Below are 57,671 nucleotides of genomic sequence, written 5' to 3'. Positions count from 1 at the left end.
TTTCGGGCTGCTGAAGCACAGTCTGAGTCATCACGAGAACTGGCAGCGTGTCTGGCGTAATCCTACGCCGAAGAAGAAGTACGATGTCATTATCATCGGTGGCGGCGGTCATGGTCTGGCTACTGCATACTATCTGGCGAAAGAACACGGTATCACCAACGTGGCGGTACTGGAAAAGGGGCATCTGGCTGGTGGTAACATTGCTCGTAACACCACTATCGTGCGTTCAAACTACCTGTGGGACGAGTCCGCTGCTCTGTACGAGCATTCCATGAAGTTGTGGGAAGGTCTGGCGCAGGAACTGAACTACAACGTGATGTTCTCCCAGCGTGGCGTATACCATACTTGTCACACGCTACAGGATATGCGTACCAACGAACGTCTGGTTGCCGCCAACAGGTTGCAGGGTATCGATAACGAAATGGTTGATGCCGAGCAGCTGCAGAAGGAGATTCCATCCCTCGACTGCTCCAAGGACGCACGTTACCCGATTATGGGTGCATCTGTGCAACGCCGTGCCGGTAACGCCCGTCACGATGCGGTGGCCTGGGGTTATGCCCGTGCAGCCGATGCTCTGGGTGTAGACCTGATCCAGAACTGCGAAGTAATGGATATGGAGATCAGTGACGGCAAGATTACGGGTGTCAAAACCAAGCAGTACGGTGTTCTCAAGGCTGACCGTGTAGGTTGTGTGGTAGCGGGTAACAGTGGCGTGCTGGCTAAGATGGCCGGTTTCGAACTGCCGGTTGAATCTCACCCGCTGCAGGCGCTGGTATCCGAACCGATCAAACCTTTCCTTGATACGGTTGTTATGTCTAACCATGTACACGGTTACATGAGTCAGTCGGACAAGGGTGACCTGGTAATTGGTGCCGGTATCGATGGTTGGGTTGGTTACGGCCAGCGTGGTTCCTACGGCATTATCGAGCATACGATTCAGGCCATTGTCGAGATGTTCCCGTGCACCAGTCGCGTGCGCATGAACCGTCAGTGGGGCGGTATTGTCGATGCTTGCCCTGATGCCAGTCCGGTTATTTCCGATACGCCTGTGAAGAACCTGTTCTTCAACTGTGGCTGGGGTACTGGCGGATTTAAGGGGACTCCGGGCTCCGGTAATCTGTTTGCGCATACGCTGGCACATGGCAAAGCACATCCGATTGCGGAACCTTTCTCTATGCAGCGCTTCCATACCGGTGCACTGATCGATGAACACGGCGCTGCCGGTGTAGCACATTAACAGGGGCTAATTAACATGTTTCATATCTACTGCCCGCACTGTGCGGAATATCGTGAAGAAGAAGAGTTTCACGGAGCTGGTCAGGCGCATATAGCGCGTCCACTGGATCCGGAAGCCTGCTCTGATAAAGAGTGGGGCGAATATCTGTTTTTCCGGAAGAACCCTCGTGGTCTTCACCATGAACTGTGGGTACACGCAGCCGGTTGTCGTAAATTCTTCAATATGACCCGCGACACCCAGACCTATGAAATTAAAGAAGTCTACAAGATTGGCGAGCAGCCATCTGTAGTGGCTGAGTAACAGGAGCGGAATAATGACACAACAGAACCGCCTCACCAGCGGAGGTCGGATTGACCGTTCCAAGCCGCTGACGTTTACCTATAACGGTAAGCAGTATAAAGGTTTCCAAGGCGATACGCTGGCATCTGCGATGCTGGCCAATGGTATCAATGTCGTTGGTCGTAGTTTTAAATACAGCCGTCCACGGGGCATTGTTGGCTGTGGCGCAGAAGAGCCGAATGCGGTGCTGCAGCTGGGCGCGACAGAAGCGACTCAGGTGCCTAACGTACGTGCAACTCAGCAAGAGTTGTTTGATGGCCTGGTATCTGCCTCAACCAATGGCTGGCCAAGTGTTGAAACCGACGTAATGGGCCTGATGGGTAAAGTCGGCGGCAATATGATGCCACCGGGCTTCTATTACAAAACCTTTATGTTTCCGCAGTCGATGTGGCACACCTACGAATCAGTGATCCGTAAGGCTGCAGGTCTGGGACGTGCACCCCGGGAAAGTGATCCAGATCGTTATGACTCAATTAATCAGCACTGTGATGTGATGATTGTTGGTGCGGGTCCTGCTGGTCTTGCAGCGGCACTGACGGCTGCCCGCGGTGGTGCCCGTGTTATTATTGCCGACGAGCAGAATGAGTTGGGTGGCAGCCTGCTGAATGGCAAAGAAACACTGGATGGCAAGCCCGCTGCTGAGTGGGTACGCGCTGTAGTGGAAGAGCTGAGCACCTATGAAGATGTGCTGATGTTGCCACGTTCAACAGTGAACGGCTATCACGATCATAACTTCCTCACGATTCATGAGCGTTGTACTGATCATCTGGCGGATATTGCGCCGGTCAATCAGGTACGTCAGCGGATGCATCGGGTTCGTGCCAAGTGGGTTGTTCTGGCGACCGGCGCTCATGAGCGTCCACTGGTTTACGCTAATAACGATGTGCCGGGCTGTATGGTGTCTGGTGCGGTGTCGGCTTACATCAACCGCTATGGTGTGGTACCGGGTAATGAGCTGGTGGTGATGACTACCAATGACTACGGCTATCAGGCCGCTCTGGACTGGGCTGATGCGGGTCGTAAGGTCGTAGCTATCGTAGATACCCGTGAAGCGGCGGTCGGTGACCGTACCGAAGCGGCGCGTGAGCGTGGTCTGAATATTATCTCCGGTTCTGCGGTGATTGAAGTACAGGGTAGCAAGCGGGTCAGCAGTGTCTCTGTGGCGGCGATCAGTGCCTCCGGATCTAAAGTGATCGGTTCTGTGACTAAGCTGAAAGCCGATACGGTTGCCTCTTCCGGTGGCTGGAGTCCGGTGATTCACCTGTCCTGCCATACCGGTAGTCGTCCAGTCTGGAACGATGAGATTGTTGGCTTCCTGCCGGGTAATACGGTACAGAAGCAGCTGACAGCTGGCGGCATCAATGGTCAGTATGAGACTGCTGCAGCCTTGAGAGAGGGGTTTGACGCGGGTCAGAAAGCGTTGGCTGAAGTGGGTCTGGCAGCTGCAGAGGTCGTTCTGCCGCAAGCGCAAATGCATAAAGTGGCTGCACCGATGAGTCTGTTCCACGTGCCTCATCTGAAGCCAACTTCACAGGCACCGAAGCAGTTTGTAGATTATCAGACCGATGTTACGGCTGCTGGTATCGAGATTGCGTGTCGTGAAGGCTTTGAAGCGATTGAGCACGTCAAGCGTTATACCGCGATGGGTTTTGGTACCGATCAGGGTAAGCTGGGTAATATCAATGGTATGGCGGTGGCAGCGAAAGCGCTGAACCAGTCTATTCCTGAGACCGGCACCACGGTTTTCCGGCCGAACTACACACCGATTGCATTCGGTGCGATCGCTGGCAGTAACTGCGGTGCATTGTTTGAGCCGAAACGTTTTACTGCGATGCACAAGTGGCATGTTGAGCAAGGTGCGGAGTTTGAGGATGTCGGTCAGTGGAAACGTCCGTGGTACTACCCGCAAGCAGGGGAAACCATGCAGCAGGCGCTTAATCGTGAATGTCTGGCGGTGCGAAATTCCATCGGTATTCTGGACGCCTCAACGCTGGGTAAGATCGATGTTCAGGGTAAAGATGCCCGTGAATTCCTGGGACGTGTCTACACTAATGCCTGGGCTAAGCTCGCGGTTGGTAAGTGTCGTTATGGCCTGATGTGTGGCGAAGACGGCATGGTGTTTGATGATGGTGTTACCGCCTGTCTGGGTGAGAATCACTTCGTTATGACGACCACGAGTGGCGGTGCAGCACGGGTGTATGAGTGGCTGGAAATCTACCATCAGACCGAGTGGCCTGAACTGGAAGTCTACTTCAACACCGTAACCGATCACTGGTCAACGGCGACAATTACCGGACCGAACAGTCGCAAGCTTCTGGCTGAGCTGACGGATGCTGATGTCAGCAATGAAAGCTTCAAGTACATGGACTGGAAACAGATCACCGTTGCTGGCGTACCTGCCCGGGTGTTCCGTATCTCCTTCACTGGTGAGCTGTCGTTCGAGATCAACGTACAGGCAAACTATGGTATGCATGTATGGGAGAAATTGCAGGAAGCGGGTGCTAAATATGGTCTGACTCCATATGGTACTGAAACAATGCATATTCTGCGGGCTGAAAAAGGTTTCATTATCGCGGGTCAGGACACCGATGGTTCGGTGCACCCTTACGATCTGGGTATGGGCTGGTGTGTATCCAACCAGAAGCCGTTCAGTTATATCGGTAAGCGCGGCATGAGCCGGGAAGATTGTACCCGTGAAAACCGTAAGCAGATGGTGGGTCTGAAAACCAAAGATCCTAAACAGGTGATTCCGGAAGGTTCTCAGGCGGTGCTTGATCCTAAGGCACCGGTTCCGATGCCGATAGAAGGTCATGTGACCTCCAGTTACTGGAGTGAAAACCTGGGCCACTCGATTGCGATGGGCTTTATTAAAGGCGGCCTGGATAAGATGGGTGAGACCGTTTACTACCCACTGGCTAATGGCACTGTGATTGAAGCTGAAATTTGCAGCCCGATCTTCTTTGATCCGAAAGGGGAGCGTCAAAATGTCTGATCTGAATGTAATGACTCCTGAAGAGAGCGCAGCCACTAAGGCGGCAGTGATGAATCAGGTTCCTGGTTCTGAGATTCAGGGGCAGTCTCCGCTGCACCACGCGGAGCTGGAAAGCCTGGCACAGCAAGGCCCAAAAACCGGCGGTGTCCATCTGCGCGAACTGAAGCTGCTGGGTCATCTGACCCTGCGCTGTAACTCAGCTAATGCTGATCAGCTGGCCGCCGTTGAGCGTGTGCTGGGTGTGGCGTTGCCACTTCAGCCGCTGACTTCGGCTGAGAAAGGTGGTTATTCGATTCGCTGGATGTCCCCGGACGAGTGGCTGATTCTGGTGCCAGGTCTGGAAACCTTCGAGATTGAAACGAAGTTCCGTGATGAGATGCCGGGTCACTACTCACTGGTTAACAGCAGTGGCGGTTCAACCGTGCTGGAAGTGTCAGGTGAAAAAGTGCTTGAGGTACTGAAGAAGTCGATGCCCGTGGACCTTCATCCGAAGGAGTTTCCTGTGGGTAAGGTGGTTTCGACTTTATTTGCCAAGAGTACTGCGACCATCCGTCGTACAGGTGAGCAGCGCTTTGAACTGATCATCCGTCGTTCGTTTGCGGATTACATCTGGCTTTGGTTGCAAGATGCCAGTCGCGAGTTTGGTCTGGTGATTGAAGCCTGATTTGAATGAACCTAAAGCCAGTCCCGTCAGGGGCTGGCTTTGTCCGTTTCTTCTGTTGAATCCTATACTGGATAAACACAGATCAGAGCAGGAGTCTTCTCATGACAAATATCACTAAACCCTGGATCTTCACTGCCAGTTGTCCGAGCAAGCTAGGTACGGTTGATGTGGTGACTCGCTACATGGCTGAGGCGGGTAACTATGTTGATGAGATTCACTCATTCGATGATCGGGTCTCTAAACGTTTTTTTATCCGCATTGAGTTTCAGCCGATGAAGGATGACTTTACTGCGGCAAGATTCGATGCCGAATTTGCCCCGCGGGCGGCTGAGTTTGGAATGGAGTGGGATCTGACCGAGCCGGAGCATCGGCCGCGGGTCGCGATCCTGGTGTCTAAGTACGATCACTGTCTTAACGATCTGCTGTACCGCTACCGTACCGGTCAGCTGAATATTGAGGTGCCGGTCATTATCTCCAATCACCCGGATCTTGAGCATCTGGCTGAATGGCATGGCATTCCGTATTATCACCTGCCGATCACTCCGGAGACTAAGCCCTATCAGGAAGCGGAGATTGTTAAGCTGCTTGAGCAATACGATATCGAGTTGGTGGTATTAGCCCGCTATATGCAGGTACTGTCACCCTGGATGTGTAATGAGCTGAACGGTAAGGCAATCAACATTCACCACTCACTGCTGCCGGGCTTTAAGGGTGCGCGACCCTATCATCAGGCCTGGGAAAAAGGCGTGAAGATGGTCGGAGCAACCGCTCACTATGTGAATAATGATCTGGATGAAGGGCCGATTATTACTCAGGGCATCCAGACTGTTGATCACGCATTTTATCCTGAAGATCTGATCTCTAAGGGGCAGGATGTGGAGCGGGTTACCCTGTTTAATGCAATCCGCTATCACATTGAGAAACGCGTGTTTCTCAGTGGCGGGCGTACGGTAGTTTTTTCCAGCTGATAATACCTTTTTATCGCTGTTTACGTTTTCCAGCATACTGGAAAACGTATCTTTTTCGAGGACAGTTAGGATTATCTCTTCCAGAGAGGTATGTAGTGTGTGGCTCATCCTGACTGACCTCTTTTTCTTTCAGCTTTGCTGTCGTGTGCCTGTAAAAACGCTATTAACCGTTTTAAGAAAATTTCAGGTCGTTAACTGGCATACAGCTACACTTATATAAGCCGATAATCGACTTTTCGAATTAATTTCAGCGCTCAGAATGCGCCGTGGAGACTCTATGTCTATCTCTGTTTTTGATCTTTTTAAAATAGGCGTCGGTCCGTCCAGCTCCCATACTGTTGGCCCTATGGTGGCGGCAGCAAATTTCGCCGAGCATCTGGCGCAACAGAATCTGGCACATATGGTTGCACAGATCCGGATCGATCTGTATGGCTCGCTGAGTGCCACAGGGGTGGGTCACGGTACTGATAATTCAATTATTGTTGGTTTGATGGGGGAGCGTCCCCATAGCATCGATCCGCAGATGATTTTACCAGCGGTTGATGCCGTGAAAGAGAGCGATAGCCTTAATCTGCTGGGGCAGTTTCCGATTGGATTTATCTGGCAGCGGGATATGAATCTGCTGGAGGAAAACCTTCCCTACCATCCCAACGCGATGCGTCTGAGTGCTTTCGGTGCCGATGATAACCTGTTGTATGACAATGTTTATTACTCCATTGGCGGCGGCTTTGTTATCGATGAAAGTGAAGCGACTGCGGATGCCCACTTGGTACCGCAGGTCGAGTTGCCCTATGAATTTAATAATGCCGTAGAGCTGCTGCGTTTGTGTGAAGAGAATAACTTCAGCGTCAGCCAGCTGATGATGGAGAATGAAAAGGTCTGGCGCACGGAGAAAGAGATTCGTGATGGCCTGATGGACATCTGGGCGGCGATGAAAGACTGTATTGCTACCGGGTTGCATAATGAGGGCACTCTGCCGGGAGGCTTGTTTGTTAAGCGCCGGGCGATGAGTCTGCATAAGTCACTGATCCGTTCAACCAAACCTAATATCATCAGCTCGACTCTCGGGGCGATGGATTGGGTCAATCTCTATGCGCTGGCGGTGAATGAAGAGAATGCAGCGGGTGGGCGGATGGTGACAGCCCCGACCAACGGCGCGGCCGGAATCATCCCTGCAGTATTGATGTATTACACCGAGTTTACCCCTAATTCTACTGAAGAAAACGTAGTGGATTTCATGTTGGCCGCTGCTGCCATCGGTGCGCTGTGTAAGAAAAATGCTTCAATCTCCGGGGCTGAAGTCGGTTGTCAGGGAGAGGTGGGTTCTGCTTGTGCTATGGCGGCTGCGGGTCTGTGTGAAGTGCTGGGTGGTACCCCTGAACAGGTTGAAAATGCGGCTGAGATCGGCCTTGAACATAACCTGGGGCTGACCTGTGATCCGGTGGGTGGTCTGGTTCAGGTACCCTGTATCGAGCGCAACGCTATCGGTGCGATGAAAGCGATCAATGCCACGCAGATGGCGCTACGGGGTGACGGTAAACACTTTATTTCACTGGATAAGGTGATCAGAACCATGCGCGATACCGGCATGGATATGCAGGATAAATATAAAGAGACCTCTCGTGGAGGGCTGGCCGTAAACGCGATTGAATGTTGATCTCTGGCACAGGCAATGCATTTCCATAATGGTTTAACACTTCCATGCTATACTTTATTCGGTTAAAGTTAGTCTTTGAGAATGAACCTTTCTGGATGTAAGTGTTTGATTTTTGTCGGAATTAAACAAGCGGGCGCTAGTGATTAGCGCCTGCTAATAATCGGATTCTGATACCCATTAACGCCTGCTTAAGTAACGCAACGGACGCGGAGCGGGCTCAGGTTTACTTATGATGAATGGAGTTAATGGTGGCCAGTCGCGGGCTATCGGTTTTCTGCTGTTAAACAATTTCACCATGATCTCGCTGGCCTCGGCGATTGAAGCACTGCGGATGGCCAATCAGCTTAGCGGTGAGGAACTGTATTACTGGTATACCCTGTCCATAGATGGTCAGCCGGTCAGTGCCAGTGACGGCATTACAATCACCCCGGATGCCGGTTTCGATAACTGTCCTGAGCTGGACACTGTGATCGTGGCCGGTGGCCTGAATATCACTAAAGTTTACAATCGTACCCATATCAACTGGTTGCAAGAGCGGGAGCGGAAAGGCTGTAAAATAGGAGCAATCTGTACCGGTGCTTACCTGTTAGCCGCAGCAGGCCTTCTTGATGGCTATGAGTGCAGTACCCACTGGGAGTATCTGGCTGCCCTGCAGGAAGCGTTTCCCCGGGTAAAGTGCTCCAATCGCCTGTTCAGCTTTGATCGCAATCGTTTGACCTGCACCGGTGGTACCGTGCCTCTCGATATGATGCTCAACCTGATTAAACTTGAACATGGTTATCAGCTTTCTGCTGCCATCTCCGAGATGTTTATCTGTGATCGTATTCGTGATGAAAGCGATCAGCAGAAAGTACCGATGCGTCATGTCTTAGGGACTACCCAGCCAAAACTGCTGGAGATCGTGGCATTGATGGAAGCCAATATCGAAGAAGTGATCGAGATGGATGAGCTGGCCCGCTATGTAGATCTGTCCCGGCGACAGATGGAGCGGTTGTTTCAGAAATACCTTGATTGTTCGCCCTCGCGCTACTATCTCAGACTGCGGTTGCTCCGGGCGCGGCAGTTACTCAAGCAGACCTCGATGTCGATTATCGATATCGCCGCGGCCTGTGGTTTTGTCTCCAGCCCCCACTTCAGCAAGTGCTATCGAGAACAGATGGGTATCCCGCCCCGGGATGAACGACTGGCGCCACTGCTGGGTGATGAAGTGGAACCGTTTGAGGTGGAGACTATGCAGCTGCTGCAGGATACTCAACCAAAACCGACGGGAAAAGACTTTGTTTCCAGTGAAGCGTTTAGCGAGGCCAAAACAGAGTCTACCTTTGGCTCGGTTCATCTGAAGGGAAAGCGGGATAAATAGAGGAGGTATCGCTGACTGCAACTTCCCCCCACCTTAATTCATAAGGCATAAACCAGCCCGAAGTTTTCCTCCCCGATGATGGTTGTGTGGACTGTTGTGAACATGCCGTGCAGAGTATTCTCCGTTTAACCTGCTCCTCTTTGTGGGAGAACAGAGAAATCTTCAGGGTGATGAATTTGTCTCGTTTTCAGGAATACTGCCCATTTTGAGTGATTTTTTGCATAGGGGCATTTATCGATAAATGAGGTTTAAATTTGAAAATCAATGCTGAGTCAATCCAAGCGGTTATTGCGGGCGTGATTGCCTTGTAAGGGAGGTGTTATGCCTTTTCTCCAGTTCTCCGTGCTCCGGTCGCTGTTCAGCTCTGGAGTGATCAGACCGATCCGGAAATCCTGTTACCGATGTCGGCTTTATTGTGATGGGCGGTCGCTTTTTGTCTGCTTTAGAGTGCATAGACAGTGTAAATGGGGTCTTTTATTCGTTGATTCCTTCACCTCTGAGCAATAGCGACATAGGCGTGTTGTCCTGTACGAAAGAGGGATCGGGAACTCTCTTTAAAGATCTGGATGATAAAAAAAATCCCCCACCCATCTACAGCAATGTCTGTTGCTTTTTAGCCTCTGTCATTCAGGCAATAATCGGTACCTGTGCTCTATTTCATTCTGAACGTTAGCCGATCATGTGTATGACTCTCGTGGATCACGCTCGCAATAGCGTCAGGGCAGGCAATACTGGCGTTGCAGCCTGTTGATTTCGAGTATTAACTCTGTATTGTTAGGTGTCTTGTAGTATCAGCAGAGACACCTTGCTAACCGGTTCTGAATTCATTCGCAAGCGACCTGCAGAAGGTGTTTTGGGGGTTGCTGCTAACCTGTAAGAATTTCCGTTGTACTGTGGTTGGTATAGAGATGTTTCGCTATTTTGGCTTTGGATCCAACATGAATATGACCTCTCTGCGGGCGAAGGGGGTTATACCTTTTGCATCAAGGCGAGCGGTTTTGCAGGGTTGGCGCTTGCGCTTCAACGTACAGCATTTCTTTCGCCATGAGGGTGGGGTCGGTAATATAGAGCGAACTGACAATCCGGCTGATAAGGTGCTGGGTGTTCTGTATGATTGCCCGGATGAAGCGCTCCCCTCACTGGATGCCATGGAGGCTTATGGCCATGGTTATGACCGTATTACCGTTAACGTAGACGTTGATGATAAGGAGCAGGTGAGTGCGCTTACGTATATCGGTATGCCTGAGTTTATCGATGATGCGTGTCTGCCAACCCAACGCTATCTTAACCTGTTGATCGAGGGTGCGCGTTCGGCTGATTTAGCGTCAGAATTTGTATCTCACCTGACCGAACACCCGGTTCATCAGCCGGATGAGTATCCGCTTTTCAAACCTCCGGCGGGAGATTTTCCCAGGTTCGACGCCGCTGCACTCGCGAATCAGCCATTGTATACCGCACTGTATGGGGCTGTTTTTGATATGTCTGGAGCCCGGCCATTACATGACTACCTGAAGATTTTTTTTGGCGGAAGAGATATGACCCTGTTCCATATCAAACGGCTTGATAGCAGTGACGGTAATGAAACTCTTGAGGATATTTGTCACGGCCGGATTAATGATGCCCAACGACACTACCTTAATTGCTATCTGAATGAGTATGCCAGAGAGTATCGTTACGTGGGCCATTTCGACTACAACTCAAACTGTAACAGCAACCTTACACCGAGAAAGGAATAGAGTAATGGATCAGTTTCCAGAGGTACTTGCACATGGTGCCATTGAAGAAGTATTTCCTGATATCTTTTTTGTCCGCGGCGCGATGGAAACCGTTCTTCAGGGCATGGATTGGCAATTCAGCCGTAATATGACGGTGGTGCGTGACGCTGAGCGCTTAATCATTATTAACAGCGTGCGCCTGAGCGATGACGGACTCGCTGAACTGGATAAGCTGGGGCGCGTCACCGATGTGGTCCGCCTGGGCTGTTTGCATGGACGGGACGATCAGTTCTATGTGGATCGCTATAATGCGGATTACTGGGCGCTGCCTGGGGTGGGGCAGGAGGACGGTTCGAAGGCGAGTGATCAGAAGGCGGTTCGGACACTTACCGAGGATGGTGCGTTACCTATTTCAGATGCGTCTCTGTTTCAGTTCCGCACGACTCAGATGCCCGAAGGGATTCTCCGCATTGATCGTGCCGGGGGGATTCTGATTGCGTGCGATGCATTACAAAACTGGCTGGCACCAGATGAGTATTTTTCTGATGCTTCACGAGAGCTGATGCAACAGATGGAGTTCTTTACCCCGGCGAATCTGGGCCCGGTCTGGCTGCAGGCCGCTACGCCCGCGGGTGAAGATTTTGCGCGCCTGAAAGCGTTATCATTCAGGCATGCCTTATGCGGCCATGGAGACCCTCTGCACGACACCGCCTATGAGGATTATCACGCCACGTTTAATCGTATCTTCGGTGTCTGAGCGGCGGGTAGGAGAGCTGACGTGAAAGAGCCTTTACCACAACTCCCGGACTATAAACCTGAGTCGCTAATATACCGTGCGGATGGACGCGCGGTTTATCGTGGCCGAAACACTGAAACGGGCGCTGTGGTAGCCATTGAAACCCTTGATGTCGAATTTCCGGACCGTCAGCAGGTGGCTGAAATTCGTCGTGAAGGTGAGATCGCGCAACGATTGATTGACGTTGACGGCGTGCGTAAGGTGCACGCCGTGATCCCCCATGGCAGTGGCAACCTTGCCCTGGTGTGTGAACTGTTTGAAAGTTCTCTCAAAGCGCTTCTTGCCCTCAGCGGAGGCCGTGGCTTGCCGCTGGTTGAGTTTCTCGAAATTGCGCTGAGTCTGGCGCACACACTGGGGGAGATTCATAGCCGGGATATTGTGCATAAGGCATTGACGCCTGGGAACGTGCTGTTTAACCCTGTCAACGGTGCGACAGGGCTGGCTGGCTTCGGTATTGCCTCCGAGCTGGATCAGGAGCGACAGGCTTTGCAAATGTCGCGTCAATTAGAGGGGCCGCTGCCTTATATCTCTCCAGAGCAGACAGGGCGAATGAATCGCGACCTGGATTACCGTTCTGATTATTACTCACTGGGTGTCCTGCTATTTGAATTGCTAACCGGCCAGCAGCCATTTCAGGCTGACAATGTGCTTGAATGGGTGCACAGTCATATCAGTCGTATACCCCCGGCGCCGCACGAAATTGATCCTGAGATACCCGAAGCCGTATCAGCCATTGTGCTGAAATTATTAGCTAAATGTCCCGAGGCTCGTTACCAGAGTGCCGGGGGGTTGATCCATGATCTGACCTATTGCGCTGACCGGCTTGCTGCGGGGCAGATGATCGACCTTTTCGAACTGGGCAAAAAAGAGGTCGTACAGAAATTTCTGGTGCCGCAAAAACTGTATGGCCGTGAATCTGAGCTTGGGCAGCTGTTTGAGTTGTTTGACGCCGTGGTGGCAGGTGGAAATGCGTTCTGTCTGGTTAAGGGCTATTCCGGGGTTGGTAAATCGTCATTGGTTAATGAGATTGACCAGCCGCTCGTGCGCGAGCGGGGCTTTTTTGTCCAGGGTAAGTTTGAACAGTTTCAGCGTGGAGAGGCGTATACGGCGCTTGCCGCCACGTATCGTAGTCTTGTGCAGCAGATCCTGGCAGAACCCGAGGCGCAACTCGCAGGGTGGCGTGAGCGTTTACTGGAAGCATTAGCAACGAATGCCGCGTTAGTCGTTAATCTGGTGCCTGAGCTGGCGCTGATTATCGGGCCACAACCGGCTGTTGCCGAACTTCCTCCTGCCGAGGCGCGAAACCGTTTGCAGATGGTACTGATCGCGTTTCTCCGTGTGTTTGCCAGCGATGGACACCCGGTGGTGTTATTCCTCGATGATCTGCAGTGGAGCGATGTACCGACCTTAGAGTTTTTACGCCGTCTGGTGACATCGAGAGAGCTGAGTCACTTGTTGCTGATAGGCGCGTACCGGAATCACGAGGTTGGTGCGGGTCACCCTCTGCGCCTGTTACTCGATGACCTGACCGGTCGGGAGAATATCCATCAACTGCACCTCGATCAGTTGGATCGTGCTTCTGTGAGGCATATGGTGTCTGATGCATTGTGCAGTAATGTGGAAGAAACCTGGCCATTGAGTGACATGCTCTATGATAAAGCTCAGGGTAATCCCTTCTTTACCAATGAACTATTGCGTCAACTGCATAAAGAGGGCGCAATCGTCGCAGACCCTGTCAGCGGAAGGTGGTGTTGGGATTTAGATACCGCCCGCTGGTCGGGTGTAAGCAGCGATGTTGTCGAGTTCATGGTCGACAATCTGCGCCGCTTTACGCCTGAGACACAGCGAGTCCTTCAGTTAGCTGCCTGTATTGGCGGGACGTTTGACCTGCATACACTCGCCGCAATTTATGAAGCCCCGATTGAAGCCGCTGCTGCGGCGCTACTGCCGGCGCTTAAACAACATACGGTGCAGCCGCTCAATAGCGATTATCGTCTGGTGGGGGAGGTTTCGGCCGTTGTTCCTGGCGAGTTGCTCGCGGTTAATCCCGTCTATAGATTCCAGCATGACCGTGTGCAGCAGGCTGCTTATGCGTTGATCGATCGGTCGCTGCTGCCGGAAGTTCATCTTTCGGTGGGGCGTTTGATGTTGCGTCACGTCGATAATCAGGTGCCCGATGAGAGACTGATTGATATTGTCGGTCATCTCAACGAAGGTCGGAGATTGATAAACTCAGCGGATGAGCAGCGTTTTCTTGCTGAGCTTAATTTACGTGCGGGTATACGTGCCAAGCACGCTTCCGCTTATGAAGCTGCACTTAAATATCTTCAGATCAGTGCAGAGCTCTTACCGGCAGCTCCCTGGAATAATGCCCCCCTGCTTATGCAGGCATTGGCGGAGGAAACTCAGCAGTGTGCTTATCTGACCGGGCGGGTAGATGAGGCGGATGAGTGGATTGAGGTTATGCTGGAAAACGCTCAGTCAGATCTGGAGCGCAGTAACATTCTTGCGATCCGCACCCGGCAATATGCAACCCTCGGGCGTATGGAAGATTCGATTCGTTCAGCCATACAGGGACTGACAATCCTTGGCGTCGAGTTTATTCAAAATCCCGGATTGAATGATATCGTGGAAGAGCGCAAAAGGGTTGAAGATAATCTGGGAGGTCGGGTTATTGCTGAGTTAGTGGATGCTCAGCCGGTTGATGACCCTGCTACGCTTATGGCCATGCGACTACTCATGGAAACGTTTGCCGCGGCATTCCTGTCTGGCAGTGGCAACCTGTTTCCATACCTTGTCATGAAGGCGGTTAATCTTTCTCTGCGTCATGGAAATTGCCCCGAAACCGCGTTTGCCTATGCAGCTTATGGAATGTTGTTGTGCGGCGAATATGATGAGCCTGAAGAGGGGTTTGAGTATGCAACAGCGGGTTTGGCGATTAACGAAAGTCTTGATGATCTGACGCTACGGGCCCGGGTTATCTATGTGTATGCGATGTTTGTATATCACTGGAGTAAGCCCTGGTCTGGTCTGACGTCCTTGTTTCGAAAAGGGATCGAAGCGGGCTATCAGTCCGGCGATCTGCTCTATCTCGCCTACAGTGCTCAGGATTGCGTGATTTGGGATCCCTCTATGGATCTGGAAACCGCCTATCGGTTACACGCAGATAATCTGGAGATCGTGCGTGAATGCGCCTATCAGGATTCGCTGGATTCCGGCACCTTGTTCTTACAGTTGCAGCGCAACTTATTGGGACTTACTGATGCGCCCTGCTCATTAAGTGATGATCAGTTTGACGAAACACAATGCCTTGAGGGGATGCGGCAACGACAGTTCATGACCGGTATTGCTAACTATCATATTTACAGTGTCGAGGTTTGCTCTCTTTACGGTGAATATGAGCGCGCTCTGGAGCACGTTCGGGCTCAGGATGAGCTGATAAAATCGGCTATGTCGCTGCCTCAACTGGTGCGTTTCTACATTACCGTGTTTCTGACCCTGTCAAGCTTGTATCCCGATATGGGGGCGGAGCAGCAGTCCGAAACCCGTGCCCGGCTTGAACGTGACCTTGCGCGAATGAAACGCTGGGCTGACAGTTGCGAGGCTAACTTCCGTCACCTGCAGAATTTAATGGAAGCCGAACTACAACGCCTGGATGGTGATCATGAGACGGCACTTGAGCGTTACGATATCGCCATTGATGCGGCTCGGGATAGTGGCTTTCTCCGGGATGAAGCCATCGCCTGTGAGCGTGCCGCGCGTCATCTTTTAGCGATTGGTCGCAGACGTTCTGCCGAGGGGTATTTGCGCGCTGCGCATCGGATATATGATCGCTGGGGGGCTCATCGTAAAGTCACTTTGCTGGAGCAGGAATTTTCGATATTACGTGAGCTTTCTCCTATAACGGGTGCTTCTTATAACAGAGGCGAGACTGGCGATCTCGATCTTGCCTCAGTCATGAAGGCATCCCGGGAAATCTCAGAAGAGATGATTCTCGATCGGCTATTGAAAAAGACGATGTCGATTCTGCTGGAAAATGCCGGTGGCCAGTGGGGCTGCTTAATTGTGAAACGAGAAGAAGGACTGGTCGTTGAGGCCGGTACGTTCTCTGATGGCGGCTTATCAACGGAGAGTATACCGGGTCGATCACTGGTACCGGACTCACTGGGGGCGAAGATTTTCCTGCCGGTAACGCTGATTAGTGAAGTATTGCACAGCGGTGAGGCAGTGGTGCTCCGCGATGCCGCCTCTGAGGGTTCATTCATGCAGGACCCTTACGTACTTGAGATACGGCCGGTATCTGTACTCTGCGTACCCATTTTACGCGAGCGATTCGAAGGCGTTTTGTATATTGAGAACAACCTTGCCAGTGGAGTTTTCACTTCAGGGAGGGTAGAGGTTATACGTCTTTTGACTGCTCAGGCATCGGTTGCCATTGAGAACGCACGTCTGTATGAGCAGATACAGGATTATTCCCGTACTCTGGAGGAGAAAGTCATCGAACGGACGGCCTGTCTGGAACAACTTAATCTTGAGCTGCAAGGGCTTGCGGATTGTGATGGCCTGACAGGTGTAGCTAACCGTCGCAAGGGTGATGCCTATCTGGTTGAAGCATGGAGGCGTATGCGGCGTGAAAAAAGGCCGTTGTCCGTTATTATGATTGACGTTGACCATTTCAAGGCATTCAACGATGGCTATGGACATCAGGCTGGTGATGACTGTCTGGTTGCTGTGGCTGCAACGGTTCGGGACACGTTATTCCGTCCGGCCGATCTGGTTGCCCGTTATGGCGGAGAAGAGTTCATGCTTATTTTACCCGATACGGATGTCGAAGGCGTGGCCAAAGTCGGGGAGAGTGTCCGACAAGCGGTGCAGGATATGGCGATTAATCATGAGCATTCCTCCGCGGGTTCCGTGGTTACGGTGAGTGTTGGAGTCGCCACGGTTGTGCCTGAAACAATCGGCGGAGCGGAACACTTGCTACGTGAAGCGGATATTGCCCTTTATCGTGCCAAGCGAATGGGACGTAACCAGGTACATGCGGCGCCTGAGTTTATGGCAATGAATTAGCGACCCGGCTGTTGTTCATCGGGTTTTGCTGATATTTTTTTTAGCGCAAACAAAAGGGCCATGGATCTGACTGGCCCAGATACCCCGGATCTTTCTTTGTGACCCCGGTGTTCTCTGTGGTGAATCTTTAGTACCGCAGAGCGCACAAAGGGCAGCCTTGGTATAGATTCCGGTCAGAGCTATTGGCTTGTAGGCGCTGCATCCTGCAGCGATTCAACTCATTCCCCGCACCCGCCTCCCGCACATACTATCGCCTCTGCGCACGTTCCTTATTGATGAAGTGCCCGAGCGCATGTCAGCGCCCCTCCGTAGCGGGGTAATAGAAACAGGTTTCTTTCATCGTGCTCGGGTCGGGTAAAGAAATCCTGGAGCTTTCTCGGTAAGCGCGTCCTTCTTGGCGGTAAGTTTTTCAGGGTTCGAAAGGGCTTTTCCACATTGACTGCTAAGATATTACAGGGGTCGAAACGGGGGGCAGGTATAGCTCAGCGCAGAGGAGGCGCGGTATCAGGCGTATCTGAGCAGGGTATGCAGGAAAAAATTATCTGCCGTCGTCGCTTTTAGTAGTGTGCAAGTCGTTTCCAGCCCCCTTTGAGATCTCCCGAATAACTACACTGATCCTAATGATGAAAAGGTCTGATGTGGATCTTTTTGCCTGCGGGCCTGTGTACTTACCGGGTACCGTTAACTCTGATTCAGAAGGATATCTAGATGAACGCAGCTGATCTGCACAATGATGCCATCGTTATTGATGGTCTGATCTGCGCCAAATGGGAGCGCGCCCTGTTTGAAGATATGGCTAAAGGTGGTCTGACCGCCGCTAACTGTACCGTTGCATTCTGGGAAAACTTTGAAGGCACCGTGCGTAATATCGTTGAGATGAACGACCTGATCGAAGAGAGCAGTGATCTGCTGATCAAGGTGCGTACCACTGAAGATATTAAGCGGGCCAAGCGCGAAGGTAAGACCGGCGTGATGATGGGCTTTCAGAACGCTAATCCGTTTGAAGACCAGATCGGCTACGTTAAGGTATTTAAAGACCTTGGCGTAGGCATTGTACAGATGTGTTACAACACCCAGAACCTGGTGGGTACCGGTTGTTATGAGCGTGATGGCGGTCTGTCAGGCTTCGGTCGTGAGATTGTTGCAGAGATGAACAAGCACGGTCTGCTGTGTGATCTGTCTCACGTCGGCCCGAACACCGCTAAAGAGGTGATCGATGAATCTAAGCAGCGGGTGTGTTACTCCCACTGTCTGCCAGCAGGTCTGAAAGAGCATCCCCGTAATCGTACCGATGAAGAACTGAAGTATATCGCTGATAAGGGCGGTTTTGTTGGTGTCACCATGTTTACGCCATTTCTGCGTGCCGGTGTTAACGCCACCATCGATGATTATGTAGAAGCAATTCAATACGTTTACAACATCGTCGGTGAAGATGCGATCGGTATCGGTACAGACTTTACTCAGGGGCATGGTCATGACTTCTTTGAGTATCTGACCCACGATAAGGGTTATGCCCGTCGCCTGACTCGCTTTGGCGAGATCGTTAACCCTAAGGGGATCCGTACGGTAGGCGAGTTCCCGAACCTGACCGAAGCGCTGTTGCGTCATGGTTTTTCTGAAACTCAGGTGCGCAAAATTATGGGCGATAACTGGGTGACTTTGTTGAAGGATGTCTGGGGCGAATAATCGGCTAAACGGTTAGCTACTATACTGGTAGCGCTTTAGGTAAATAAGAATAGTAATAATTCTATAGAGAATTTTGAGGTAGAGACAATGGGTGTACATGCGCCAGAAATGCCAATTGAAGTAAATGATGAAACCGGAGTATGGACTACCGATGCGTTGCCGATGCTGTATGTGCCGCGTCATTTCTTTGTCAATAACCATATGGGGATTGAAGAGGAAATCGGGGCTGAGCGTTATGCTGAAATTCTCTATAAAGCAGGTTATAAGTCAGCTCATTACTGGTGTGAAAAAGAAGCTGCTGAGCATGGGATCTCCGGTAAAGATGTCTGGGATCACTATATGAAGCGTCTGTCTCAGCGTGGCTGGGGATTCTTTATTACTGAAGAGCTGGATATCGAAGCCGGTACTGCGAAGGTGCGGTTGGAAAATTCTGCGTTTGTTTATCAGTATGGTCAGGTAAACCGTAAAGTGGATTACATGTTTACCGGCTGGTTTGCCGGAGCGATGGATCAGATTGCCGAGAGTCTCGGTTATGCGGTGCGCACCAAAGCGGAACAGACTCAATGTGCTGCTGAAGAAGGCTGTGACGTGGGCTACTTTGAAGTGACTCCGCTGTAAGCATTTTTATAATAAATTTAAATATCGGCAGAGAAGATCGTCTTAAAACAATGCAGTTTTAAACGATCTCTCCCATTTATAATGTATCGGGGTGAGAAACTATGTCCCAGTTTGATGTTCTGTTTGAGCCGCTTAAGATTAACAATCTGACAATTCGTAACCGTGTTGTCAGTACAGCTCACGCCGAGGTCTATGCGACCGATGGCGGTATGACTACTGATCGCTATGTTAAATACTATGAGGAAAAAGCCAAGGGTGGCTGTGGCCTCTGTATCTGTGGCGGTTCCAGTGTAGTATCCATCGACAGTCCACAAAGCTGGTGGAGTTCTGTAAACCTGTCTACTGACCGTATTATCCCGCACTTCCAGAATCTGGCGGATGCGGTGCATAAGCACGGCGGCAAGATCATGATTCAGATCACCCATATGGGACGTCGTTCCCGCTGGGACGGTGAAAACTGGCCGAACCTGATGTCTCCGTCTGGTATCCGTGAGCCGGTTCACCGCGCTACCTGTAAAACCATTGAAGAAGAAGAAATCTGGCGTGTTATCGGCGATTTCGCTCAGGCCGCGCGCCGGGCGAAAGAGGGTGGTCTTGACGGTGTTGAGCTGTCCGCGGTGCATCAGCATCTGGTCGATCAGTTCTGGTCTCCCCGGGTTAACAAGCGTACCGATCAGTGGGGCGGATCTTTTGAGAACCGTATGCGCTTCGGTATGGAAGTACTGAAAGCGGTACGTGCGGAAGTCGGCCGTGACTTTGTTGTCGGTATGCGTATTACCGGTGATGAGTTCCATCCGGATGGTCTGAATCATGACGATATGAAACAGATCGCCGCGTATTATGATGCCACTGGTGAGCTCGATTTCTTCGGCGTGGTCGGGTCTGGTTGTGATACCCATAACACCCTGGCGAACGTTATCCCGAATATGAGTTACCCGCCGGAGCCGTTCCTGCATCTGGCGGCGGGCATTAAAGAAGTTGTTTCTGTTCCGGTTATTCATGCCCAGAACATCAAGGATCCGAATCAGGCTAAACGTATTATTGAAGCCGGTTATGTGGATTTTGTCGGCATGACCCGCGCCCATATTGCTGATCCGCACATTATTGCCAAGATCAAAAATGATCAGGTAGATCAGATCCGTCAGTGTGTTGGCGCGAACTACTGTATCGACCGTCAGTATCAGGGTCTGGACGTGCTTTGTATCCAGAATGCTGCGACTTCCCGCGAATATATGGGGCTGCCGCACATCATTGAGAAAACCACTGGCCAGGTGCGTAAAGTAGTCGTTATTGGTGGTGGACCGGGTGGTCTGGAAGCGGCGCGTGTTGCTGCGGAGCGGGGTCACAATGTTGTTCTGGTCGAGCGAGCTGAAGAGCTGGGTGGCCAGATTACGCTGGCGGCTAAAGCGCCACAGCGTGATCAGATTGCCGGTATTACCCGTTGGCTGGCCATGGAGCTGGAACGTCTGGGTGTTGATATCCGTTTGGGTACCGAAGCTAATGAAGAGCTGGTGCGTGAGCTGAACCCTGATGTCTGTGTAATCGCTACCGGTGGTCGTCCGTTTATCGATCAGAACCCTGAATGGGGTGCTGAAGAAGGTCTGGTTATCTCTAGCTGGGATATTCTCAGTGGCAAGGTTGAACCGGGTAAGAACGTCCTGATCTACGACACCATCTGTGAATTCTCAGGTTTGTCGGCAGCGGATTATCTGGCAGCGAAAGGCTCACTGGTTGAGATCGTTACCGATGATATCAAGCCGGGTGTGGGTATCGGTGGTACTACCTTCCCAACCTATTATCGCTCTCTGTATGAGAAAGAGGTGATTATGACCTCTGACTTCCTGCTGGAAAAAGTTTACCGTGAAGGCGACAGCCTGGTTGCTGTACTGGAGAACGAATATACCGGTCAGCGTGAAGAGCGTGTGGTTGATCAGGTGGTGGTTGAAAACGGAACCCGTCCTAATGAGGAGCTGTTTTACGCGCTGAAAGGTGAGTCACGTAACAAAGGCCAGATCGACAACGAGGCGTTATTTGACATTAAACCGCAACCGGTGCTGAGTGAGTCCGGTGACGGCATGATTCTGTGGCGTCTGGGTGATTGCGTATCGCAGCGCAATGTTCATGCAGCGATGTATGATGCGCTGCGCCTATGTAAAGACCTATAAGGCGACTGCGCTTGGCAGGGTGGTATTAAAAGCTGCCGGGTGATCCTCACATAGCGCTGCTATGCTGCGGTCCCCCGTCAGCTTTTTCCTATCCCCGCCTGCGCTGGTAACGCTTTTGGTCTGCGCAAAGCCTGAAAACTATTAAGCACGGTGATGCCGGGCTGGTAAGAATAACAGGGCTGACTTAACAGCCCGATAGCTGTTTTTTGTTGGGGTACCCTATGAGTTTTGAGTGGTTACATCCTTTACTGATTGCGACAGCACTGGTGCTGGCGGTGATTGGTGCTGTACGCCGGGTTAATCTGTGGCGTGCCGGTAAACCGGATCAGATCAATCTGATCGCCGGTCTCATGGCTATGCCCGGACGTTATCTGCATGACCTGCATGATATTGTCGAGCGCGACAAATATATGTCCAGAACCCATGCTGCAACTGGCGGTGGTTTTGTTCTTTCTGCGTTGCTGGTTATTCTGGTGCATCTGCTGGGTATCGATAGCCAGATTCTGGCCTGGGCGCTGCTGGCTTCTCTGGCACTGATGTTTGTCGGTGCTCTGTTTGTATTTAAGCGTCGTCTTAATCCTCCAAGCCGGATCTCCAAAGGTCCGTGGATGCGTCTGCCAAAGAGTCTGCTGGCGTTTGCCGGTGCCTTCTTTGTGCTGACCCTGCCTGCTGCCGGTGTACTGCCTGAAGGCAGCGGTGGTGTGCTGTTGACCATTGTGCTCACCGCGCTGATTATCTGGGGAATGGGTGAACTGTTCTTCGGTATGACCTGGGGTGGTCCGATGAAGCACGCATTTGCCGGTGCGCTACATCTGGCTTTCCACCGTCGTCAGGAACGCTTCGGTGGCGGTCGTTCGACCGGTCTGAAGCCTGTTGATCTGTCTCTGGCTAAAGAGATCGGCGGTGTACTGGGCGTGGCGAAACCGACCGATTTCAAATGGAATCAACTGCTGGGCTTCGATGCCTGTGTTCAGTGTGGTAAATGTGAAGCGATGTGTCCGGCTTTTGCCGCGGGTCAGCCTCTGAATCCAAAGAAACTGATTCAGGATATGGTGGTGGGTCTTGCTGGCGGAACTGATGCTAACTATGCCGGTAGTCCTTACCCTGGTAAAGGCGTTGGTGAGGCTCAAGGCGGTCCGGATCATATTATTACCGATGGCCTGGTAGATCCTGAAACGCTCTGGTCCTGCACGACCTGTCGTGCCTGCGTTGAGGAGTGTCCGATGATGATTGAGCATGTGGATGCTATCGTCGATATGCGCCGTTATCTGACTATGGAGAGGGGCAACACTCCGAATAAAGGTGCTGAGGTGCTGGATAATATTATCGCCACCGATAACCCGAACGGCTATGCACCGGCCAGTCGTACTAACTGGGCGGCGGATCAGAACCTGCCATTGATGCGTGATGTTAAACAGGCAGAAGTGTTGTTCTGGGTTTCCGATGGTGCATTTGATATGCGTAGTCAGCGTATCCTGCGTGCCTTTGTAAAACTGTTGAAAGCGGCTAATGTTGATTTTGCCGTGCTGGGCGATGAAGAGCTGGACTGCGGCGATGTGGCCCGTCGTCTGGGGGATGATGCGACTTTCCAGAGTCTGGCAAAGCGTAATCTGGATGTGTTGTCGCAGTATAAGTTTAAGCGGATCGTCACTACCGATCCCCATGCTTATCACTGCCTGCGTAATGAATACGGTGACTTCGGTTCCGATGCCCTGAATGATGTGGAGGTGTTGCACCATACTACTTTCCTGAATCAACTGGTGCAGCAGGGTCAACTGAAGCTGAATGATTTTACCGGTGCGAAAGTGACTTATCATGATCCCTGTTATCTGGGACGTTACAACGGTGAGTATGAAGCGCCTCGTGAGCTGCTGCGCTCTATGGGCATTGAAATCGCTGAGATGGAACGTTCCGGCTTCCGTTCGCGCTGTTGTGGCGGCGGTGGCGGAGCACCGATCACCGATATTCCAGGTGAACGGCGTATCGCGGATATGCGAATGGAAGATGCTAACAGCACGGGTGCAGAATTAGTGGCGGTAGGCTGTCAGCAGTGTACAGCGATGCTTGAGGGTGTGGTTGAACCGCGTCCGGAGGTCAAAGATATTGCTGAGATTCTGGTAGATCAGCTCGTCGATCTGACCGCTGATGCGAAAGCAGGTCAATTGGCCCAGGAGGTGCACTGATGTCCGATCATAACTCACACGATGTGCTGCGCCGTGATCCCCGGGCCGAATGGATCGCCCGTAACCGTCTGCACCCGCTGCATGGCACTGTAGCCAGCAGTGAGACCGCAGAGGTGCGGGGGCCTAGCGGGCTGCTGCGTAAAAACCCGCACAAGGTTGGCTTTATCGGACCTAACGGTATTAAGCGGATTGATCGCCTGAAAGGCAATGCTGCTGCAACAGGTAAAGGTCGTCGCACTGGTGCCGCACAAGATGTTCAGCTGCCATTACATAAGGTTGAAAATCCAGACTTCTATATTGTTGTCGTACCGGATATGGTGGGCGGTCGTCTGACAGGTCACGATAAAGACGTGATCGGTCAGGCCCATAAGTTGGCTGCAGGTATTGAGGGCAATGGAGCAGTCCTGGCAGTGTGTTTTGGCCAGAGTAAAGAGGAGCATTTCGATACCGCTGGTGTTGATCGTCTGCTGTTGCTCGACGATGAGCTCTATGAGGGCTACTGTCCGGAACAGCGACTGGCGGCGCTGGTGCAGGTTGAGGCAGGCTATCAGCCGAAACACTGGCTCTTCCCGGACAGTGTTAATGGCGGCTCTGATCTGGGCTCCCGTTTGGCTGCGCGCATCAAAGAGCGTCCTGCAGTACAGGCCTGGCAGGTAGATAATCAAATATCAGTCTGTCGGGGTGCCGGTGGCACGACTGATATTACCCGCGCAACACCACGTTTGCTGATGCTGGCAGAAGAGTGTGCGGATCAGATTGATGAAACCCGTCATGAGGCGCTTTCGCTGGAACTGCCGGTTGTTCCGGCGGTGATTGCGCAGCTTCAGGATAAGGGCCAGGTGGCGGTTGATCCGAATGCGATCTCGCTGGCTGAGGCGGAGTTTATTCTCTCTGCCGGTAACGGTATCCATAACTGGGATCAGTTCCATGAGGCTGCTGCAGTGCTGGGTGCTACTGAGGGTGCCAGTCGGGTGGCGGTGGATGACGGCTTTATGCCGCGCTTCCGTCAGGTCGGTGCCACCGGTACCTGGGTTACCGCGCGGGTTTATCTGGCGGTGGGTATCTCCGGTGCGATTCAGCATATGCAGGGTATTGGTCAGTGCGACAAGGTAATCGCAATCAATACAGATGCCGGCTGTGACATGGTTAAACGTGCCGCGCTGAGTGTTATTGGGGACAGTGAGGAAATTCTCAGCGAACTGATACAGCGGGTGCAGGAATTCCGTACTCAGTCATCTGCAGGAGGTGATCAGGATGCAGCCTAATCAATTGGCTAATACGCTAAAAATAGTATCGCTGGTATCTGTGGGTAAACACCCACAATCCGGGCGTGTACGTCGGGCCGACCAGGACAGCCGTGCAGTTGAGCTGGGAATGAAGCTATCCTCTGATAATCTGGTTGTTCTGCATGCCGGTGATCCTCAGGAACAGGGATTGAGGAGTTATGCCGGTATGGGGCTTAAATCAATCCAGGTGCTCGAAATGGATCCGGCTGCTGATGCTGTAATGCCACTGGGTGAACACCTGCAGCGCTCGGGTGCAGAGATTGTGCTGACCGGCGTTCGGGCTGAGAGTGGTGAGTCATCCGGAATGGTGCCTTACCAGTTGGCGGAAACGCTCGGCTGGCCGATAGTGCCCCGGGTGGCTGATATTGTTTCGATTGAAGGCGGTGTTGCTGAAGTATTGCAGGCATTACCCCGTGGTCAGCGCCGTTCAGTTAAGGTGCGTTTACCGTTTATCGCCAGTGTTGATTCTGCGGCACAGGACGCTCGTCAGAGTGCGTTTGGTCCTGCCAGTCGCGCGGTGATGGAGGTGGAAGTGGTCAACGCTTCGACCGATGCTGTACGTCAGTCATGGGAAGAGGTTCCGGCCCGCAAGCGTCCTAAGCGTTTGAAAGTGGTTAAAGCCAAAACGGCGGCTGAGCGTTTTAAAGCGGCGACGGCCAAATCTCAGGGTGATGGCGGCAAAGTGATGAAAAATGAATCGGCAGCAGAGCAGGCTCAGGCGATCCTGGAACTGCTGAAAGAGGAGGGTGTACTGCGCTGATTTCTGACTGACCCTGGCGCAATTTTGTTTTTGATCAAAGTGGTGAAAATCGGTTTAAATCTGGTTTAATGTCGTTAATTGCATAGATTTTGCCGCTAAGAGTAGGTTTGAGGTTGATTGTAATCTGTACTATTGATCCTGCTTCTTGCACCTTGTTTCCATCTGAAACAGCCTGACCCAAAAAATGAATCTCTAATCCGATTCTTATCAGGCAAACGTTTACCACTCCGGAGATTCACGGCTCTGGAGTGGTTTTTTTTTGCCTCATTTTTGACGGGGTAGCATTGGCGGTTAAGATAATATTTTGTTAGGGTGGCGCAGGTTTGGTTACAGACGGATTAAACCTGGCTTGGGAATAAGACTGATTTTAGCGTTCGTCTGGCGCGCGCGATAATAATCAGCTCTTTTTTGCTTCTGTTTTGTCGATTTAAATCTCTGTTTTCCCGCTGAAGAAGTGTCTGTCGAGAACGGACATTTTGCCGTTTTATTTGTCGTTATAAGTCAGCTGTTAATCAACCGTTAATCGTAGAATTGAGAGATCTTGTTTAAAAATTAACCGCAAGCCTTAGCCGGCTGTTGCGTTAAGGATTGATGCAGGAACTGTCAGAAAAGTTTGCTTATTGTATTACCTATGGCTCTGGCGATTCATTGGAAATCTGCCTTCTGCCTGACAGCTATATAAAAAAAAAGAATCTGGAGTAGTTCTATGAACCAAAAAGTTCAAAGCGGTCCCAAGTCAGCGGAATATACCTCTGACTATAAGGCCGGGCAGGATAACATTCAGGTGTTGGGGATGGATATCCATAACCCGGTATTTACCACCAGCGCAGTGGCCATTCTGGCTTTTATTACACTGACTCTGATTTTCCCAGCGGACGCTAAAGCGATACTTGAGGGAGCGCGTACCTGGTCAATTGAGACTTTCGACTGGCTGTTTATGATAGCCGGTAACGTATTTGTGTTGTTTTGTCTGCTAATGATCGTACTGCCGGTGGGTAAAATTCGTTTGGGCGGGGCTGATGCAAAACCGGACTATAGCCGCATATCATGGTTCTCAATGCTGTTTGCTGCGGGTATGGGTATTGGACTGATGTTCTGGAGTGTGGCAGAGCCAGTAGCCTATTACACCGACTGGTGGGGTACGCCTCTGAATGCGGAAGCGAACACACCCGCAGGAGAAGCGGCGGCAATGGGCGCGACAATGTTCCACTGGGGATTACACCCCTGGGCCATTTATGGTGTTGTGGCACTGGCACTGGGTTTCTTCACCTATAACAAAGGGCTGCCTCTGACCATTCGTTCTGCTTTTTATCCGCTGCTGGGTGAGCGGGTATGGGGGCCGATCGGTCACGTTATCGATATTATTGCGGTGCTGGCAACCATCTTCGGTCTGGCGACTTCGCTCGGTTTGGGTGCTTCTCAGGCGGCAGGCGGACTGAACTTCCTGTTCGGTGTGGATAATACTATCGCTACTCAGATCGCGGTTATTGTCGTAGTAACCGCAATCGCCATTTTCTCTGTTGCTCGCGGGCTTGATGGTGGTGTAAAAGTACTCAGTAATATCAATATGGCTATTGCTGCGGTGTTGCTGCTGTTTGTGATACTGGCGGGATCTATCTCTGGTTTTTTCAGTAACCTGCTGCTGACAGTGACCAGTTATGCAACCGATATTTTGCCACTGAGTAACTGGATTGGTCGTGAAGATGACAAATTCTACACCGGCTGGACAGTATTCTACTGGGCCTGGTGGGTTTCCTGGTCGCCATTTGTCGGGATGTTTATCGCCCGGGTATCAAAGGGTCGTACAGTACGTGAGTTTATGACCGCAGTACTGCTGATTCCAACCGTGGTTTCGGCGGTCTGGATGGCTGCATTTGGCGCCCAGGCACTGGATCAGGTCCAGAGTGGCACAGGTGCGCTGGCGAATGGTCTGGGTGATGTGTCGCTGGCGATGTTCCAGATGCTGGAGAATTTGCCATTGGCTGAGATTACCTCCGCTTTTGCGATTGTACTGGTACTCGTCTTTTTCATCACTTCATCAGATTCCGGTTCGCTGGTAATCGATTCGATTACCGCGGGTGGTAAGGTTGATGCTCCGGCGCCGCAGCGTGTCTTCTGGGCGGTATTGGAGGGACTGATTGCGGGTGTTCTGTTGTACGGTGGTGGAACCGAAGCGCTTAAAGCGCTTCAGGCGGGCGCGATCACAGCCGGCTTGCCATTTACCATTATCCTGTTGCTGATGTGTGTCAGTATCTACAAGGGATTGAAGACTGAGCTATAAGTCAGTCTGAGATTTATGGTTGAGGAAAAAGCTGGCCTGGTGCCAGCTTTTTTTTTGTTTAACTTTTTCTGTTTAGCTTTCTCTGTTTAAATATGGCTTAAGTGTGATTCAGGATAGCAAGTGCGAGAACGTCAATATGATGATTACTGACCTGATTGATCAGGATGATTTCTATGAGTATCTGCAAGGGGCTGGCGTACCGCTTGAGCAGGGTCTGTCGCCCGGGCAATGTAGTCAGGTGGCGCTGCAATGGGCGTCCGCTCAGGATGAGCAGGTACGTGTTCAGTTCGCAGCATCTGTTGCGCTGTTGCAGGAGCAGATACCGGTGATGTTACCTGAGGTGCAGGAGGCTTTAGCTGTTTTGACAGACGCTTTGCAGGCGACTGTTGGCAGGCCTGAAAACGGCTGATCTGAAAACGACTGATCTGAAAACGACTGATCTGAAAACGATAGTGTATAAAGCCGATGATCTGCTCATCGGCTTTTTTATGTGCTGCTGTCAGAGAAAAGACATGCTGTCGCAGAAGACGCCTGGGGGCTGGGTAGTTCAGGTTAATCAGAGGGGTATGGCCAGCAGGTCGTTGTTGATCAACCAGTTTATTGTGGTGTGTATTTCGAAACAGTTCAGATGGTCTTTCAGAGTGGCTATTAACAGAATGCTGTTGTGCGTCCACCGTGTGTCGTTTTCCGGGTATAACTAAAGGAGCAGCTGTCGGTGTGGTGTTATCGGTCAATCAGGCTTTAGCGCAGCGGGTAGCTGACCGGTTACTGATTAGGTGAATGCCGCAAAGGTTGCCGATTATGTACGCTATCTTGCGTAGCACGGTGTCAGTTGTACGTTTGAGTTGAACAGCGACGGGTATCGCAGCGTCAGGTTGTAAAAAGCGGGAGTAAGAATCCGTTGATTTAACGGGTTAATGGCAACAGATGCTTTAACCAATAAAGCCGAATCCGGATTGACGCTAATGACGGTTTCTGTGAAACAAGGTGGGGCAGTTAGCCGCGAAGAGGTATCTGCACACAAATAAAAAAGGCTGATGTTATGACGCATCAGCCTTTTTTGCCTTACTGGGAAATGCTTATTTCGCCTTCAGGTTCTTCTGCACAGTTTCGCTGTACCATTCCATAAAGTTAACAATGCCGAACTCAAAGGTTTCTGAGTATGGGCCAGGCTGGTAACCGACAGAGTTGATACCGCGCTGGTTCTCTTCACCCAGAATGCGGTCCTGATCGTTGGTGGCGTCCCATACCTGACGCAGACGTTCCGGATCGTAATCAACCCCTTCAACGGCGTCTTTGTGAACAAACCACTTGGTTGTCACAATCGACTCCTGGGCAGAGACAGGCAGTACCCGGAAGACGATAAAGTGGTCAGACTGCATATGGTTCCATGAGTTTGGCAGGTGCAGAATGCGCATAGAGCCCAGTTGTGGATTCTTAATGCGTCCCAACATCTTCTTGCAGCCGCTTTCACCATCCAGCGTCATTACCTTGGTGCCTTTTTTCAGAGGCATGCGCACGATACGGTTACGCAGACCGGGACCAAAGCCACGGTGTTCATGAGGAATGCCCTCAGCATCCCACTGTTCAGCCTGCTCTTTGCAGTGATCGACAAACTCTTGTGACGCGCGGGGATCGTTGGTGTCATCCCATTCGAGCAGGGTGTTCAGCAGTTCCGGGTGGTTACCGGCGCAGTGGTAGCACTCACGGTTATTTTCAAGCACCAGTTTCCAGTTAGCTTGTTCATACATGTTGGACTCCACCGCCAGCTTGGTGTTCTCAACATCGTAAGGTTCCATATACTCTTCAAGGGTCGTCAGGAACTCGTCGAAATCGCCTTCCGGTTCCTCTTTACCCAGACAAACGAAGATGAAACCGCCGGCTGTTTTGCAAAACGCTTTTTTCAGGCCGTGTTCTTTGGTCTCGAATGCTGCGCCCATCTCTGTACCGGCAAACAGCAGGTTGCCTTTCAGGTCATAGGTCCACTGGTGGTATGGGCAGACCAGGTTAGCAACCTTGCCCCGGTGTTCAGAGCAGATGCGGGATCCACGGTGGCGGCAGGTGTTGTGAAATGCATTGACACTGCCGTCGGCATCCCGTACTACCAGTACCGGATTCTGGGCAATCTCTACCGTAAAGTAATCGCCCTTGGCCGGAATCTCGCTGGTCATACCAACAAACAGCCACTCTTTCTGGAATACTTCCTCCACATCAATCCGAAACATCAACGGATCGTTATACAGTGGCTGAGGCAGGGAGTAATTTGCCGGACGGGCCTCAAGCATCGTCGCCATATCCTGCCGCGCATCATGGATAGTCGCGCAGGTGGTGTTTAATAGATCATTTTGGTTCATCGGTTCGATCTTCCTTCAGGGCACTGCTGTGCTGTTTATTATAGTCGATCAGGAATAACCCTGACCTTAATGCTGGTATTGCATGCGCTAATCCTCCTCCAAGGTGGGTTTTGGAGATTGACCATTAGCGACACGAATAAGTACATTTATCGACCTGTAACCCCCATAACCGTTGGGGTGGTCGCAATAAGCAAATAAATGTCGTTAGTAGTTAATATTTGAAAATCAGCTCAGCAGACAATGCAGTTCAATTTAATGAATTAATGGGCTAAAGTTTATGATACCTAAGATCGGGTCAGAGACGTTAGTCTTTGTAGTGAACTGATATATACCTGCGCATGAGAGATACGCCATGACGAACAACGTTCCTGCCACTGTTGGCTCAGAAAGCTTTATTCCGGTCAATACTCAGACCTGGGTTAATGGTCGTCACAATGTCCGTTGTGTCAAAGTGATCAAAGAAACCTGGGATGTGTGTACCTTCTGCTTCATGTCTGAGCAGCCGGTTATGTACTTCTTTAAGCCGGGGCAATTTGTCACGCTGGAACTGGAGATTGAGGGCCAGCAGGTAATGCGTTCCTATACTATCTCCAGTTCGCCTTCGGTGCCTTACAGCTTTTCCATTACGGTTAAAAAAGACCCTAATGGACAGGTTTCAAGCTGGTTGCATGAAAATCTTAAGGAGGGTGATGAGCTTGCCGTTCACGGTCCTGTAGGGTTGTTTAACTGTATCGATTATCCTGCTACCAAAGTGTTACTGCTGTCCGGTGGCGTAGGGATTACCCCGATGATGTCGATGGCGCGTTGGTGGTTTGATACTAATGCCGACGTCGATATCGCTTTTGTACACAGTGCCCGCACACCAAAAGATATTATCTTTGCGCGTGAGCTTGATCATATGGCGTCGCGAATCAGTAACTTTGGTCTGCATCTGATCTGTGAAAAGCTTGAGAGCGGGCAGGCGTGGCATGGGTATCGCGGCTATCTCGATCAGTCTAAGCTGGAGATGATTGCACCGGACTTTATGGATCGTGAAGTGTTCTGTTGTGGTCCTACCCCCTACATGAATGCTATCAAGAAGCTGCTGCAGGTTAACGGCTTTGATATGAGTCATTACCATGAGGAGTCGTTTGGCGCGACCCCGGTAGAGATAGAAGAGGAAGCGATTGAAAACGCTGAAATCGCTCAGGAAGAAGCCGAAGCGCTCACCGATGCAGATATGCTGCGGGTTGAGTTCTTGGGTAAGGGCCAGGGTAAGAGTATTCAGATCGCCCCCGGCGATACACTGCATACCGCCGCTTCCAAACTCGACCTGTTGATTCCTAAAGCCTGTGGTATGGGTATCTGCGGTACCTGTAAAGTGCTGGTTAAAGAGGGTGAAGCGGTCATGGAGCATAACGGCGGTATTACCGATGATGATGTCGCGGCAGGGTATGTCTTGTCCTGCTGTAGTGTGCCAAAAACAGATGTCGTGATTGAGTTCTGATAGACTGTTTTGATGATTAAAAAATCGCCTGCGGGCGATTTTTTCGCTTTAACCGATTCTAGTGTAAATATTCAGTCGTTAACTCAGCTCGCCGGAAAATATCATGCAGGCAGAACAGATAGAAATTGCAAGCTTTCTGAAACAGTACCCACCTTTTAGTGGTCTGCCGGAAAAAGTGGTGGACGAGGTCGCCTGTGAGGTAGAGATCGGTTATTTTCGCGCCGATAGTGATGTTTTTACATTTGGTGATGAGATCAGTGATCTCTGTGTTATCCGTAGCGGGGCGGTGGAGATCTACCGTCGTAATGGCGACCTGTATAACCGGCTGAGTGAAGGGGAGTTGTTTGGCCAGTTGAGTCTGCTGATGAGTCAGCGGGTGAGGCTTCCGGCCCGAACGATCGAAGATTCACTGATTTATTTTATCCCCGAAGCCGTGTTCAGCTCCCTTTGTGAGCGCTTTGATTCATTTGCCTACTTTGTCGAGGTGGATGATAACCGTCTGCATCAGGCGGTTTCCAGTAAGCAGGAAAGCAGTGATCTGATGGTGTCTAAAGTGACCGCGCTGATCGCCCGTCCGCCGGTCTGGTTAGATACCACCGCCACCGTTTGTCAGGCAGCGCAGAAGATGACCGAAGAGGGTGTCTCATCGCTGCTGATCATGCATAGCGAAGCGCTTACAAAGGGGGAAGACGGTGATGAAACAGGTGCACAGTCCCTTGCTGGAATTCTTACCGACCGTGATCTGCGTACCCGGGTGGTAGCCCCGGGGCTTGATCTGGGATCCCCTGTGACTGCTGTTATGACCGCTGATCCAATTACCCTGGATGCCGATGCTTATGCCTTTGAGGCGATGCTGACGATGCTGCGTTTTAATCTGCACCATCTGCCTATCCTGCAAAAGGATCGTCCTGTTGGGGTGCTGGCAACGTCTGATATTGTGCGTTATGAATCGCAAAGCAGTCTTTACATGGTCAGCAATATTATGCGCCAGCCCAATGTAGAAGAGTTGGCGAAGTTGCAGCCGCAGATTAGTGCCTGTTTTGTCCGTATGGTCAGTGAAGACGCAAACTCTCATATGATTGGTAGCGCCATGTCGGTGATCGGGCGCACCTTTAAACAGCGTTTGCTGGAGCTCGCTGAGGAGCATCTGGGGCCTCCGCCACTGCCTTATTGTTTTCTGGCGCTGGGCTCAATGGCCCGGGATGAGCAACTGGTGGTGACTGATCAGGACAATGCGCTGATTCTCGATAATAGTTATCAGCCTCAGCAGCATGGAGAGTATTTTGCTCAACTGGCGAAGTTTGTCAGTGATGGACTGGACAGGTGTGGTTATACCTACTGCACAGGCAATATTATGGCCACAAACCCCCAGTGGCGTAAAACCCGGCGGGAATGGGAAGCCACCTTTTCAGACTGGATGGAAAACCCTCTGCCTGAGGCATTGCTGAACTGTTCAATATTCTTTGATCTGGATGGGGTTTGGGGTAAAACTGACTGGGCAGGGCAGCTCAACGCCTTTATTGCCCGCAAGGCACAGCGCTCGCCAAAGTTTCTCGCCAGTCTGGCCCGTAATGCCCTGAACCGTACCCCTCCATTGGGCTTTTTTAAAAGCTTTGTGATGGAGCAGGATGGACAGCATCGAAACTCAATCAATCTTAAACGCCGGGGCACTGCGCCACTGGCTGATCTGATTCGGGTACACGCGCTGGCGGTAGGTTCAAAAGTACAAAACTCATTTGAGCGGCTGGATGATGTGGTGAAAGCAGATATTTTGCCGCCCGGCAAAGCCGCCGATTTACGGGATGCGCTGGAATTTATTTCAATGGTGAGAATTCGACATCAGGCTGCCGATCTGGAGGCCGGACAGGAGCCCTCTAATAATGTTAAGCCGGAAATGCTAACCGACTTCGATAGGCGAAATCTTAAGGAGGCCTTTCAGGTGTTGAGCAATAGTCAGCGATTTCTCCGGTTCCGCTATCCGTTCTCCGGCCGCTAGAGGTGACCATGACTGCTAATACGGAAAACAGATGGTCAGAGTATTATCAGAACCTCGCTGTCAATTCGCATGATGAACGACTCAGGCGATTCTATCGGCAGGGGGTGCCAGCAGCAGAGACTCCGCTGGCAGAGGTGCCTTTTGTTGCGCTGGATTTTGAGACCACGGGTCTGGATGCCGAGCGTGATGAGATTATCAGTATTGGTCTGGTGCCCTTTGACCTGAACCGGATTCGTTTGCGCGAAAGCCGCTACTGGCTGCTTAAGCCCCGTCAGGAGTTAACAGAAACCTCGGTACCTTTTCATGGAATTACGCATTCTCAGTTAGATGATGCGCCTGATCTTAATCATATACTGGATGCGGTGCTGGATGAGATTGCCGGTAAAATTGTGGTGGTTCATTACCGCTATATCGAACGGGAGTTTTTCGATGCGGCGGTTAAGAGGCGCCTGGGAGAAGGAATCTGTTTTCCTGTAGTGGATACAATGGAGGAGGAGGCGATGTTACACCGCCGCGGTATCGTTAGCAGAATTAAACGGCTGACTGGCTTTAAGCCGGAATCCATCAGGTTGGGGGATAGTCGATTGCGGTATAATCTTCCGCATTATGGGCAGCATCATGCGCTTACCGATGCCGTTGCGACTGCAGAACTGTTGCAGGCGCAGATTCGCTATCGCTATAGCGAAACGACCCCTATCGGTGATCTCTGGATTTGATAGTTTTTAGTTATTTTGAAATAAAAAAAACCACCGGCTATACCGGTGGTTTTTTTTGGATGGGTTATAACGACCTGAGTCGTTAAGCCACAGCTCCATGCGGGTCGATAACAAACTTCTTCGCCGCACCGCCATCGAAGTCAGCATAGCCCTCTGGTGCCTGATCCAGAGAGATCATCTGCACGTTCACCGCTTGAGCGATATCCACCTTATCAAACAGAATTGCCTGCATCAGTGGGCGGTGGTACTTCATTACCGGGCACTGGCCGGTGTGGAATGAGTGGGATTTCGCCCAGCCCAGACCAAATCGCATACTCAGAGCGCCGTGTTGAGCGGCTTCATCGATAGCACCTGGATCTTCCGTCACATATAGTCCTGGAATACCGATAGCGCCACCAGCACGAGTCATCTGCATAGCTGAGTTAAGTACGGTTGCCGGAGCTTCTTTCCCGTGATTACAGCCGCATGCATGCGCTTCAAAACCAACACAGTCGACGAAAGCATCAACTTCTCGTTCACCCAGAATGGCTTCCAGCTTATCTGCCATCTCGCCTTCCTGACGCAGATCGATGGTTTCACAGCCAAAGCTGCGTGCCTGCTCCAGCCGGTCTTCAATCATGTCGCCAACGATAACACAGGCGGCTCCTAATAGTTGGGCGGAGACTGCAGCTGCCAGACCGACAGGGCCAGCACCAGCAATATAGACTGTAGAGCCCGGACCGACACCGGCAGTAACACAGCCGTGGAAGCCGGTTGGGAAGATATCGGACAGCAGAGTCAGGTCGCGGATTTTCTCCATCGCCTGATCGGAATCGGGGAATTTCAGTAGGTTGAAGTCAGCATAGGGCACCATGACATACTCTGCCTGACCACCGACCCAGCCGCCCATATCGACGTAGCCGTATGCTGCACCTGGGCGGGCAGGGTTTACGTTGAGGCAGATGCCGGTATTGCCTTCTTTACAGTTGCGGCAGCGGCCGCAGGCGATATTGAAAGGTACTGAAACGATATCACCCGGTTTCAGAAACTCGACATCATTACCACACTCGATAATCTGTCCGGTGATCTCATGACCCAGTACCAGGCCGGATTGGGCCGTAGTGCGACCGCGCACCATATGCTGGTCTGAGCCACAGATATTGGTGGTCAGAACGCGTAGAATGACGCCGTGATTACACTTGCGTTTACCCAGGGATAGCTCTGGAAAGGCAATCGCTTCTACAGCGACTTCACCCGGGCCTTTATAGACAACACCACGGTTGGCATGGTTGCTACACATGGTAATACTCCTGTTATTTTTCTAATTAAACATCTGAAACAGACGTATTGGATACAATAGATCAGTAAATATGATTTTTTAAATTAAATAAACGAATTTTGTATCCATTTTTGCATTTTACCTCTCTGCCACAGAACATCCTCCGGCAGATGTTCGATCATAATAGTCCCTGGTTCGTGAGCGCGACTGCCTGCCACCGCGCAGGAATTGATCATAACCGACATATCGAGTGTAAACTTTCCGTTAAAAAACAGCTTTTTTAGCCTCTGGCAGGGCCCTGACAGAGGTTTTTCATATTGATCCCCATCAAGGAATGCGGATGAAGGCGTCGCTGGAAGATATGAAAAAGAGTGGTTGCGTCGTTTTTGGATATTCTTCGTTTGATCCAAATCAAATAATATGAATTTCGTCGTTCAGCAATAAGATAAGACTTAATTACAAAAGTGCTGAGTAAAAAAACGACAAGCGCGGCGGATGGAGTAGCAGTACTGTGTCATTCCTCAGCCAACGATAATTGTCCTAAAAAATAAAAAACTAACGTGAGTGGCTTCGGTGCGACGTTGCTAAGCTCTTTGCATCTTTTTCACGCGTTAAAATGGGGGCACTACCATGACTACATCCTCTGCTTTGGATCCTATTAAGGATTACCAGAAAGTTACCCGCGTGGGTTTCTTGCTGCTGAATAATTTTACTATGATTGCCCTGGCTTCAGCGATAGAGCCGTTGCGAATGGCAAACCAGCTTTCTGGCCATGAGTTATACAGCTGGCATATGGTGTCTGAATCCGGAGAGCCGGTCAGTGCCAGTGATGGCTTAAACTTTACGCCTGACTTTTCCATAGCGGATATGCCGGAACTGGATCTGCTGGTTGTCTGTGGTGGAGTCGATATCACCCGTAGCTTCACGCCTAAGCAGGTCGGCTGGTTACAGCTAATGGGTCGTCGGGGTGTGACTCTGGCGGGGATCTGCACCGGAGCCTACTTGCTGGCCCATGCTGGCCTGCTTGATGGTTACGATTGTAGTACTCACTGGGAGTGTATGGCGTCACTGCAAGAACACTATCCTAAAGTTAACTGCAACAATCGCCTGTTTACCATAGACAGAAACCGTATGACATCTTCCGGCGGTATCTCACCCATGGATATGTTCCTGCATATGGTGTCACTCCAGCATGGTCCGAAACTGTCTATGGCGGTTTCCGATATGTTCATCTGCGACCGTATACGCAGTGAGTTTGATCAGCAGCGGGTGCCGCTGCGTCAGTTGCATAACTGCGGCGACAGCAAGCCAAAACTGGTCGATGTGATCGAGCTGATGGAAAACAATCTGGAGGAACCGATCGGGCTCGATGAGCTGGCGGCTTTTGTTGATGTTTCCCGGCGCCAGCTGGAGCGGATGTTCCTTAAGTATCTGAATTGCTCGCCATCCCGGTATTATCTGAAGCTGCGTCTGGACCGGGCGCGACAGCTATTGAAACAGTCGAGTATGGCGATTGTGGAGATATCCACCGCCTGTGGGTTTATCTCAACCCCACACTTCAGTCGTTGTTATCGTAAGCATATCGGTATCTCTCCCCGGGATGAGCGAAAAGGGGTGTTGCCGGTTTCTCAGCAGCAGAACGATATAACCGAGTTACCACTGGAGGACGGCTTCTTCGCCAGTATGAAGCGTTCAGTTGCGGTGCTTAACTCAGCACAGGCCGAACCCAGTTTCGGTTCCGTTGTAATCTGATTCAAAGTCACCGTTACAGAGAAACCGGTTTTAGCGCAGTCTGAAATAGACTGATTTCCGGTTTCTCTGTCAGTCCCTGTCTGGCCACACCATACCCGCTTCACCAACACTCACGACTATCAGCTATCAGGCATTGGCCGGTAGCTGAATATTTGCACCTCTGAGAGTGGGTTGCTATACCTTCTCCTTTCGCAGGTTGAAATCTTTATCACCCTGCGCCATACCTGTTTGTATAGCGTGAGCGACAAAATGAAAGGGATTATATGAAGCTGATCAGACAAAACAGGGCTCCGGCGGATGCGGATGCCCGTAAAGCGATCAAGCCGGTTATCTGCTATCCGGTTGATACCCTGCCAAAGCCGGATATGCGCCTTTATGCGACGGCCCGGGAAACACTGGAGCTGATTGATACGGTGATCGTCGAGCCTCGTGATGCCAGTGTATTCAGGGTTCCGGCAGGGCATTTTTTCCGCATTATCAGTGTTGAAGGGGCTCAGGTCGGTGATCTGGACCTCTGGGCTGCAGGGAATCTGGATGAACGTTTTTACAGTGGTAAAACCCGGGCTCTGCACGGCACTCATCTGAGTACCGGAGACCGGATGTGGAGTGGTTTTCCATATCTGCGACCGATGGCGACCATCACCTGGGATACCCTGGACTGGTATGGCTTCGATGCTGATGGTGGATCGGTACACGATGTTATCGGAACCCGTTGTGACCCCTATACCCATCACCTGCTGAGCGGGCAGGATTATCATCACTGCTGCCACTCCAATCTGACCCGCGCTCTGGCGGCAGAAACGGGGCTGACGCTGCAGCAGACAGAAACTCATGTGCACGATGTATTGAATGTGTTTATGTGTACCGGCTTTACGCAGGACACTCATCAGTACTTTATGAAGGCCAGCCCGGTGAGACCAGGTGATTATTTGGAGTTTTTCGCAGAGATTGATCTGCTGGGGGCTTTGTCAGCCTGTCCTGGCGGTGATTGCAGCGCTGAGCACTCCAGTGATACTGCCGCCTGTTATCCGTTGAAGGTAGAGGTCTATAAACCGGATCAAAAGGCCCTTGAAGGGTGGTGTTCACCCGACTCATCAGGTTATTCCGGTGGTCATGGAGAAAGACCCGGTTGCTAAGCGTCTCTGCGCCTGCAGCCATGTAGTGATCGATTAGTATCGCTTCTGAGTATTATCCACGACAGATGCTTGCAGGTAATTTTTTATAAAGGAGCTGTATGGCTCCTTTCTTTGTGCTTCGGTATTTGCCGCTGTAATTCTCGCAGATTCTGTTCTTATCATCATTGCTTTATTTGACTTCTATCATTGCTTTATTTGACTTCTATCATTGCTGTTATGACGTGTTTTTGCTGCAGCTTTTATCGACTATTTCAGAAGCGACGCTTTGTCTATCTGTTTGCGAACTGGCTAAAAAATCGGTTTAAGGTAATCAAATCGCCATAAATTAAATGCATGAATTATAATTCTGACTTTGTTTTGTATTTCATCTATATCTTCTGTTTTTATTGTTTTGTGTAGATGTATTTGCCTGTATTGCCTGTGATTGACCGATGATATTTATTGCTGGTATCTATGTGCTCCCGGGAAAAAACTAACGTAGATTCTGCTGCAGTTATGCAGTGGTTTTTTCAAATGATAATAACAGCGGTGAGTATAAGAGATGAGCAAAATTGATACACCGAAAAGTAAGTCCGTTTTTAGTAAGACTGGCTTCGTTTCATTAGTCACTGGCCTGGTGGCTACAGGTGCCCTGATGGCGGGTTCAGCCCAGGCGGTAACTCTGAAAATGGCGACGGACTCTGGTGCAAAGGGCTCGCCTGCCGGTAATACTCTCGAGAACTGGGCGGAGTTGATAGAGAAAAACTCCGCTGGCGATATCGATGTAAAGGTGTTTTATCAGAATGAGCTGGGCAGTCAGAATGAGGTATTCGATCTGCACGTAGCGGGTGATGTTGATGTAATGCTCAACTGGCCAATGACCTCCTATGATAAGCGTATCGGTGTTATCTATACCCCTTACATGACCCTGTCCTGGGATGAAGCCCTCAAGGCGTATAGCCCAGGCGGCTGGGTTAACAATATGCTGGGTGGTATTTATTCCGATATCGGCCTGAAGTTCTTTGGTCCTTGGCCTGAAGGCTTCAACGGTGTGGCTACCCGGGGCAAATACGCCACTTCTATTGCCGAGGCGGAAGGACTTAAAGTTCGCACCATGACCGTATTCCCTGCGCCGCAAACGATGCAGGCTCTGGGTTATCAGACTGCCGCAATTGACTGGGGCGAAGTTTACACCTCTCTGCAGACCGGCGTTGTGGATGGTGAAGCGGGTAACGTTATCTACTGGGATTATGAATACTTCCGTGATCTGCTGGATTACTACGTACGCTCCAAGCACTTTTTCATGACCGGCGTTCTGAGTATGAACCAGGATTCCTTTGACGAGCTGACTGAAGCGCAGCAGAAAGTTGTAGCTGATGCGGCCAACGAAGTGATGATGACTCAGTTCAAAGCTGCGAAAGAGCAGGATCAGCACTACGTTGCTGAAGCTGAGAAAGCAGGGATGAAGTACTTCGAACTGACGGATGAACAGATCAAAGAGTTTGCCCGTGCAGCCCGCGAGAAAGTATGGCCGTTGATGGATCAGGAGATCGGCTCTGAAATTATGGATACCATCCGGGCGAATGCAACACCGTTGTAATCGTTATCTCCCAGACGGCGGAACAGTGACTGTTCCGCCGTTTTTGCATTCTGAGGTAGTACCATGATTGTGCGTTTTTTTACCGGGCTGGACCATAAGGTTGGCTGGTTCCTCAATACAGTCGCACTCATCAGTAGTCTTGCGCTGGTGGGGTTGATGCTTTTTCTGGTGGTGGCCCGTTACATCTTTGGCTGGTCCATTATCGGTTTGCTGGAGCTGATCATGCTGTTCGGCATGTGGCTGTATATGACGGGTGGTCTTATTGCCAGTCGCAAACGTGAACACCTGGTAGTGGATTTTCTTCAGACCAGTATCCGGGACCGACAGATCCGTCGCTTGCATCAAGGCTTTATCTCTCTGATAACGCTGGTGATTACCGGCTTCTTTGTATATATGTCCTACCGGATGCTAGCGTGGGGTGTTCGCAGACCACAGCATACCCCGGGCCTGTCGATTCCCCTGTGGATACCGCAGAGTGCGATCATGTTCGCCAGTATTGGTTGTTCCCTGTACGCCCTGCGGGATTTTATTCAATGCTTGATCGGCTATAACCCTGAGCCGGTTATTATCGCTGAAGCAAACCAGCAGGATATTCGCTGATGGAAGGTTTATTCGCAGTAGGAATTTTGTTATTCCTGATGATTGTTGGTGTGCCAGTTGCCTGGTCTTTTGCCGGTGTACTGGTATATCTTACGTTCGCATACGATGCGAACTTCAATACCCTGATGTTGCAGGGATACCGTTCTATCGATTCGGTCATTCTGATTGCACTGCCGCTGTTTGTACTCACCGGATATCTGATGCAAAGTGGTGGAATTGCGCTCAGGCTGGTGAGCTTTATTGAAGTGCTTGTGGGCAAGCGTAAAGGCGGTATGGGCGCCTCGATGGTTCTGGCGTCCGGTATTTTTGGTGCTATCGCGGGTACTGCCACGGCGGCTGTGGCGTCGATTGGTACTATTATGATAGGTCCGCTAGAGAAACGCGGTTATCCCCGCGGTTACTCCTCGGCGCTATTAGGGATTTCCTCGCTGTTGGGAATTCTTATCCCACCTTCAATTACTATGATTCTGTTCGCGGTCGTAACCAGGCAATCAGTTGCCGCCTGTTTTGCTGCCTCTATCGGACCGGCGCTGCTATTGATCGCCGGCTTGATACTGGCCAACCGCTTTAGTGTCGGACGTCTGTTTCAGGAGGTCGCTTCCGGGGCTCAGGATGGTCTTGAAGAACTGCCATCCAAAGGTACTGCTGCATTTCGTGCGCTGCCTGCGTTGTCTCTGCCAGTGGTTATTCTGGGGGGGATCTACGGCGGGATCTGTACCCCTACGGAAGCTGCTGCTATTGCTGCGTTTATGGCGATCGTGATTGGTTTCTTTGTCTATCGGGATCTGACGCTCAAACGCTTAAGCGATAGCGTGATAGCGGCTGCAGAAACCACCGGTACCGTGATTCTTATCCTGCTGTTCAGTTTTATGATCGGTCGGATACTGGCATCTGAGCGAATTCCTCAGGAGCTGACTGAGACCATCACCTCGCTGGTAAAAGATCCGTTGATGATTCTGATTGCGGTAAACATCTTTTTGATTGTTGCCGGTATGATCATGGATGATGTCTCCGTGACCGTTGTCGTAGCGCCGTTGTTTTTACCGCTGATGGTTGCCAGTGGTGTGGATCCGATTCATTACGCCTCGATTGTTGCCTGTTCTGTTGTCATCGGAGCCAACAGTCCGCCGGTGGCCCCGATTCTCTATATGGCTTGCCGCATAGGCCAGGTGCCTATTCATAAAGCGGTCATGCCTGCGATCGCTCTGATGGCTTTCGTCGGCTTGCCGGTGATGATGGTCACCAGCTTAGTACCGCAGCTGTCACTGTTTTTCCCTAAGCTGCTGGGATTGATGTAGGACCCTGCACGACACAGGCGGGTAAGCTTAAGGATAATTGCTGACCCGCCATTTTCATTTGGCAAAGCCACATCTGGCCCGCCGCAAAGTGACGTTCTGGCGACTCTCAGCCAGCGAGCCTTTTACTCCCTTCTGTTCTTTCTATAAAATATTTCGCACACCTGCGGGTGTTCACGTGCGGATGATTATTTTAAGAACGAAATACAGATGGCGGAAACTGAAGTGGAACATATGGATGTTGGCGAACGGTTGAAAGCGATTCGCAAGATGAAGGGGCTCTCGCAACGGGAGCTGGCAAAACGTGTCGGTGTTACCAACAGTACGATCTCCATGATCGAAAAGAACGGTGTCAGTCCTTCGGTCAGCTCACTCAAGAAAGTGTTGTCTGGAATTCCCATCTCTATCGGTGATTTTTTTACTCTGGATCTCGAGGATATGGAGCCTGAAAGTGTCGTTTATAAGGCAGAGGATATGCCCGATATCGGCTCCAATAATGTCAGTCTTAAGCTGATTGGAGCGCGTAATAAGGGGCGCTCTATGGATCTGCTGAAAGAGCGTTATGAGCCGGGTGCTGAAACCGGACCGGAGATGTTACAGCATCCTGGTGAAGAGGGTGGGGTAGTGATCAAAGGCGAAATTGAGCTGACGGTGGGCTTTCAGGTGTATCACCTGAAAACGGGGGACGGCTACTATTTCAACAGTAACCGGCCGCACCGCTTCCGTAATATCTCTGATGAAGTGTGCGAAATAATCAGCGCTAACCCCTCGGTTTAAACAAGGGTTAAAGGCTTTTCTGCGGCCTCAGTCGCGGGCTTTTCTGGAACCCCTGCTTCCGTATCCGGTGGTATGTTGTCATCCAGTTTTATCACCGGCTTTTGCAGAATCAGGGTGTTGGGATAGGTGATGATCTCCCCATGACGCCGGATAATGACGTGGAACAGGGTGATTTCATCGACGACTCCACTGATATTTTCATCCTTCTCCACAATCTTGATATAGTCGCCAACCCGGTAGGGAAAACCAAAGAAAATAATCAGACTGGCGGTTATATTGCTCAGAATCGACCATTGGGCGAACATCGCCACGCCAATCACTGCAAAAACCGACGAGAGAAACACCGATAGCTGGGAATAATGGATTCCCAGCAGCAGTGCCAGCAGCGTAAAAAACAGCAGCGTCAGAGCTATATTGAGCGTTTTGGCGATATATTTTATACGGTATGGGTCAGTGTTTTTCAGTTCCCCCAGCCGGTTGATGTTGCGGTTAATAAAGCGAATAGCGATGGCATAGGTGATAACGAGCACTAAAACGATAAGGTATTTCATCCCTTTCTTATCTCCGGGTTTTGATTCTGTGTTTTTTCGAACGCCGTGCTCAACTGATCCAGCCTGGTATGCAAGCGCATGATCTGTAGCTCCAGTTTCAGATTTGTCTCATTGGTCGCATCCTGTTTGATCCGGTCTTTAGCGGCCGGACGGTTTCGCGACATCATCATAATCGGCGCCTGAAAGACAGCCAGACTGGATAGCCCAAGATTTAGCAATATGTAAGGGTTGGGGTCAAATGGTTTATCAATCAACAGATAACTATTGCTTACGCAAAAGTGCCTGCTGGTTGGCAGCTTACGCCTGTTCTAATACTGATAGCTATACTGACAGAGAAATGGGGTGAACAGTTATTTTAATGTTAAAGGATTAAAAGGCTGCATTTAAAAGCTGTACCGATAAATTTTTGCTAAGCATCGCCACCTGAAACAGAACACAGAGAGCAGTGCTGGGAAAACAGAGCTCTGAAAACAGAGCTCGGAAAATAGAGTCGTCTGATATCAGATCAAAAAAAAACGGACCTCTTTTGCAAGAGATCCGCATAAAAAGACCGGGTCCGTTGGGGGGCACCATCCGGTCCCGGTAGGTGTAAAGCAGTGCCAGGCTTTGGCTTAACCGAACATCTCCTCTGCAGTTTCGCGCAGCACATTGACCAGCCGGTCGATATGGTTCGCTTCGATCGTCAGCGGTGGAGAAAAGGCGACGATGTTGCCCATCGTCCGGACCATCACGCCGCGCTGATAACAGCCTTTCTGGAAGTCCAGTCCGATTGGGCCGTTCGCGGCAACAGAGGCATCAAACTGTACGGCGCCAACCAGACCGTAGTTACGTACGTCGATTACTTTCGGCGCGTCTTTCAGGCTGTGCAGCTTGTTTTCAAAGTGAGTGCCGATATCTCCGCTGGCGCGGTTCAGCAGGCCTTCGTTCTCATAGATATCCAGCGTCGCGATACCCGCAGCACAGGCAACCGGGTGAGCGGAATAGGTATAGCCGTGATAGAACTCGATACCGCCGACAGCCACATTATTGACGATCTGGTCATGGATCTCATCCTTAACAAACACCGCACCCAGTGGGATAACACCGTTGGTGATACCTTTAGCCGAGGTGATCATATCCGGTACGACATCAAACTCTTCTGAGGCAAAGGCGGAGCCCAGACGACCCCAGCCAGTGATGACTTCATCAAAGATCAGCAGAATATCGTACTGATCACAGATCTCGCGCATTCGCTTGAGGTAGCCCTGCGGTGGCATGATGACGCCGCCGGCCCCACTCATAGGCTCGATGATGACGGCCGCAATACTGTCGGCACCGTGGAAATGGATCAGTTGCTCCAGCGCTTCTGCTTTATCAATCCCCTGTTCAGGCAGACCTTTACTGAAGGCGTTATTGGCGATATCCAGGGTATGTGGCAGGTGATCGACCGGCAGCAGTGGGCCGAAACCGGTCCGGTTCGGTGTCAGGCCCCCCACGGAGATCCCGCCGAAGTTAACGCCGTGGTAAGCCATCTCACGACCCAGGAATTTAGTTTTCCCGCCCTTGCCGCGGGATTTCTGGTATTGCAGCGCGATCTTCAGAGCAGACTCAACGGCCTCAGAGCCGGAGTTAGCAAAGAACACTTTGTTCAGCGAAGCGGGGGTGTGCTTAATCAGACGGTTGGCAAATTCAAAACCGATCTCATGGCCAAAGTTGAATGGCGAGGCATAGTCCAGTTCACGCAGTTGCTTGCTGACCGCATCAGCAATCTCTGTGCGACCATGACCGGCATTGACACACCAAAGCCCTGCGGTGGCATCCAGGATTTCCTGACCTTCGTTGGTGTAATACATCACACCTTCGGCCCGCTCGATAATACGCGGCTGATTTTTGAAGTCCCGGTTGGCCGTAAATGGCATCCAGAATGCATCCATATTGATGTTAGTAGTCATGAGAAAACCCTGTTCCAGTTATTAGTAGAGGCCGGTTACTGAGATCAGCTCAGCATAGAACGTTATATTTAAAAGGTGGCCTTATGGAGTCATAGTAGCGTCAGTGTTAAAGTCTTATAAATAACAAACATTGAATGCTTACTTTGGTGTTTGTAAAACTTTATTGAGGAGTGTCAGATGGTGGGTAAGGTGCTGCAAAGTATGGGCAAGGTGGGGGATTATGAGATTCGCCTGCTGCGGGTATTTAAAACAGTGGTTGAATGTGGCGGTTTCTCCGCTGCCGAAGTGGAGTTGAATATCAGTCGCTCAACGATCTCTGTGCATATGTCCAACCTTGAAGCGCGCCTGAAACTCAAGCTCTGCCAGCGTGGTCGTTCCGGTTTTGCCCTGACTGAGGAGGGGCTGACTATCTACAATGCGACCCGACAGCTGTTTTCCCGGCTGGCGGAGTTTCGCTCTACCGTGAATGCGCTGCATCAGCAGATGACCGGGGAGGTGAGAATTCTGACATCGGATACGATCAGTCTGGATGAGCGCTGTGGTCTGGATGATGTTCTGGCAGAGTTTGCCGCACTGGCGCCGGATGTTTTTATCAGTTTTGATACCGCTCCGCTGGGAGAGATTGAGCGGCGAGTGATTAATGGTGAGGCGGATGTTGGTTTTATCCCGCATCACAGAGATATTGAAGGGCTGGATTTTCTGCTGATGTATAAAGACAAATCACTGCTCTATTGTGGCGACCGCCATCCGCTGTTCCATGAGGCGGATGAGCAACGGCTTAATGAATCACTGAAAAAGTGTAAGCTGGTACACGCAGGTGTGCTCACCAGTTCAGAAGCCAGTATGCAGCTGGCGGAGATGAATAAAGCCGCGGAGGCTTACTATTATGAAACCCGGGCGACGATGATTCTATCGGGTGTCTATGTGGGTTTTCTGGCGGAGAGGTTTGCTCAGCAGTGGGTTGAGCAGGGTCGGATGCGTGCGCTGTTACCGGAAGAAAGGTTCTATAATCTTCAGGTTGCAGCGATCAGTCGCCGCTCAGGGCCACTGAATAAGCCCAGAGACCTGTTCATGGAACTGCTGACTCAGCATGTCGAGGCGCTGGAGTGATTGTTGCGGCCTAGTCTTTAAGCCACTGGCTAATCTGCTGGATAAGCCACTCCGGCTGATCGTGGGGCAGATCATGGCCCGCTTCGGGGTGTTGTATGTGAGTCATATGCCAGGCGGCTGCGAGTTGCTCCGAGCAGTGTGGATTAACCAGCTTATCTTTGGCTCCGCTGAGCAGCAAGACCGGCTTTTTGGGCGGGTAGGGGTGACCGCCACAGGTGACGGCTAATTGCAGCTGGCGGCGGAAATTATTGAAGCTTACCGGATACTCCAGCTGGTACATCTGCCAGAAAGACAGGGTCTCGTCCCGATAGCGCTGTGATTCGCAGGTCAGTTCGAAGATGGTATTCTCACGCGGATAGCCTTTAGTGAGCATCGCCCGCATCAGTTTTGGCAGCGCACCTGGCTGCAGTCGGTGATGAGGAGGGTTCCAGGGGGAGAGGCTGCTATTGACCATCACTATGCCCCTGAGATCATCCGGATATTCCTGCATCCAGTGATAGGCGATCATTCCTCCCAGCGACAAGCCCAAAAGATACACTGGTTGTTCCGGGCGGTGGCGGCGGTGCAGGTCATTAATCAGCTCACTCACCGAGGAGGGAGTGGGGTGTTGATAGCGTCTGCCATTGCCTGGCAGATCGATACAGCTGATCCGGGTGTCAGGCAGCAGTTTCTGCATCTGTTGTGGGAATTTTCCCCAGTGCCGGCTTTCCCGGCACAGCCCACGCAGTAATATCCAGTGTTGTTCAGCCATACCAGCGTTGTTTCGCCTCAAGTTCGTAGCGCAGTCGGCTCATCGGGCTGTCCGGTAACCAGGTTTCATAGGCACAGCTGCTGCGGATAAGAAATTCCAGCAGTAGCAGGTGGCGGCGCATCGTGCGCTTTTCCCGATGAGGTACCAGTGGGTTAAACAGGCCCATAAATGAGATCAACTGTCGGGGGTTTTTCTTTACCCAGCGCCATGAGCCCATCTCCAGCGTCAGAGGCAGGAAAACCTTTTCCTTCAGGCTGAGTGACTGATGGTAGAGGTAATCCCACAGGTCGCCGTGGGTCAGATAGCTGTGGTGCTGGGGCTCGATAATGTAATTATGATGGGGATAGCTTGTTTCAAAAAGATGAATCAGTGCCGCGAGGTCTGCCCGATGATGCAACGGTTCACGGGAGCCGGCCATCGGAAACCAGATACGGTCACGCAGTCCGAAACCGGAATGACAATCCAGTACAATACTCAGTGGCGCGTCAAGCAGTTCATCATGCACCCAGTCACATAAGGCTCTGGACTCTGTTTCCATCGGATTATCTTTCGCGCCGCGGTACCAGGGCAGGTGGTTGCTGATGCGGTGTCCTCCTACCATCCAGGTGGTCTTATCTGTCGCGTTATAAGGTGAGTTGCGCATCAGGTCGACGCCATTGGCATTGCTGCGCTGACCCAACGCCATCCCGGCAGGGTTAAGCAGGGGGCAAAATAGCAGACGCAGGTGCTGCAGCTCATGATTCAGCCCACGATCCCATTGTAATCGCTTTAAAAGTGAGCTGATAAAGGTCAGCAGCAGTCGGGTGCCGATCCGTTCGACGCCATGTACGCCTCCGACAAATGCCAGTACAGGGGCCTCCGGATCGTTCGATCCAAGACGCAGGCTGTAGACCGGAAGCTGATGTCGCTGATTTTCTGCCTCATGCTCGATTAAAGCCAGCGTTCTGACTTTCAGCTGCTTGCCATGCTCGCTAATCAGTTGTTCCAGTAACGCCATCTCCGGCAGGCAACGGGCTGTAAACCCGGGGCTGACCCGGTGTATCGGTTCAGATGACAATTTTGCAGGCTGTCCAAGTTCTGTCATCGGTTATTCCCTACTTAACTACAGGTTAAAGTGTAGTCGGAAATAGTGGATCAGTTAGAACCAACAAGAGACTTATTTCAGGGAATGTTAAATTTTAACGCTCCGACAGGTGATTGGTATCTCAACTAACAGACATGAAAAAAGGAGGCCAGAGCCTCCTTTCAACAGACGGTGTAACGTTATTTATTAGCAGCGAAGTATTCGCGGGTCAGTCTGAAGACAACCGGGCTCAGCAATGCCAGGGCGATCAGGTTGGGGATCGCCATCATCGCATTGAGGGTATCGGCCAGCAGCCAGATGAAATCAAGGCTGACACCGGCACCGATTGGTACGGCGATAATCCATAGTACCCGATAGGGAACAATCGCTTTGACGCCGAACAGGAACTCAACGCATCGCTCACCATAGAATGACCAGCCAATGATGGTGGTAAAGGCGAAAATCGCCAGCGCGATGGCGACCAGATAGTTACCGATACCCGGCAGTGAGTGTGAAAACGCCGCCGACGTCAGCGCGGCACCCGAGACACCCGAGGTCCACTCACCGGAAGTGATGATCACAAGCCCGGTAATTGAACAGATGACAATGGTGTCGATAAAGGTACCCAGCATCGCTACCATGCCCTGGCGTACAGGATCTTTCGTCTGGGCTGCTGCATGTGCTATCGGCGCAGAGCCTAGGCCTGCTTCATTTGAGAAGATACCCCGGGCAACACCGAAGCGGATCGCCATCCAGATAGCAGCACCGGCAAAGCCGCCTTCAGCCGCACTTTCCGTGAAAGCATAAGTGAAAATCAGATTCAGCGCGGCTGGGATTGCATCAGCGTTGATTGCCAGAACCACGAGGCCTGCTGTCAGATATGCGATCGCCATTAGTGGCACCAGAGCGCCCGCGACACTACCGATACGTTTGATGCCGCCGATCAGAACAGCGCCGACCAGAATCATCAGGATTGCACCGGTTGCCCAGACATTCAGCCCGAAGTTGGAATGGATAACATCGGCAACCGAGTTTGACTGAACGGTGTTGCCAATACCGAAAGCAGCAACAGCTCCGAAGATGGCGAACGCGGTGCCCAGCCAGGCCCAGTTTTTGCCCAGGCCGTTCTTGATGTAATACATCGGACCGCCGACATGGTTGCCCTCTTCATCAACCTCCCGATACTTAACTGCCAGCACCGCTTCTGCGTATTTGGTGGCCATACCCACAAGTGCGGTACACCACATCCAGAACAGCGCACCGGGGCCGCCGAGAAAAACGGCTGTCGCAACACCGGCAATATTACCGGTGCCGACGGTTGCTGACAGTGCTGTCATCAGTGCCTGATAAGGAGGGATTTCACCCTCTTTGGCCTCTTCCCCTTTCGCTGAGCGGCCGCTCCAGAGCAGCTTAAAACCGGTCCCCAGTCTGAGAATCGGCATCAGTTTCAGACCCAGCATCAGAAACAGACCGACACCGAGGATCAGCACCAGCATCATGGGCCCCCAGACGATACCGTTAATCGCCTGGATTACTGACGTGATAGCTTCCATATAAACTCCTTAATTATTGTATTTTTCCCTTCCGGCAGGCTTTTGACCTGTGTGTCCGGCGGGGAACGTTGCCGTTTATGACGGTCGTTTTTGATGAATCCCGGATACATAATCAGGACTGATATGTCCATGTGTCAGATATCCGGTTTTCTGGAATTCTGGCCCTAAGCCACTGTTTGTTATAAGCGTAAAATCAGCAGACGTATTTGCCGGGATAGCTTTTCCGACTAAAGACGCTCTGATCAGGTTTCTGACTCTGGCCCCAGTTACCGGCTCAGCTGAGCCGGTAACAGGGGCTGGTTTTACCGTGCCGAGAGTTGACTGCCGCGCTGTTGAAATTTCTGCATCTCTTCTGCCGGTACAAACAGGCCGCCGGTGGTCCACAGCAGGTGAGTGGCGTTGTGCATTAAGGGTTCCAGCCGCTGTTGTTGCTGATACGCTTTGCCCGGTTCTGTTCCGGTTAGCCAGACGGGCCCTGACAATCCTGCAGCGGCTGAGGGTTCTACCTCAATACCTTCACTCTGGCAGAGCCGGAAGAGGTTTCTGAACAGCTCCTCATCGGTGACGGTAAAAATGCCGCTCAGCATGTTTTCTATGACTGAGCAGACCCAGCCGGATGCCATGCTAACGGCCAGGCCATCAGCTTCTGTGTCCACCCTGAGTCCGACCTGATAAACCGATTCCGGATGTTGCTTATCGTCAGCCTGCATGCCGATCAGTACGCAGGGCGCCTGAACCGGTTCGGCAAAGAAACAGTGCACATGGGCACCGAAAATCTGTTTCAGACCAAAGTTAATGCCGCCGGGTGCGCCACCGACCCCGCAGGGTATATAAACAAAAAGGGGGTGTTCTGCATCTACAGGAATCTGCTGTTCAATCAGCTGCTGTTGCAGACGCAGGGCGGCAACGGCGTAGCCAAGAAACAGTCGGGGAGAGTTTTCATCATCAACAAAGTAGCTGACGGGGTCGGCGTTGGAGGCGGCCCGGCCCGCAGCAACGGCTGCACTGTAATCATCGCTGTGCTCGACAACGGTAACACCCCGGTCACGCAATCGTTGTTTTTTCCACTGCTTGGCTTCGACCGACATGTGTACGACCGACCTGAAGCCCAGAGCCGCGCTGATGATGCCGATACTCAGACCAAGATTTCCGGTGCTGCTGACCGCTATCTCATGACGGTTGAAAAGTGCCTGAGCATCTTCACTGAGTAGTTTGAGGTAATTATCGTCGTAGCTACTGATGATGCCATGTTCCAGTGCCAGCTGTTCTGCATGGCAGAGTACTTCATGAATGCCACCCCGCGCTTTGATCGATCCGGCAACAGGCAGGGCGTGATCACCCTTTATCATTAGTTTGCCTGATAAATCGGGATAGTGCAGTTGTTGCAGGTTGTTCGCTGACAGGAGTTCTGACTCGATCAGTCCATTGCTGCTGATGAGTTCTGGAAACAGCTGTTGTAGCAGAGCGGCGCAACGCCGCAGACGCTGGTCTGCCTGATGAATGTCGGTAAGAGAGAGCTCACTGCTTTGAAGAGCTTTGTCAGCCTTGAATTCAGGGTTCAGCCAGAGTGTTGGTTTGCCGGCACGGAGAGTCTGTCCCAGTGGTGTATCAATTATATGACCCATAGATCGCTCTGCATTTTGTTATGTTTGTATAGCGCAGTGGGTGTATTCTGTGATCTTAAGTCGGGCTAAACAAACGATCATTTCTATTGTATGGTTTAGTTTGACTAAACCAAATAAGCAAAGGTAAAAACGGAACCTATGCATACTAATAGTCAGATTCTCGCGGCCATGAGAACGTTTGAAGCAGCGGCACGGTTGCACAGTTTCAGTCAGGCAGCCAATGAGTTGTCGATTACCCCCGGGGCGGTTAGCCAGCAGATCAAAAACCTCGAAAGCCAGATAGGGGTTATCCTTTTTACCCGCAAGATTCGTCAGGTGGAGCTGACTGCTGAAGGGCTGCAGTTTTATGAGACCGTCAGGCCGGCGTTGGTGAGTATTGAAAACTGTCTCAGTCGTATCAAACGATCCGGTCTGGAAGGCAATGTCAGGTTACGTTCGATTCCTTCATTCGTATTTAAGTGGCTGATCCCGCGTCTGGGCGGTTTCCAGAAGCGCTATCCTGATATTCGTATCGAGACGATAGCAGAGGGAAGCCTGCTTGATTTGAAAAACCGGGACTTTGATATCGCGATTGATTATGGCCTGGGAAGCTATCCCGGCCTTAGTTGTTCACTGATGATGAATGAGAATCTGTTTCCGGTTGTCAGTCCTGAGTACTTCAGTGATATCGACTGGAGTAAACCGGGGGCGCTAAACCGGGTGCCTCTGTTGCATGACACTGCGCCCTGGGCGGATGCCGAACCCGATGCAGAGTGGCGTTACTGGCTCAGCGTCAGCGGCATGGATGAGATTGAAACTGGCCGGGGGCACTACTTTAATCGCGGTGATATGGCGATTAAGGCTGCCGAATCCGGGCTGGGCGTGGCAATTGCCCGGGAGTCGTTGCTCACGGATGAGATCATTCGTGGGCGCTTATTTGCACCCTACGCAAAGCAGAAGTGTCGCTGCCGTTACTATATTGTATATGCTCATGGCGCCCTGAATAACCCAAGGATTAAGGCTGTCCATGACTGGCTTATTGAGATTGGCAGTCAGCCTGGCTGAGCTTAATGGTCGTAAACTTAATATTTAGCCCCGTGGGCTACTCGGGTTAATTGGCAGGCTGAGAGTTTCTTTGACTTCCTCCATGACAATATAACTCTTGGAGTTTTTCACACCGGGCAGGGTCAGCAGCATCTCTCCCAATAACGCCCGGTATTCGGACATATCGGCGATACGCGCTTTAATCAGAAAGTCAGCATCTCCTGAAACCAGGTGACATTCCAGTACATAGGGCAGGGACGCTACCGCTTTATTAAACTTAAGGAAGGCATCCGGTGACTGATAGGAGAGTGAGATCTCGACAAACACCAGCATGCCATAACCCATCGCCTGAGGATCAATGCGGGCATAGTACCCCTGAATCAAACCATCCTTTTCCAGCCGTTTGACCCGCTCCATGCACGGTGTCGTACTGAGGCCAACGATGTCCGCCAGGTCGACATAGCTGATGCGGCCGTTTTCCTGCAGGGTTTTCAGGATATTCAGATCAATTTTATCCAGCTTGCGTTTTTGTTTTGTATTCATAGGGTTACTTCGTCCGTAATATCCAGGGGAGGTAAAATTTATAATTAGCCCTGTTTTGTGGGGTAATCTTTTTGAAATTAGTTTAAATACAAAAAAATAATCTGTCAAAGATGCAATACACTAGCTAAATCATTTGTTGATGATAAGTATAAAAAACGGATAGGTATCTTTTAATGAAGATTTTGATTTTGGGTAGTGGCGTTATCGGTGTAACCAGCGCCTGGTATCTGGCTAAACAAGGCCATCAGGTTACCATCATTGATCGCCAGAGCGCTCCGGCTATGGAGACCAGTTTTGCAAATGCCGGTCAGATCTCGCCAGGTTATTCTGCACCCTGGGCCGCCCCGGGAGTTCCGTTAAAAGCAATTAAGTGGATGATGCAGGATCTAGCACCCTTGATGATCAACCCTAAAGTGAATGCAAATACACTGAAGTGGATGACCAAGATGCTGTCTAACTGCACCCAGACCTCATACCATACCAACAAAGCGCGCATGATGCGTCTTGCTGAGTATAGTCGTGATTGTTTCAAAGATCTTCGTTCTGAAATCGAAATTGACTATGAAGGCCGTACCGGAGGCACGCTGCAGCTGTTCCGTACCCAGAAACAGGTGGATGCTGCGGCTAAAGATATCTCTGTACTTCAAGAGTGCGGTGTTAGTTATGAGGTGCTGGACCGTGACGGTTGTGTGTCCCGTGAACCCGCGCTGGGCTTTGTTAAAGATAAAATCGTTGGTGGTCTGCGTCTGCCGGGCGATGAGACCGGTGACTGTTTCAAATTCACTAATGCCCTGGCGGACGAGTGTAAAAAGCTGGGGGTCGAGTTTAAGTTTGATATCGAGATCGAAGGGCTGCTCAGCGATGACACCCAGATTGTGGGTGTTAAAACCAAACAGGGCACATTCACGGCTGATCGTTATCTGATGTGTCTGGGTAGCTACAGTACCCTGCTGCTGGCTAATGTCGGGGTTGCGGTACCGGTCTATCCGATTAAGGGGTACTCACTGACGCTGCCGATCGTTGATGAAACTAAAGCGCCGGTGTCTACCGTGATGGATGAAACCTATAAAGTCGCCGTGACCCGTTTTGAAGACCGTATCCGTGTCGGAGGGACTGCTGAGATCACTTCCTACGATATCTCTCTACAGGAGAAACGCCGTAAGAATGTTGAGTTTACCGTCGGTGATCTGTTCCCCGGTGGTGGCGATATTGAAAAGGCTGAATTCTGGACCGGCCTGCGGCCGATGACGCCGGACGGTACTCCGGTTCTGGGGGGCACCCGCTATCCGAACCTGTATCTGAATACCGGTCATGGCACGCTGGGCTGGACCATGTCTCTGGGGTCAGGCAAGTTTGTTGCTGACGTTATCAGCGGCAATAAAACGGATATTGATCCAGAAGGACTTTCTGTCACCCGTTATGGTCAAAAGTAAGCCATAAGGTTATTTGAGCACAGAGGTTTACGCACCTGTAAACACCTTGTTATGCCTCTGTGCTCGGTTTTTTTTACAGGCTATAATTTGCAGCGCCTTGCGCTGGAGAGTGAACCTGCCTGATCAGCATTGTCCGTAGGGCAGAGTCGGCTCACGGTCAACGCTCATACACTATTTTAAGTATTTAATACTGGGGATTTAAAGCATGCCAACTAAGACTATCATTGCCACTGAAAATGCACCTTCTGCTATCGGTACATATTCACAGGCTGTCAAAGTAGATAACACTGTATATATGTCTGGCCAGATCCCACTGGTGCCGGCCACCATGGAGATGGTAACCGAGTCGTTTGAAGCTCAGGCGGTTCAGGTGTTTGATAACCTGAAAGCGGTTGCTGAAGCAGCGGGCGGTTCTATGAATGATCTGGTTAAAGTGAACATTCTTCTGACAGATCTGGCTAACTTTGCCACTGTGAATGAAGTCATGGCGCGTTATTTCGATCAGCCTTACCCAGCCCGTGCTGCCTATGCGGTAAAAGCACTGCCTAAAGATGCGGATATCGAAGTTGAAGCCGTGATGGTGGTTGGCTAATACACGTTGTTTGATGTTTATGCCTGTGTTTTGCAGGCATTTGTAAAAGAGTGAGAGCTTAAGGTAAGAGTTAGATGAGTCGAGCAGCAAAAATAACGGTTGATCTGGATGCTATCCGGCATAACTACCGATTGGCACGTTCCCTTAATACAGCAGGTAATGCTGCTGCAATCATCAAGGCTAATGCATACGGCCATAACGCCGTTAAGGTTGCCAGAGCGCTGGAAGCTGAAGCTGATGCATTTGGTGTTGCCTGTATTGAAGAGGGTGTCGAGTTGATTGAAGCCGGTATTAAAAAACCTGTTTTGTTGCTCGAGGGTTTCTTTGAGGTCAGTGAGCTGCCGTATATCAGTGAGCATGGTATGTGGTGTGCAGTGCACAGTCTGTATCAGATTGAGCAGATAGCCGAAGCGACACTGAGTAAGCCGGTGACTGTCTGGCTGAAAATGAATTCCGGTATGAATCGCTTAGGTATTCATCCGGATGATTATCAGGCTGCGTTTCAGCGCCTTAAGCAGCTGGATAATGTATCAGATGTCGTTTTGATGACTCACTTTGCCAGCTCTGATGAGCTGGACAAAATCACGACTGAGGAACAACTGGCCGTATTTAACCGGGCCAGCGAAGGGCTGGATGCGCCACACTGCCTGGCCAATTCTGCCGCTGTGCTGGCCTGGCAGGATGCCCGCCGTGACTGGATGCGTCCGGGACTGATGCTGTATGGAGCAACACCGTTCCCTGAAGCTCAGGAACAGGCTGATAAACTGCTTCCGGCGATGACGCTGACCTCCGAAGTCATTGCGATACGCGATGTGCAGCCGGGTGAATGCGTCGGCTATGGTGGTCACTTTGTTGCTGATAGACCTTCCCGCGTGGGGACGGTTGCGCTGGGGTATGCTGATGGTTATCCGCGCCATGCCGTTACCGGTACCCCGGTATGGATAAATGGTCAACGCGCACGGATTATCGGCCGGGTATCGATGGATATGCTGGGCGTTGATCTGACGGATATTCCGGACGCAGGGATCGGTACCGAGGTCGAGTTCTGGGGGCGTAATGTAACGGCTGCAGAGGTCGCTACCTATTGCGATACAATCCCTTACACGTTGTTCACCGGCATCACTCGTCGGGTGCATAAGCATTATATAAACGAATAATGCAGTCTTGATCAGACACTATTAAAAACCGGCCCTGTGCCGGTTTTTTTGTTTTTATCTGTTCAGGCGGCGGTAATTTCTGTTGAGAGATGATATACAGAGTCACAGCGTTATAGCGGTTAATTCAGGGAATACTGATATGTATGCGGTAATTTTCAGGGCAGAGATCGCCCGGTTAGATGAAGAGTACGGCCAGATGGCTGCCAGAATGCGTGAGCTGGCGATACAGGAATATGGTTGCCTCGAGTTTACCTCCGTCACCGAGGGGAATAGCGAGATAGCGGTCTCATACTGGAGCAGTAAAGAGCAGATTAGCGCCTGGAAACAGAATGCCGAACACCTGGTCGCGCAGCAAAAAGGGCGTTCGCAGTGGTATGCCTCATATCGGGTTCAGGTTGTCGAAGTAGTGCGGGAATACAGCGCATAATATTGCACATATAAGGAGCGGTTTGGTATGGGGTTCACACAAGGTATATTCAGGACGCTAGCGCTGATTAGCTTATCCGTTGTCACGTTGACGGCAGCGGCCGATAGCAGCGTCTGGAAGGTCAGTTCAGGCGATAATCTGCTCTATGTTGGCGGAACACTGCATGTTTTACGGCAGAAAGACTACCCGCTGCCTGTTGAATTTGACCGGGCTTATCAGGCTGCAGACACTTTGATTTTTGAAACGGATATTGCGCAGCTGCATAGACCCGCAGTGATGCAGAAAATGCAGCAGGCCATGAGGTATCCTGAGGGGATCAGCGGGCTGGATAAGCGGGTTTCAGCTGCACTTTATCAGCGTATCGTGAAGGTCTGGAGCCAGTATGGTTTACCGGTTGAGGCCCTCAGTGGGCTGCGTCCATCGGGTATCGTCATTACCCTGACATTGCTTAATCTGCGGCAGATAGGCGTGGATGCTCAGGGTATTGATGACTTTTACCATAGCCGGGCTACCGCAGAGGGTAAACCGGTGGCCGGGCTGGAATCGGTGGATCAGCAGATCCGCTTGCTGGCGGGTATGGGGGCGGGTGATGAAGAAAAGTTTATGCGGATGTCACTGGACGAGCTGGAAGAGTCGGGCAGGGTGATCAATGAGATGGTTGATGCCTGGCGCCGGGGTAGCCTTGTCGACCTTGAACGTCTGGTGATTGACGATATGCGTCGTGAGTCGCCAGCTGCATTTCGCGTTTTAATGGTCGATCGTAACCAGAAGTGGTTGCCCCAGATAGAGACTATGTTACACAGCCGGCCAGTGGAGTTTGTGCTGGTGGGCAGTGCTCACCTGGCCGGGAAAGAGGGGCTGATACATCAGTTACAGCAACGGGGCTACCGGGTTGAGCCAGTGCAGAACTGATGGGTCATTTTACGCATTAGCTTGCGGCATCCAGCTGTTGGTTCTCGCACAGCAGTTTTAACAGTTGCAGCTTGCCTTGCGGATCTTTACGGGTGACAACCTCACCCTCCTTGCGAAAGTGGATATCCCGCAGCCGGGACAACCAGAAGCGCATCGCCGCAACCTGTAGCATTTTACTGAAACTTCTCTGTTCATCGCTATTCAGCGGACGAACAGACTGGTAACTGTCGAGTATCAGCAGCGCTTTGTTGAAGTCGTACTCTGAGCTGCGCTC

Annotated in this window: 45 protein-coding genes (2 of these 45 only partly in view); 34 read left to right on the top strand and 11 right to left on the bottom strand. The window is 51.2% G+C overall.

Annotation, left to right across the window (positions count from 1 at the left end; translation table 11 throughout):
- From KDX31_12035 to KDX31_11950, 18 genes are all read left to right on the top strand, one after another.
- A protein-coding gene (locus KDX31_12035) for a sarcosine oxidase subunit beta family protein (GenBank protein ID UTW02088.1) crosses the window boundary here: on the top strand, positions 1–1,237 show its 3' portion. It extends 17 nt beyond the left edge of the window; 1,237 of the gene's 1,254 nt are visible here — the last part of the coding sequence; the start codon falls outside the window, past its left edge; the stop codon is at positions 1,235–1,237.
- A 15-nt stretch (positions 1,238–1,252) separates the two neighbouring features.
- Positions 1,253–1,537, top strand: a complete 285-nt coding sequence (locus KDX31_12030; GenBank protein ID UTW02087.1) for a sarcosine oxidase subunit delta — start codon at positions 1,253–1,255, stop codon at positions 1,535–1,537.
- A gap of 13 nt (positions 1,538–1,550) precedes the next feature.
- Positions 1,551–4,568 carry a sarcosine oxidase subunit alpha family protein gene (locus KDX31_12025; protein ID UTW02086.1) on the top strand — a complete coding sequence of 1,006 codons (3,018 nt, stop codon included), beginning with the start codon at positions 1,551–1,553 and terminating at the stop codon, positions 4,566–4,568.
- A complete protein-coding gene (soxG, locus tag KDX31_12020; GenBank protein ID UTW02085.1) occupies positions 4,561–5,232 on the top strand; it encodes a sarcosine oxidase subunit gamma family protein in 672 nt (223 codons plus the stop codon). The genes KDX31_12025 and soxG overlap by 8 nt, the downstream gene beginning before the upstream one ends.
- A 101-nt stretch (positions 5,233–5,333) precedes the next feature.
- Positions 5,334–6,200: a formyltetrahydrofolate deformylase gene (gene purU / locus KDX31_12015; GenBank protein ID UTW02084.1), complete on the top strand. Its 867-nt coding sequence runs from the start codon at positions 5,334–5,336 to the stop codon at positions 6,198–6,200.
- A gap of 277 nt (positions 6,201–6,477) precedes the next feature.
- Positions 6,478–7,857: an L-serine ammonia-lyase gene (locus KDX31_12010; protein UTW02083.1), complete on the top strand. Its 1,380-nt coding sequence runs from the start codon at positions 6,478–6,480 to the stop codon at positions 7,855–7,857.
- A 229-nt stretch (positions 7,858–8,086) separates the two neighbouring features.
- On the top strand, positions 8,087–9,217 hold the full coding sequence (locus tag KDX31_12005; GenBank protein UTW02082.1) for a GlxA family transcriptional regulator: 1,131 nt from the start codon (positions 8,087–8,089) through the stop codon (positions 9,215–9,217).
- Between the two features lie 908 nt (positions 9,218–10,125).
- Positions 10,126–10,953 (top strand): gamma-glutamylcyclotransferase, encoded by an 828-nt coding sequence (locus KDX31_12000; protein UTW02081.1) that lies wholly within the window; start codon positions 10,126–10,128, stop codon positions 10,951–10,953.
- 4 nt (positions 10,954–10,957) lie between these two features.
- Entirely contained in the window at positions 10,958–11,689 is a 732-nt protein-coding gene (locus KDX31_11995; GenBank protein UTW02080.1) for a hypothetical protein, read from the top strand.
- A gap of 21 nt (positions 11,690–11,710) precedes the next feature.
- A complete protein-coding gene (locus tag KDX31_11990) occupies positions 11,711–16,798 on the top strand; it encodes a diguanylate cyclase (GenBank protein UTW02079.1) in 5,088 nt (1,695 codons plus the stop codon).
- Positions 16,799–17,506: 708 nt separating this feature from the next.
- Positions 17,507–18,484 (top strand): dipeptidase, encoded by a 978-nt coding sequence (locus tag KDX31_11985; GenBank protein ID UTW02078.1) that lies wholly within the window; start codon positions 17,507–17,509, stop codon positions 18,482–18,484.
- A gap of 87 nt (positions 18,485–18,571) precedes the next feature.
- A complete protein-coding gene (locus tag KDX31_11980; GenBank protein ID UTW02077.1) occupies positions 18,572–19,102 on the top strand; it encodes a 4-vinyl reductase in 531 nt (176 codons plus the stop codon).
- 101 nt (positions 19,103–19,203) lie between these two features.
- Positions 19,204–21,267 carry a dimethylglycine demethylation protein DgcA gene (gene dgcA, locus KDX31_11975; protein ID UTW02076.1) on the top strand — a complete coding sequence of 688 codons (2,064 nt, stop codon included), beginning with the start codon at positions 19,204–19,206 and terminating at the stop codon, positions 21,265–21,267.
- A 221-nt stretch (positions 21,268–21,488) separates the two neighbouring features.
- The gene (locus KDX31_11970) at positions 21,489–23,450 is read left to right on the top strand and encodes a (Fe-S)-binding protein (GenBank protein ID UTW02075.1); all 1,962 of its coding nucleotides are present in this window, start codon (positions 21,489–21,491) and stop codon (positions 23,448–23,450) included.
- A complete protein-coding gene (locus KDX31_11965) occupies positions 23,450–24,715 on the top strand; it encodes an electron transfer flavoprotein subunit alpha/FixB family protein (protein ID UTW02074.1) in 1,266 nt (421 codons plus the stop codon). The genes KDX31_11970 and KDX31_11965 overlap by 1 nt, the downstream gene beginning before the upstream one ends.
- Positions 24,705–25,496: an electron transfer flavoprotein subunit beta gene (locus KDX31_11960; GenBank protein UTW02073.1), complete on the top strand. Its 792-nt coding sequence runs from the start codon at positions 24,705–24,707 to the stop codon at positions 25,494–25,496. The genes KDX31_11965 and KDX31_11960 overlap by 11 nt, the downstream gene beginning before the upstream one ends.
- Before the next feature lie 706 nt (positions 25,497–26,202).
- Positions 26,203–27,777, top strand: coding sequence for a BCCT family transporter (locus tag KDX31_11955; protein ID UTW02072.1), 1,575 nt, complete (start codon positions 26,203–26,205; stop codon positions 27,775–27,777).
- 136 nt (positions 27,778–27,913) lie between these two features.
- A complete protein-coding gene (locus KDX31_11950) occupies positions 27,914–28,186 on the top strand; it encodes a hypothetical protein (GenBank protein UTW02071.1) in 273 nt (90 codons plus the stop codon).
- 670 nt (positions 28,187–28,856) lie between these two features.
- Here KDX31_11950 and KDX31_11945 read toward each other — a convergent pair.
- A complete protein-coding gene (locus KDX31_11945) occupies positions 28,857–30,131 on the bottom strand; it encodes an aromatic ring-hydroxylating dioxygenase subunit alpha (GenBank protein UTW02070.1) in 1,275 nt (424 codons plus the stop codon).
- A gap of 352 nt (positions 30,132–30,483) precedes the next feature.
- On the opposite strand from KDX31_11945, the gene KDX31_11940 reads away from it, so the two are divergent.
- The 3 genes from KDX31_11940 to KDX31_11930 all read left to right on the top strand — a co-directional run bounded on the left by KDX31_11940 (position 30,484) and on the right by KDX31_11930 (position 34,329).
- Positions 30,484–31,617, top strand: a complete 1,134-nt coding sequence (locus KDX31_11940; protein ID UTW02069.1) for a hybrid-cluster NAD(P)-dependent oxidoreductase — start codon at positions 30,484–30,486, stop codon at positions 31,615–31,617.
- Between the two features lie 103 nt (positions 31,618–31,720).
- Positions 31,721–33,613, top strand: a complete 1,893-nt coding sequence (locus KDX31_11935; protein UTW02068.1) for a cyclic nucleotide-binding/CBS domain-containing protein — start codon at positions 31,721–31,723, stop codon at positions 33,611–33,613.
- An 8-nt stretch (positions 33,614–33,621) separates the two neighbouring features.
- Positions 33,622–34,329, top strand: coding sequence for a 3'-5' exonuclease (locus KDX31_11930; GenBank protein ID UTW02067.1), 708 nt, complete (start codon positions 33,622–33,624; stop codon positions 34,327–34,329).
- A gap of 82 nt (positions 34,330–34,411) precedes the next feature.
- Here the strand turns inward: KDX31_11930 and fdhA are convergent, their stop codons facing one another.
- Positions 34,412–35,608 carry a formaldehyde dehydrogenase, glutathione-independent gene (gene fdhA / locus KDX31_11925; GenBank protein UTW02066.1) on the bottom strand — a complete coding sequence of 399 codons (1,197 nt, stop codon included), beginning with the start codon at positions 35,606–35,608 and terminating at the stop codon, positions 34,412–34,414.
- Positions 35,609–36,217: 609 nt separating this feature from the next.
- On the opposite strand from fdhA, the gene KDX31_11920 reads away from it, so the two are divergent.
- From KDX31_11920 to KDX31_11895, 6 genes are all read left to right on the top strand, one after another.
- Complete coding sequence (locus KDX31_11920) at positions 36,218–37,339, top strand: GlxA family transcriptional regulator (protein ID UTW02065.1); 1,122 nt, start codon at positions 36,218–36,220, stop codon at positions 37,337–37,339.
- A 263-nt stretch (positions 37,340–37,602) separates the two neighbouring features.
- Positions 37,603–38,475 (top strand): DUF1989 domain-containing protein, encoded by an 873-nt coding sequence (locus tag KDX31_11915; protein ID UTW02064.1) that lies wholly within the window; start codon positions 37,603–37,605, stop codon positions 38,473–38,475.
- A gap of 541 nt (positions 38,476–39,016) precedes the next feature.
- Positions 39,017–40,054 carry a TRAP transporter substrate-binding protein DctP gene (gene dctP, locus KDX31_11910; GenBank protein ID UTW02063.1) on the top strand — a complete coding sequence of 346 codons (1,038 nt, stop codon included), beginning with the start codon at positions 39,017–39,019 and terminating at the stop codon, positions 40,052–40,054.
- Positions 40,055–40,117: 63 nt separating this feature from the next.
- Positions 40,118–40,654 carry a TRAP transporter small permease gene (locus KDX31_11905; GenBank protein ID UTW02062.1) on the top strand — a complete coding sequence of 179 codons (537 nt, stop codon included), beginning with the start codon at positions 40,118–40,120 and terminating at the stop codon, positions 40,652–40,654.
- On the top strand, positions 40,654–41,952 hold the full coding sequence (locus tag KDX31_11900) for a TRAP transporter large permease (GenBank protein ID UTW02061.1): 1,299 nt from the start codon (positions 40,654–40,656) through the stop codon (positions 41,950–41,952). The genes KDX31_11905 and KDX31_11900 overlap by 1 nt, the downstream gene beginning before the upstream one ends.
- A 231-nt stretch (positions 41,953–42,183) precedes the next feature.
- On the top strand, positions 42,184–42,726 hold the full coding sequence (locus KDX31_11895; GenBank protein ID UTW05383.1) for a cupin domain-containing protein: 543 nt from the start codon (positions 42,184–42,186) through the stop codon (positions 42,724–42,726).
- Here KDX31_11895 and KDX31_11890 read toward each other — a convergent pair.
- The 3 genes from KDX31_11890 to KDX31_11880 form a co-directional block, all read right to left on the bottom strand.
- Positions 42,723–43,277 carry a mechanosensitive ion channel gene (locus KDX31_11890; protein ID UTW02060.1) on the bottom strand — a complete coding sequence of 185 codons (555 nt, stop codon included), beginning with the start codon at positions 43,275–43,277 and terminating at the stop codon, positions 42,723–42,725. The two genes, KDX31_11895 and KDX31_11890, sit on opposite strands and share 4 nt — an antisense overlap.
- Complete coding sequence (locus KDX31_11885) at positions 43,274–43,531, bottom strand: DUF1003 domain-containing protein (GenBank protein ID UTW02059.1); 258 nt, start codon at positions 43,529–43,531, stop codon at positions 43,274–43,276. Before KDX31_11885 ends, KDX31_11890 begins: the two co-directional genes overlap by 4 nt.
- 357 nt (positions 43,532–43,888) lie before the next feature.
- Positions 43,889–45,208, bottom strand: a complete 1,320-nt coding sequence (locus KDX31_11880) for an aminotransferase class III-fold pyridoxal phosphate-dependent enzyme (GenBank protein UTW02058.1) — start codon at positions 45,206–45,208, stop codon at positions 43,889–43,891.
- Positions 45,209–45,385: 177 nt separating this feature from the next.
- On the opposite strand from KDX31_11880, the gene KDX31_11875 reads away from it, so the two are divergent.
- Positions 45,386–46,318, top strand: a complete 933-nt coding sequence (locus KDX31_11875; GenBank protein ID UTW02057.1) for a LysR family transcriptional regulator — start codon at positions 45,386–45,388, stop codon at positions 46,316–46,318.
- A gap of 10 nt (positions 46,319–46,328) precedes the next feature.
- Here KDX31_11875 and KDX31_11870 read toward each other — a convergent pair whose 3' ends face one another.
- The 4 genes from KDX31_11870 to KDX31_11855 form a co-directional block, all read right to left on the bottom strand.
- Complete coding sequence (locus KDX31_11870) at positions 46,329–47,069, bottom strand: alpha/beta hydrolase (GenBank protein UTW02056.1); 741 nt, start codon at positions 47,067–47,069, stop codon at positions 46,329–46,331.
- Complete coding sequence (locus KDX31_11865) at positions 47,062–48,153, bottom strand: DUF2817 domain-containing protein (protein UTW02055.1); 1,092 nt, start codon at positions 48,151–48,153, stop codon at positions 47,062–47,064. Before KDX31_11865 ends, KDX31_11870 begins: the two co-directional genes overlap by 8 nt.
- 179 nt (positions 48,154–48,332) lie before the next feature.
- Positions 48,333–49,685, bottom strand: a complete 1,353-nt coding sequence (locus KDX31_11860) for a sodium:alanine symporter family protein (GenBank protein ID UTW02054.1) — start codon at positions 49,683–49,685, stop codon at positions 48,333–48,335.
- Between the two features lie 302 nt (positions 49,686–49,987).
- The gene (locus KDX31_11855) at positions 49,988–51,310 is read right to left on the bottom strand and encodes a D-serine ammonia-lyase (protein ID UTW02053.1); all 1,323 of its coding nucleotides are present in this window, start codon (positions 51,308–51,310) and stop codon (positions 49,988–49,990) included.
- 138 nt (positions 51,311–51,448) lie between these two features.
- Here KDX31_11855 and KDX31_11850 point away from each other — a divergent pair, with 138 nt between their 5' ends.
- Entirely contained in the window at positions 51,449–52,354 is a 906-nt protein-coding gene (locus tag KDX31_11850; GenBank protein UTW02052.1) for a LysR family transcriptional regulator, read from the top strand.
- Between the two features lie 24 nt (positions 52,355–52,378).
- On the opposite strand, the gene KDX31_11845 is transcribed toward KDX31_11850, so the two are convergent.
- Positions 52,379–52,876 carry an Lrp/AsnC ligand binding domain-containing protein gene (locus KDX31_11845; GenBank protein UTW02051.1) on the bottom strand — a complete coding sequence of 166 codons (498 nt, stop codon included), beginning with the start codon at positions 52,874–52,876 and terminating at the stop codon, positions 52,379–52,381.
- Between the two features lie 173 nt (positions 52,877–53,049).
- On the opposite strand from KDX31_11845, the gene KDX31_11840 reads away from it, so the two are divergent.
- The 5 genes from KDX31_11840 to KDX31_11820 all read left to right on the top strand — a co-directional run bounded on the left by KDX31_11840 (position 53,050) and on the right by KDX31_11820 (position 57,397).
- Entirely contained in the window at positions 53,050–54,309 is a 1,260-nt protein-coding gene (locus tag KDX31_11840; protein UTW02050.1) for a D-amino acid dehydrogenase, read from the top strand.
- 205 nt (positions 54,310–54,514) lie between these two features.
- Positions 54,515–54,901: a RidA family protein gene (locus KDX31_11835; GenBank protein ID UTW02049.1), complete on the top strand. Its 387-nt coding sequence runs from the start codon at positions 54,515–54,517 to the stop codon at positions 54,899–54,901.
- A 74-nt stretch (positions 54,902–54,975) separates the two neighbouring features.
- On the top strand, positions 54,976–56,058 hold the full coding sequence (alr, locus tag KDX31_11830; protein ID UTW02048.1) for an alanine racemase: 1,083 nt from the start codon (positions 54,976–54,978) through the stop codon (positions 56,056–56,058).
- 139 nt (positions 56,059–56,197) lie between these two features.
- A complete protein-coding gene (locus KDX31_11825) occupies positions 56,198–56,485 on the top strand; it encodes a DUF4188 domain-containing protein (GenBank protein ID UTW02047.1) in 288 nt (95 codons plus the stop codon).
- Positions 56,486–56,512: 27 nt separating this feature from the next.
- Positions 56,513–57,397, top strand: a complete 885-nt coding sequence (locus tag KDX31_11820) for a TraB/GumN family protein (GenBank protein UTW02046.1) — start codon at positions 56,513–56,515, stop codon at positions 57,395–57,397.
- 16 nt (positions 57,398–57,413) lie between these two features.
- On the opposite strand, the gene KDX31_11815 is transcribed toward KDX31_11820, so the two are convergent.
- Positions 57,414–57,671, bottom strand: partial view of a homoserine kinase gene (locus KDX31_11815; protein UTW02045.1) — the 3' portion only. It continues 687 nt past the right edge of the window; only the last 258 of its 945 coding nucleotides appear in the window; its start codon lies off the right edge, out of view — the gene reads right to left on this strand; its stop codon occupies positions 57,414–57,416.

The sequence above is a fragment of the Amphritea atlantica genome, assembly GCA_024397875.1.
In the GTDB taxonomy this organism is placed as follows: Bacteria; Pseudomonadota; Gammaproteobacteria; order Pseudomonadales; family Balneatricaceae; genus Amphritea; species Amphritea atlantica_B.
This window is presented reverse-complemented; position numbering and strand designations above follow the sequence as displayed.

Bases quoted from the DNA above. Each gene is read 5' to 3' on its own strand.
- soxG (UTW02085.1), top strand. From the start codon at position 4,561: ATGTCTGATCTGAATGTAATGACTCCTGAAGAGAGCGCAGCCACTAAG.
- KDX31_11845 (UTW02051.1), bottom strand. From the start codon at position 52,876: ATGAATACAAAACAAAAACGCAAGCTGGATAAAATTGATCTGAATATC.
- KDX31_11980 (UTW02077.1), top strand. From the start codon at position 18,572: ATGGGTGTACATGCGCCAGAAATGCCAATTGAAGTAAATGATGAAACC.
- KDX31_11970 (UTW02075.1), top strand. From the start codon at position 21,489: ATGAGTTTTGAGTGGTTACATCCTTTACTGATTGCGACAGCACTGGTG.
- KDX31_11900 (UTW02061.1), top strand. From the start codon at position 40,654: ATGGAAGGTTTATTCGCAGTAGGAATTTTGTTATTCCTGATGATTGTT.
- KDX31_12010 (UTW02083.1), top strand. From the start codon at position 6,478: ATGTCTATCTCTGTTTTTGATCTTTTTAAAATAGGCGTCGGTCCGTCC.
- dgcA (UTW02076.1), top strand. From the start codon at position 19,204: ATGTCCCAGTTTGATGTTCTGTTTGAGCCGCTTAAGATTAACAATCTG.
- KDX31_11840 (UTW02050.1), top strand. From the start codon at position 53,050: ATGAAGATTTTGATTTTGGGTAGTGGCGTTATCGGTGTAACCAGCGCC.
- KDX31_11860 (UTW02054.1), bottom strand. From the start codon at position 49,685: ATGGAAGCTATCACGTCAGTAATCCAGGCGATTAACGGTATCGTCTGG.
- dctP (UTW02063.1), top strand. From the start codon at position 39,017: ATGAGCAAAATTGATACACCGAAAAGTAAGTCCGTTTTTAGTAAGACT.
- KDX31_11855 (UTW02053.1), bottom strand. From the start codon at position 51,310: ATGGGTCATATAATTGATACACCACTGGGACAGACTCTCCGTGCCGGC.
- KDX31_11820 (UTW02046.1), top strand. From the start codon at position 56,513: ATGGGGTTCACACAAGGTATATTCAGGACGCTAGCGCTGATTAGCTTA.
- KDX31_11895 (UTW05383.1), top strand. From the start codon at position 42,184: ATGGATGTTGGCGAACGGTTGAAAGCGATTCGCAAGATGAAGGGGCTC.
- KDX31_11865 (UTW02055.1), bottom strand. From the start codon at position 48,153: ATGACAGAACTTGGACAGCCTGCAAAATTGTCATCTGAACCGATACAC.
- KDX31_11825 (UTW02047.1), top strand. From the start codon at position 56,198: ATGTATGCGGTAATTTTCAGGGCAGAGATCGCCCGGTTAGATGAAGAG.
- KDX31_11905 (UTW02062.1), top strand. From the start codon at position 40,118: ATGATTGTGCGTTTTTTTACCGGGCTGGACCATAAGGTTGGCTGGTTC.
- KDX31_11955 (UTW02072.1), top strand. From the start codon at position 26,203: ATGAACCAAAAAGTTCAAAGCGGTCCCAAGTCAGCGGAATATACCTCT.
- KDX31_12025 (UTW02086.1), top strand. From the start codon at position 1,551: ATGACACAACAGAACCGCCTCACCAGCGGAGGTCGGATTGACCGTTCC.
- KDX31_11915 (UTW02064.1), top strand. From the start codon at position 37,603: ATGAAGCTGATCAGACAAAACAGGGCTCCGGCGGATGCGGATGCCCGT.
- KDX31_11930 (UTW02067.1), top strand. From the start codon at position 33,622: ATGACTGCTAATACGGAAAACAGATGGTCAGAGTATTATCAGAACCTC.
- KDX31_11945 (UTW02070.1), bottom strand. From the start codon at position 30,131: ATGAACCAAAATGATCTATTAAACACCACCTGCGCGACTATCCATGAT.
- KDX31_11965 (UTW02074.1), top strand. From the start codon at position 23,450: ATGTCCGATCATAACTCACACGATGTGCTGCGCCGTGATCCCCGGGCC.
- KDX31_11870 (UTW02056.1), bottom strand. From the start codon at position 47,069: ATGGCTGAACAACACTGGATATTACTGCGTGGGCTGTGCCGGGAAAGC.
- KDX31_11880 (UTW02058.1), bottom strand. From the start codon at position 45,208: ATGACTACTAACATCAATATGGATGCATTCTGGATGCCATTTACGGCC.
- KDX31_11850 (UTW02052.1), top strand. From the start codon at position 51,449: ATGCATACTAATAGTCAGATTCTCGCGGCCATGAGAACGTTTGAAGCA.
- KDX31_12030 (UTW02087.1), top strand. From the start codon at position 1,253: ATGTTTCATATCTACTGCCCGCACTGTGCGGAATATCGTGAAGAAGAA.
- KDX31_11890 (UTW02060.1), bottom strand. From the start codon at position 43,277: ATGAAATACCTTATCGTTTTAGTGCTCGTTATCACCTATGCCATCGCT.
- KDX31_11940 (UTW02069.1), top strand. From the start codon at position 30,484: ATGACGAACAACGTTCCTGCCACTGTTGGCTCAGAAAGCTTTATTCCG.
- KDX31_11960 (UTW02073.1), top strand. From the start codon at position 24,705: ATGCAGCCTAATCAATTGGCTAATACGCTAAAAATAGTATCGCTGGTA.
- KDX31_11995 (UTW02080.1), top strand. From the start codon at position 10,958: ATGGATCAGTTTCCAGAGGTACTTGCACATGGTGCCATTGAAGAAGTA.
- KDX31_11950 (UTW02071.1), top strand. From the start codon at position 27,914: ATGATGATTACTGACCTGATTGATCAGGATGATTTCTATGAGTATCTG.
- KDX31_11920 (UTW02065.1), top strand. From the start codon at position 36,218: ATGACTACATCCTCTGCTTTGGATCCTATTAAGGATTACCAGAAAGTT.
- KDX31_11985 (UTW02078.1), top strand. From the start codon at position 17,507: ATGAACGCAGCTGATCTGCACAATGATGCCATCGTTATTGATGGTCTG.
- KDX31_11835 (UTW02049.1), top strand. From the start codon at position 54,515: ATGCCAACTAAGACTATCATTGCCACTGAAAATGCACCTTCTGCTATC.
- fdhA (UTW02066.1), bottom strand. From the start codon at position 35,608: ATGTGTAGCAACCATGCCAACCGTGGTGTTGTCTATAAAGGCCCGGGT.
- KDX31_12000 (UTW02081.1), top strand. From the start codon at position 10,126: ATGTTTCGCTATTTTGGCTTTGGATCCAACATGAATATGACCTCTCTG.
- alr (UTW02048.1), top strand. From the start codon at position 54,976: ATGAGTCGAGCAGCAAAAATAACGGTTGATCTGGATGCTATCCGGCAT.
- KDX31_12005 (UTW02082.1), top strand. From the start codon at position 8,087: ATGATGAATGGAGTTAATGGTGGCCAGTCGCGGGCTATCGGTTTTCTG.
- purU (UTW02084.1), top strand. From the start codon at position 5,334: ATGACAAATATCACTAAACCCTGGATCTTCACTGCCAGTTGTCCGAGC.
- KDX31_11935 (UTW02068.1), top strand. From the start codon at position 31,721: ATGCAGGCAGAACAGATAGAAATTGCAAGCTTTCTGAAACAGTACCCA.
- KDX31_11875 (UTW02057.1), top strand. From the start codon at position 45,386: ATGGTGGGTAAGGTGCTGCAAAGTATGGGCAAGGTGGGGGATTATGAG.